This is a genomic window from Bradyrhizobium sp. S3.7.6, assembly GCF_054061875.1.
In genome coordinates this window covers 504816-561329 of sequence record NZ_JBSSEQ010000001.1, presented here as the reverse complement: position 1 = coordinate 561329, position 56514 = coordinate 504816, and the positions used below count along the sequence as shown (strand labels likewise).

At 64.1% G+C, this 56514-nt stretch carries 49 protein-coding genes (2 of these 49 running past the window's edge); 29 read left to right on the top strand and 20 right to left on the bottom strand.

What is annotated here, in order from left to right:
• The 3 genes in view from ACVJ5M_RS02685 to ACVJ5M_RS02675 are tightly spaced (at most 4 nt apart) and all read right to left on the bottom strand, a layout consistent with a single transcriptional unit that may run on beyond the window.
• A protein-coding gene (locus ACVJ5M_RS02685; protein ID WP_063980032.1) for an MDR family MFS transporter crosses the window boundary here: on the bottom strand, window positions 1-1155 show its 5' portion. The gene continues 402 nt to the left of window position 1, outside the view; the window shows 1155 of its 1557 coding nt (coding positions 1-1155); its start codon is at window positions 1153-1155; its stop codon lies off the left edge, out of view.
• A 4-nt stretch (window positions 1156-1159) separates the two neighbouring features.
• On the bottom strand, window positions 1160-2335 hold the full coding sequence (locus tag ACVJ5M_RS02680; RefSeq protein ID WP_063980031.1) for an HlyD family secretion protein: 1176 nt from the start codon (window positions 2333-2335) through the stop codon (window positions 1160-1162).
• Window positions 2328-2810 carry a MarR family winged helix-turn-helix transcriptional regulator gene (locus ACVJ5M_RS02675; protein ID WP_014491125.1) on the bottom strand — a complete coding sequence of 161 codons (483 nt, stop codon included), beginning with the start codon at window positions 2808-2810 and terminating at the stop codon, window positions 2328-2330. The genes ACVJ5M_RS02680 and ACVJ5M_RS02675 overlap by 8 nt, the downstream gene beginning before the upstream one ends.
• A 155-nt stretch (window positions 2811-2965) precedes the next feature.
• Between ACVJ5M_RS02675 and ACVJ5M_RS02670 the strand changes: the two genes are divergently transcribed.
• From ACVJ5M_RS02670 to ACVJ5M_RS02640, 7 genes are all read left to right on the top strand, one after another.
• Complete coding sequence (locus ACVJ5M_RS02670; protein WP_038943833.1) at window positions 2966-3460, top strand: Fur family transcriptional regulator; 495 nt, start codon at window positions 2966-2968, stop codon at window positions 3458-3460.
• 34 nt (window positions 3461-3494) lie between these two features.
• The gene (locus ACVJ5M_RS02665) at window positions 3495-4448 is read left to right on the top strand and encodes a DMT family transporter (RefSeq protein WP_063980030.1); all 954 of its coding nucleotides are present in this window, start codon (window positions 3495-3497) and stop codon (window positions 4446-4448) included.
• A gap of 12 nt (window positions 4449-4460) precedes the next feature.
• Window positions 4461-5744, top strand: coding sequence for a flavodoxin-dependent (E)-4-hydroxy-3-methylbut-2-enyl-diphosphate synthase (gene ispG / locus ACVJ5M_RS02660; protein WP_063980029.1), 1284 nt, complete (start codon window positions 4461-4463; stop codon window positions 5742-5744).
• Window positions 5745-5919: 175 nt separating this feature from the next.
• Window positions 5920-6816: a TauD/TfdA dioxygenase family protein gene (locus ACVJ5M_RS02655; protein WP_063980028.1), complete on the top strand. Its 897-nt coding sequence runs from the start codon at window positions 5920-5922 to the stop codon at window positions 6814-6816.
• A 137-nt stretch (window positions 6817-6953) separates the two neighbouring features.
• On the top strand, window positions 6954-9584 hold the full coding sequence (locus tag ACVJ5M_RS02650; RefSeq protein ID WP_063980027.1) for an SUMF1/EgtB/PvdO family nonheme iron enzyme: 2631 nt from the start codon (window positions 6954-6956) through the stop codon (window positions 9582-9584).
• 81 nt (window positions 9585-9665) lie between these two features.
• Window positions 9666-10097 (top strand): hypothetical protein, encoded by a 432-nt coding sequence (locus ACVJ5M_RS02645; protein WP_063980026.1) that lies wholly within the window; start codon window positions 9666-9668, stop codon window positions 10095-10097.
• A gap of 354 nt (window positions 10098-10451) precedes the next feature.
• Window positions 10452-11216 carry an N-acetylmuramoyl-L-alanine amidase gene (locus tag ACVJ5M_RS02640; RefSeq protein ID WP_414643557.1) on the top strand — a complete coding sequence of 255 codons (765 nt, stop codon included), beginning with the start codon at window positions 10452-10454 and terminating at the stop codon, window positions 11214-11216.
• Here the strand turns inward: ACVJ5M_RS02640 and ACVJ5M_RS02635 are convergent.
• The 3 genes from ACVJ5M_RS02635 to ACVJ5M_RS02625 form a co-directional block, all read right to left on the bottom strand.
• Complete coding sequence (locus ACVJ5M_RS02635; RefSeq protein WP_456679252.1) at window positions 11116-12924, bottom strand: Na+/H+ antiporter; 1809 nt, start codon at window positions 12922-12924, stop codon at window positions 11116-11118. The genes ACVJ5M_RS02640 and ACVJ5M_RS02635 overlap by 101 nt on opposite strands.
• 46 nt (window positions 12925-12970) lie before the next feature.
• Entirely contained in the window at window positions 12971-13840 is an 870-nt protein-coding gene (bla, locus tag ACVJ5M_RS02630) for a class A beta-lactamase (RefSeq protein WP_063980024.1), read from the bottom strand.
• A gap of 145 nt (window positions 13841-13985) precedes the next feature.
• Window positions 13986-14360 carry a nuclear transport factor 2 family protein gene (locus ACVJ5M_RS02625; protein ID WP_231143715.1) on the bottom strand — a complete coding sequence of 125 codons (375 nt, stop codon included), beginning with the start codon at window positions 14358-14360 and terminating at the stop codon, window positions 13986-13988.
• Window positions 14361-14454: 94 nt separating this feature from the next.
• Here ACVJ5M_RS02625 and ACVJ5M_RS02620 point away from each other — a divergent pair, with 94 nt between their 5' ends.
• Both ACVJ5M_RS02620 and ACVJ5M_RS02615 read left to right on the top strand, forming a co-directional pair.
• Window positions 14455-14883: a GFA family protein gene (locus ACVJ5M_RS02620; protein ID WP_063980022.1), complete on the top strand. Its 429-nt coding sequence runs from the start codon at window positions 14455-14457 to the stop codon at window positions 14881-14883.
• A 172-nt stretch (window positions 14884-15055) separates the two neighbouring features.
• Window positions 15056-16873 carry a caspase family protein gene (locus tag ACVJ5M_RS02615; RefSeq protein WP_063980021.1) on the top strand — a complete coding sequence of 606 codons (1818 nt, stop codon included), beginning with the start codon at window positions 15056-15058 and terminating at the stop codon, window positions 16871-16873.
• A gap of 45 nt (window positions 16874-16918) precedes the next feature.
• Here ACVJ5M_RS02615 and ACVJ5M_RS02610 read toward each other — a convergent pair whose 3' ends face one another.
• Together ACVJ5M_RS02610 and ACVJ5M_RS02605 are read right to left on the bottom strand one after the other, a co-directional pair.
• Entirely contained in the window at window positions 16919-17605 is a 687-nt protein-coding gene (locus ACVJ5M_RS02610; RefSeq protein ID WP_063980020.1) for a DUF1345 domain-containing protein, read from the bottom strand.
• Between the two features lie 214 nt (window positions 17606-17819).
• Window positions 17820-18743, bottom strand: a complete 924-nt coding sequence (locus ACVJ5M_RS02605; protein WP_063980019.1) for a polyprenyl synthetase family protein — start codon at window positions 18741-18743, stop codon at window positions 17820-17822.
• A gap of 161 nt (window positions 18744-18904) precedes the next feature.
• Here ACVJ5M_RS02605 and mtgA point away from each other — a divergent pair, with 161 nt between their 5' ends.
• From mtgA to ACVJ5M_RS02590, 3 genes are all read left to right on the top strand, one after another.
• Window positions 18905-19579: a monofunctional biosynthetic peptidoglycan transglycosylase gene (mtgA, locus tag ACVJ5M_RS02600; protein ID WP_354099467.1), complete on the top strand. Its 675-nt coding sequence runs from the start codon at window positions 18905-18907 to the stop codon at window positions 19577-19579.
• A 169-nt stretch (window positions 19580-19748) separates the two neighbouring features.
• Window positions 19749-19931, top strand: a complete 183-nt coding sequence (gene rpmF / locus ACVJ5M_RS02595; protein WP_028149139.1) for a 50S ribosomal protein L32 — start codon at window positions 19749-19751, stop codon at window positions 19929-19931.
• Between the two features lie 143 nt (window positions 19932-20074).
• The gene (locus tag ACVJ5M_RS02590; protein ID WP_063985946.1) at window positions 20075-20710 is read left to right on the top strand and encodes a hypothetical protein; all 636 of its coding nucleotides are present in this window, start codon (window positions 20075-20077) and stop codon (window positions 20708-20710) included.
• Between the two features lie 4 nt (window positions 20711-20714).
• Here the strand turns inward: ACVJ5M_RS02590 and ACVJ5M_RS02585 are convergent, their stop codons facing one another.
• Window positions 20715-20975: a hypothetical protein gene (locus ACVJ5M_RS02585; protein WP_063980017.1), complete on the bottom strand. Its 261-nt coding sequence runs from the start codon at window positions 20973-20975 to the stop codon at window positions 20715-20717.
• 221 nt (window positions 20976-21196) lie between these two features.
• Between ACVJ5M_RS02585 and ACVJ5M_RS02580 the strand changes: the two genes are divergently transcribed.
• Window positions 21197-22891 carry a bifunctional diguanylate cyclase/phosphodiesterase gene (locus ACVJ5M_RS02580; RefSeq protein ID WP_063985945.1) on the top strand — a complete coding sequence of 565 codons (1695 nt, stop codon included), beginning with the start codon at window positions 21197-21199 and terminating at the stop codon, window positions 22889-22891.
• A gap of 185 nt (window positions 22892-23076) precedes the next feature.
• Here the strand turns inward: ACVJ5M_RS02580 and ACVJ5M_RS02575 are convergent, their stop codons facing one another.
• On the bottom strand, window positions 23077-23445 hold the full coding sequence (locus ACVJ5M_RS02575) for an antibiotic biosynthesis monooxygenase family protein (RefSeq protein ID WP_063980016.1): 369 nt from the start codon (window positions 23443-23445) through the stop codon (window positions 23077-23079).
• Window positions 23446-23542: 97 nt separating this feature from the next.
• Between ACVJ5M_RS02575 and ACVJ5M_RS02570 the strand changes: the two genes are divergently transcribed.
• Together ACVJ5M_RS02570 and ACVJ5M_RS02565 are read left to right on the top strand one after the other, a co-directional pair.
• Window positions 23543-24013, top strand: coding sequence for a MarR family winged helix-turn-helix transcriptional regulator (locus tag ACVJ5M_RS02570; RefSeq protein ID WP_063980015.1), 471 nt, complete (start codon window positions 23543-23545; stop codon window positions 24011-24013).
• Window positions 24014-24139: 126 nt separating this feature from the next.
• Window positions 24140-24439, top strand: a complete 300-nt coding sequence (locus ACVJ5M_RS02565; protein ID WP_063980014.1) for a hypothetical protein — start codon at window positions 24140-24142, stop codon at window positions 24437-24439.
• A 32-nt stretch (window positions 24440-24471) separates the two neighbouring features.
• Here the strand turns inward: ACVJ5M_RS02565 and ACVJ5M_RS02560 are convergent, their stop codons facing one another.
• The 4 genes from ACVJ5M_RS02560 to ACVJ5M_RS02545 all read right to left on the bottom strand — a co-directional run bounded on the left by ACVJ5M_RS02560 (window position 24472) and on the right by ACVJ5M_RS02545 (window position 30934).
• The gene (locus tag ACVJ5M_RS02560) at window positions 24472-27339 is read right to left on the bottom strand and encodes a PAS-domain containing protein (RefSeq protein ID WP_063980013.1); all 2868 of its coding nucleotides are present in this window, start codon (window positions 27337-27339) and stop codon (window positions 24472-24474) included.
• Between the two features lie 361 nt (window positions 27340-27700).
• The gene (locus tag ACVJ5M_RS02555; RefSeq protein ID WP_063980012.1) at window positions 27701-28576 is read right to left on the bottom strand and encodes a hypothetical protein; all 876 of its coding nucleotides are present in this window, start codon (window positions 28574-28576) and stop codon (window positions 27701-27703) included.
• Window positions 28577-28670: 94 nt separating this feature from the next.
• Complete coding sequence (locus ACVJ5M_RS02550; RefSeq protein ID WP_063980011.1) at window positions 28671-29651, bottom strand: amino acid--[acyl-carrier-protein] ligase; 981 nt, start codon at window positions 29649-29651, stop codon at window positions 28671-28673.
• A gap of 65 nt (window positions 29652-29716) precedes the next feature.
• On the bottom strand, window positions 29717-30934 hold the full coding sequence (locus ACVJ5M_RS02545; RefSeq protein ID WP_231143714.1) for an acyl-CoA dehydrogenase family protein: 1218 nt from the start codon (window positions 30932-30934) through the stop codon (window positions 29717-29719).
• A 358-nt stretch (window positions 30935-31292) separates the two neighbouring features.
• On the opposite strand from ACVJ5M_RS02545, the gene ACVJ5M_RS02540 reads away from it, so the two are divergent.
• The 3 genes from ACVJ5M_RS02540 to mtnA all read left to right on the top strand — a co-directional run bounded on the left by ACVJ5M_RS02540 (window position 31293) and on the right by mtnA (window position 33848).
• Entirely contained in the window at window positions 31293-31565 is a 273-nt protein-coding gene (locus ACVJ5M_RS02540; protein ID WP_063980009.1) for a phosphopantetheine-binding protein, read from the top strand.
• Between the two features lie 279 nt (window positions 31566-31844).
• Window positions 31845-32720 (top strand): S-methyl-5'-thioadenosine phosphorylase, encoded by an 876-nt coding sequence (locus tag ACVJ5M_RS02535; protein ID WP_063980008.1) that lies wholly within the window; start codon window positions 31845-31847, stop codon window positions 32718-32720.
• 18 nt (window positions 32721-32738) lie between these two features.
• The gene (mtnA, locus tag ACVJ5M_RS02530; RefSeq protein ID WP_063980007.1) at window positions 32739-33848 is read left to right on the top strand and encodes an S-methyl-5-thioribose-1-phosphate isomerase; all 1110 of its coding nucleotides are present in this window, start codon (window positions 32739-32741) and stop codon (window positions 33846-33848) included.
• A 122-nt stretch (window positions 33849-33970) separates the two neighbouring features.
• Here the strand turns inward: mtnA and ACVJ5M_RS02525 are convergent, their stop codons facing one another.
• A complete protein-coding gene (locus tag ACVJ5M_RS02525) occupies window positions 33971-34606 on the bottom strand; it encodes an HAD-IA family hydrolase (RefSeq protein ID WP_063980006.1) in 636 nt (211 codons plus the stop codon).
• A gap of 108 nt (window positions 34607-34714) precedes the next feature.
• Between ACVJ5M_RS02525 and ACVJ5M_RS02520 the strand changes: the two genes are divergently transcribed.
• Both ACVJ5M_RS02520 and ACVJ5M_RS02515 read left to right on the top strand, forming a co-directional pair.
• Entirely contained in the window at window positions 34715-35473 is a 759-nt protein-coding gene (locus ACVJ5M_RS02520; protein ID WP_063980005.1) for a S1 family peptidase, read from the top strand.
• 125 nt (window positions 35474-35598) lie between these two features.
• Window positions 35599-37101 carry a flavin-containing monooxygenase gene (locus ACVJ5M_RS02515; protein ID WP_063985944.1) on the top strand — a complete coding sequence of 501 codons (1503 nt, stop codon included), beginning with the start codon at window positions 35599-35601 and terminating at the stop codon, window positions 37099-37101.
• A gap of 230 nt (window positions 37102-37331) precedes the next feature.
• On the opposite strand, the gene ACVJ5M_RS02510 is transcribed toward ACVJ5M_RS02515, so the two are convergent.
• Together ACVJ5M_RS02510 and ACVJ5M_RS02505 are read right to left on the bottom strand one after the other, a co-directional pair.
• Complete coding sequence (locus tag ACVJ5M_RS02510; protein ID WP_049812732.1) at window positions 37332-38258, bottom strand: response regulator; 927 nt, start codon at window positions 38256-38258, stop codon at window positions 37332-37334.
• Entirely contained in the window at window positions 38242-41613 is a 3372-nt protein-coding gene (locus ACVJ5M_RS02505) for a hybrid sensor histidine kinase/response regulator (RefSeq protein ID WP_063980004.1), read from the bottom strand. Before ACVJ5M_RS02505 ends, ACVJ5M_RS02510 begins: the two co-directional genes overlap by 17 nt.
• Before the next feature lie 169 nt (window positions 41614-41782).
• Between ACVJ5M_RS02505 and urtA the strand changes: the two genes are divergently transcribed.
• From urtA to ACVJ5M_RS02460, 9 genes are all read left to right on the top strand, one after another.
• The gene (gene urtA / locus ACVJ5M_RS02500; protein ID WP_063980003.1) at window positions 41783-43042 is read left to right on the top strand and encodes an urea ABC transporter substrate-binding protein; all 1260 of its coding nucleotides are present in this window, start codon (window positions 41783-41785) and stop codon (window positions 43040-43042) included.
• Between the two features lie 130 nt (window positions 43043-43172).
• Window positions 43173-44099, top strand: coding sequence for an urea ABC transporter permease subunit UrtB (gene urtB, locus ACVJ5M_RS02495; RefSeq protein WP_063980002.1), 927 nt, complete (start codon window positions 43173-43175; stop codon window positions 44097-44099).
• A gap of 18 nt (window positions 44100-44117) precedes the next feature.
• Window positions 44118-45260 (top strand): urea ABC transporter permease subunit UrtC, encoded by a 1143-nt coding sequence (urtC, locus tag ACVJ5M_RS02490; RefSeq protein ID WP_354099466.1) that lies wholly within the window; start codon window positions 44118-44120, stop codon window positions 45258-45260.
• A gap of 64 nt (window positions 45261-45324) precedes the next feature.
• Window positions 45325-46080: an urea ABC transporter ATP-binding protein UrtD gene (gene urtD, locus ACVJ5M_RS02485; protein WP_011083791.1), complete on the top strand. Its 756-nt coding sequence runs from the start codon at window positions 45325-45327 to the stop codon at window positions 46078-46080.
• A 13-nt stretch (window positions 46081-46093) separates the two neighbouring features.
• Entirely contained in the window at window positions 46094-46783 is a 690-nt protein-coding gene (gene urtE, locus ACVJ5M_RS02480) for an urea ABC transporter ATP-binding subunit UrtE (protein ID WP_063980001.1), read from the top strand.
• A 28-nt stretch (window positions 46784-46811) separates the two neighbouring features.
• The gene (gene fmdA, locus ACVJ5M_RS02475) at window positions 46812-48041 is read left to right on the top strand and encodes a formamidase (protein WP_063980000.1); all 1230 of its coding nucleotides are present in this window, start codon (window positions 46812-46814) and stop codon (window positions 48039-48041) included.
• A gap of 94 nt (window positions 48042-48135) precedes the next feature.
• Window positions 48136-48513, top strand: coding sequence for an FmdB family zinc ribbon protein (locus ACVJ5M_RS02470; protein ID WP_063979999.1), 378 nt, complete (start codon window positions 48136-48138; stop codon window positions 48511-48513).
• 55 nt (window positions 48514-48568) lie between these two features.
• Complete coding sequence (locus tag ACVJ5M_RS02465; protein ID WP_063979998.1) at window positions 48569-49609, top strand: aliphatic amidase; 1041 nt, start codon at window positions 48569-48571, stop codon at window positions 49607-49609.
• Window positions 49610-50220: 611 nt separating this feature from the next.
• Window positions 50221-52995, top strand: a complete 2775-nt coding sequence (locus ACVJ5M_RS02460) for an autotransporter outer membrane beta-barrel domain-containing protein (protein ID WP_456679251.1) — start codon at window positions 50221-50223, stop codon at window positions 52993-52995.
• Window positions 52996-53036: 41 nt separating this feature from the next.
• On the opposite strand, the gene ACVJ5M_RS02455 is transcribed toward ACVJ5M_RS02460, so the two are convergent.
• The 3 genes from ACVJ5M_RS02455 to ACVJ5M_RS02445 form a co-directional block, all read right to left on the bottom strand.
• A complete protein-coding gene (locus ACVJ5M_RS02455) occupies window positions 53037-53867 on the bottom strand; it encodes an MlaD family protein (RefSeq protein WP_063979996.1) in 831 nt (276 codons plus the stop codon).
• 144 nt (window positions 53868-54011) lie between these two features.
• The gene (locus tag ACVJ5M_RS02450) at window positions 54012-56231 is read right to left on the bottom strand and encodes an acetate--CoA ligase family protein (protein ID WP_063979995.1); all 2220 of its coding nucleotides are present in this window, start codon (window positions 56229-56231) and stop codon (window positions 54012-54014) included.
• Window positions 56232-56449: 218 nt separating this feature from the next.
• Window positions 56450-56514, bottom strand: the end of a protein-coding gene (locus tag ACVJ5M_RS02445; protein ID WP_231143710.1) for a glycosyltransferase family 2 protein. Its footprint extends 928 nt past the window's final position; only the last 65 of its 993 coding nucleotides appear in the window; its start codon lies off the right edge, out of view — the gene reads right to left on this strand; it ends in the stop codon at window positions 56450-56452.

Here is a 56514-nt window from a genome sequence, read left to right as displayed (position 1 = left end):
CGTCGAGAGCGGCACGAAGACGAGGCCGAAGCCGAAGCCCTGGATGACGCTGACGGTGACGATCTCCGGCACCTGGGTCAGGTCGGTCCACCCGGTCATCTGGAACAGCGAGCCCGCGGTCAGCGTCAGGCCGGTGATGATCAGTGTGCGTGCCTCGAAATAACGCATCATGCGGCCAACCAGCATCATGGCGAAGAAGGTACCGAAGCCGCGGCTCGCCAGCAGCAGGCCGGCGGTGATGATGGGATAGCCGATCACGTTCTGCATGTAGGGCGAGGCCAGCGCCATGGTCGAGAACAGCACGAGCCCCATCACGACCATGAACATGCAGCCGGTGACGAAGTTGCGATCCTTGAACAGCGCGAAGCGGATGAACGGCGTCGACGTCGTGAAGGAGTGCGCGAGGAAGAAGTAGAAGGCGACGGCCGACACAATGAATTCTGCGATGATCTCGCCGGATTCGAGCCAGCCCAATTGCTCGCCGCGGTCAAGCGCGAGCTGAAGCGAGCCGATCGCGATCGCCAGCGCGGCAAAGCCGAACCAGTCGAACTTGAGGCTGATGTCCTTTTTGGTCTCGTCCATGAAGACGATCAGCCCGAGCACGGTGATGGCGCCGAACGGCAGATTGACGAAGAACACCCAGTGCCAGGAATAGGTCTCGGTCAGCCAGGCGCCGAGCGAGGGGCCCATGATCGGGCCCATCATCACGCCCATGCCCCAGATCGACATCGCCTTGGCGCGTTCCTGGAGCGTGTAATAGTCGAGCATGACCGATTGCGACAGCGGCACCAGGGCCGCGCCGAACACGCCTTGCAGCAGACGGAACAGCACCATCTGGTTGATGTCCTGCGCCAAGCCGCACAGCACGGATGCGAAGGTGAAGCCGGCGGCGCAGATGATGAAGATGCGCTTGCGGCCGAAGCGGTTGGCGATCCAGCCGACCGGCGCCGTCATGATCGCGGCGGCGACGATGTAGGAGGTCAAGACCCAGTTGATCTGGTCCTGCGAGGCCGACAGTGAGCCCTGCATGTAGGGCAAGGCGACGTTGGCGATGGTGGTGTCCAGCGCCTGCATGATGGTCGCGGTCATGGCGCAGATCGTCACCATGTTCCTGCGCAGGCCGGGGACCATCAGGCTGGCATTGGGGCCGGACATCGGATCAGTCCTTGTCCTGGTCTTTGTCCTGGTTCGCCGTCGCCGACAATCCGAACAGGCCGGCGAGCGAGCGCTTGTGGCCAGTGTCGATGGTGGCGTAGACGCTCATGCCGGCCTTCAGCTTCCGCACGTATTTGTCGGTCTCGTCGAAATAGATCCTGACAGGCACGCGCTGTACCACCTTGACGAAATTGCCGGTGGCGTTCTGCGGCGGCAGGATCGCGAATTGCGCGCCGGTGCCGGGCGAGAGCGAACCGATCTTGCCCTTGAAGACGTGGTTCGGGAACGCGTCGACCTCGAGGGTCACAGGCTGTCCCTCGGTGACGTGGGTGAGGTCGCTCTCCTTCGGATTGGCGTCGACCCAGGGGTGGGCGACGTCGATGATGGAGAACACCGGCGTGCCGGCGGTGACGTAGCGGCCGAGCTGAATCTGCTCGACCTGCGTCGCAACGCCGCCCATCGATGCCCGCACCACGGCGTGGTCGAGATTGCGCTCGGCATTGTCGAGCTTGGACTTGGCCTGCGCGTAGGGGGGGAATTTCTCCAGCGGAAGGTCGGTGTCGCCGAGCAGCTGCGTCTTGGCCGTCGAGATCTGCTGCTTGACGTATTGCGCGATCGAACCTGATGTGACCAGCGCGTTCGCGGAGTTGTCGAGGTCGAGTTGCGAGCCGTAGCTGTTCTTCACCAGCGCCTGCTTGCGCTCGACGTCGCGCTGCTTGAGGTCGACGCCCTGTTGCGCGAGGTTGAGCATGTCGCCGTAGATCTTGATATTGGCGCGGAGGTTGTCATAGGTCGACTGCGCCTGCATCAGCTGCGCCCTGGCCTCGTCCACCGCGAGGCGGAACGGCACGGGATCGATCTCGAACAGCTCGTCGCCTTGCTTGACGATCTGGCCTTCCCTCACGACGACCTTCTGGATCTTGCCGGAGATGTCGGGCGTCACCAGGACCTTCTGCGCGCCGACATAGGCATCGTCAGTGCCGACGTAGCGGCCGCCGTTCAGATAGAAGGTGAGGCCGCCGACGGCGACGACGAGCGGCAGCACGACCAGGAGCAGGAAGCGGCGATAGCGGCGCAGGCCCGCCACCAGGCGGCGGCGCGGATCGGTGCCGGCTTTCTTGGTGGGCTTGCCGCTGTCGCTCTTCTGCTCGGGCTGGAACTTGAGGACCTGATCAGCCATAGCGCTGCTCCTTACGCGCTTGTTCCGCGCCGGATGTCTGGATCGCGTTACGCACGTTTTCCTTGATGGATTCGAGTTGGGTGAGGAGACGGTGGGCGTCCGCCGGGCTGATGCCGTCGAGTGCGTTCGCCGTGAGTTCCGATTTCAGGCCGCTCATCTTGCCGAGCAGCGCACGGCCGGCCTTCTTGAGATAGAGGCGCTTGACGCGGCGGTCCGAGGCGTCGCTGCGGCGCTCGATCCAGTCGCTGTCGCAGAGCTTGTCGATCAGGCGCGTCAGCGTGATCGGCTGCATCTCCAGCAACTCGGCGAGTTCCGACTGCTTCATGCCCTCGCTGCGCTCGACCTTGGCCAGGACCGCCCATTGCGCGCGGGTGATGCCGAAGCGCGATGCCTCCTTGTCGGCATAGACCCGCAAGAGGCGGTAGAGTTCACCGAGCGTAAACAGGAAGTTCTGGTCGACGGACCCGCGGGTCATAACGTTATCTCCAATGAGCTTGACTATAATAAGCAAGCTTATGATTATTTCGTGGCGGATTAGCGGGACGCTGTCCCGCAGCAAGAGCATGGCTGACAGGCGCATTCCCGGTCGCGCTTTGGGTTCCACGGCCGAAATGCTAGAAGGCAGGCCACATGACCCTCGCAAAGCCGGCATTTCCGACGCCTGACCACGATCACGGCCGCTGCACCGCGGACGCGCTGGCGCACGCCGAGACGGTTTGCGAGGCTCGCGCGCAGAAATTCACGCCGATCCGCCGCCAGGTGCTGGGGGCGCTGCTCTCCAGCCACCGGCCGCTCGGCGCCTATGAGATCATCGACGAATTGGCAAAGTCGATGCCGCGGCCGGCGCCGATCACGGTCTACCGTGCGCTCGATTTCCTGATGGCCAACGGCCTCGTGCACCGCATCGAAAGCCGCAACGCCTACCTCGCCTGCGCCGCCCACGACCACGACGCGACCTCGGCGGTGGCGTTCCTGATCTGCGAGCGCTGCGGCCTGGTCGGCGAGATCCCGTCGGCGTCCTTCGCCAAGGATCTCAATGCCGCCGCGCGAAGCTCAGGCTTCGCACCAAAACTGTCCGTGGTGGAGATTACGGGCGTCTGCGCCCATTGTCAGAAAGCTGCATAAAGCAACAAAGGCGCAAGCCGGTATTCGGGAAGAAATGTCCGCACCACAAGCCATACCGTCCGCCGGTCGCCCCCTCAGTGCCGGCGCCATCGCCGTGATGCTCATGCTGTGCCTGACCTGGGGCTTCAATCAGATCGCGGTGAAGCTGGTGCTGCCGGAGGTGCCGCCGATGCTCCAGGCGATGATCCGCTCGATGGGTGCGTTGCCCGTGCTGTTCATCGTCGGCAGCTTGCGCGGCGTCAAATTCTTCGAGCGCGACGGCACGTGGAAGGCCGGCCTGGTCGCCGGGCTGATGTTCGGCGTCGAGTTCGTGCTGATTTTCCAGGGCCTGCGCCTGACCTCGGCCTCGCGCGCGGTGGTGTTCCTCTACACGGCGCCGTTCTTCGTCGCGCTCGGGTCCTACCAGGTGCTCGGCGAGCGGCTCGGGGGCACCCAATGGCTGGGGCTGGCTGTGAGCTTTGCCGGAGTTGCGCTCGCGATCGGCGTGCCGCAGCCCAATGTGGATTCGCACATCCTGCTCGGCGACCTCCTGATCGTGGCCGGCGCAGGGCTTTGGGCGGCGACCACACTGGTCGCCAAGGGCACCCGGCTGCGCTTCGCGGCGCCGGAAAAGGCACTCGGCTATCAGGTCGCGACCTCGATCCCGATCCTGGGCACCGCCGCCTGGCTGTTTGGGGAGACCATCACCCGGACCCCGTCGCCGCTGTCGCTCAGCCTGATGGCCTTCCAGGCGATCTGGGTGGTTGGAACCACGTTCACGCTTTGGTTCGCGCTGGTGAAGACCTATTCGGCCAGCAAATTGTCGGCTTTTACCTTCATCACCCCTTTGTTTGGCGTGGTGGGTAGCTATTTCATCATGCACGACACCTTGAGCCTGACATTCGGGGCCGCTGCGATCCTTGTAATTGCTGGGCTTTTTCTGGTTAACCGTCCCAGCTCAACGGCTGCGGCGCCGCGCGATGCATTGCTCAACGTCACCAAAACCTGATATTTGGACCCCATGAACAAGCTCGAAAACCCCATTGATTCCGACATCGCGGGCCCGGCGCCCCGGCACCGGACCACCCAGGTCAAGGTCGGCGACGTCGCCGTTGGCGGCGGTGCGCCGATCGTCGTGCAGTCGATGACCAATACCGACACCGCCGACATCGACGGCACCATCGCCCAGGTCGCAGCGCTTGCGCGCGCCGGCTCCGAAATGGTCCGCATCACCGTGGACCGCGAGGAGGCCGCTGCTGCCGTTCCGCATATCCGCGACGGCCTCGCCAAGCGCGGCATCACCACGCCGCTGATCGGCGACTTCCATTATATCGGTCACAAGCTGCTCGCGGCCTATCCGGCCTGCGCCGAGGCGCTCGCGAAATATCGCATCAATCCCGGCAATGTCGGCTTCAAGGACAAGCGCGACACCCAGTTCGCCGACATCATCGAGATCGCGAACAAGAACGGCAAGCCGGTCCGCATCGGCGCCAATTGGGGTTCGCTCGACCAAGAGTTGCTGACCAAGCTGATGGACGAGAACGCCGCGTCCGCCAATCCGCGCGACGTGCGCGCGGTGACGCGCGAGGCCATGGTGCAGTCGGCGCTGCTCTCGGCCGCGCGCGCCGAAGAGCTCGGCATGCCCAAGGATCGCATCATCCTGTCCGCAAAGGTGTCGGCGGTGCAGGATCTGATCGCGGTCTATCAGGATCTCGCGGCGCGTTCCGATTACGCCATCCATCTCGGTCTCACCGAGGCCGGCATGGGCACCAAGGGCATCGTGGCCTCGTCGGCCGCGCTCGGCATCCTGCTTCAGCAGGGCATCGGCGACACCATCCGCATCTCGCTGACGCCGGAGCCCGGCGGCGACCGCACCCGCGAAGTGCAGGTCGGCCAGGAATTGCTGCAGACCATGGGCTTCCGCACCTTCGTGCCGCTGGTTGCGGCGTGCCCCGGCTGCGGCCGCACCACATCGACCACGTTCCAGGAGCTGGCGAGCTCGATCCAGGCGTTCATCCGCGACGAGATGCCGGGCTGGAAGACGAAATATCCGGGCGTCGAAGAGCTCAACGTCGCGGTGATGGGCTGCATCGTCAACGGCCCCGGCGAATCCAAGCACGCCAATATCGGCATCTCGCTGCCGGGCACCGGCGAAGCCCCGGCCGCGCCCGTCTTCGTCGACGGCAAGAAATTCCGCACGCTGCGCGGCCCGACCATCTCCGCCGACTTCAAGGCGCTGGTGATCGACTATATCGACCAGCGCTACGGCCAGGGCGCCAAGGTGCCGGTGACCGCAGCGGAGTAAGCGCCCACTCAACATTGAAATTGTAAGGCGGGTTAGCGCAAGCGTAACCCGCCTTATTTTTTGCGCGACCGTGAAATCCGGGGCGCTGCCCACCGCGGAACGACCGTTCCCGGATTGCGCTTCGCTGCGTCCGGGCTACGATGTCCCCAATCAACAATGATTGGGAGTAACACCCATGAGCTCGCTATCCGGCAAGCAGGGTCCGCGCTATCGCCACACGGCCGAAGACGGCGCGGCTTACGAGACCATCGCGGTCGAAAAGCTCACCCCCATCATCGGCGCGGAAATATCCGGCGTCGACCTCGGCAGCCTCGTCGATGGCGATGCCCGCTCCAACCGGCAGATGGACGAGATCCACCGCGCGCTCGCCGAAAACCTCGTCATCTTCTTCCGCGATCAAAACATCACGCCAAAACAGCATCTCGCGTTCGGCCGCAAGTTCGGCGATCTGCATTTCCATCCCGCAGCACCTCACGAGGACGAAGATCCGGCGCTGATGAAGATCTACGCCGACAAGAACTCGCCGCGGGCGAACGGCGAGGGCTGGCATTCGGACGTGTCCTGCGATCTCGAGCCGCCGATGGGCTCGATCCTCTACATCAAGCAGTGCCCGCCGCGCGGCGGCGACACGCTGTTCGCCAACATGTACGCGGCCTATGAGGCGCTGTCGGATCGGATGAAGGCGTATCTCGACGGGCTGACCGCGCTGCATGACGGCGAGCCGATCTATCGCGGGCTTTACGCCAATTACGGCGTCGCCGATCGTCCGTCCTATCCGAGCGCCGAGCATCCGGTGGTGCGCACGCACCCGGTGACGGGGAGGAAGGCGCTCTACGTCAACCGCGGCTTCACCCGCCACATCAACGGCATCCCGCGCGACGAGAGCGATGCGATGCTCGCCTATCTCTACCAGCACGCCGAGAACCCGCTGTTTCAGTGCCGCTTCCGCTGGACCGAGAACGCCATCGCGTTCTGGGACAACCGCTGCACCCAGCACCGCGCGATGTGGGACTACTGGCCGCACACGCGCTCGGGCACGCGGGTCACGGTGAAGGGGGAGCGGCCGATTTAAACGGCCACCGTCGCCAATCGCTCAGTGACCTGAATCACGGACTTGGGATCGCCCCCGTCGAATGATGTGGGCTCGCGGTGCTGCTTGCAGGGGCTACAACCAGCGATATACTCGCAAAGGGCGATTTGGGGGGAATTATGCGCTGGGTGGCGGCTACCATTCTTGCGCTCGTTTTTTACGGGTTCGCGGGTCAGGCGCTGGCCGAGAAGCGCGTCGCCCTGGTGATTGGCAATTCGTCGTACCGGAATGTCCCGAGCCTTCCGAATCCCCGGAATGACGCCGCCGAGATTGCCTCCCTGTTCAGATCTGCAGGATTCTCCGCGGTCGATGCTCGCCGTGATCTTGGTATTTCAGACATGCGGCGCGCGATCAGCGATTTCGCCGAGATGGCAAGCGATGCCGACGTGGCCGTCGTCTATTTCGCCGGCCATGGCATCGAGGTCGATGGTGCAAACTACGTCATCCCCGTCGACGCGAAGTTGTCCCGCGATTTCGACATTGAGGATGAAGCCATTTCCCTCGATCGCATTCTGAAATCAATCGAGCCCACCAGGCGGCTTCGCCTCGTCATCCTGGATGCGTGCCGGGACAACCCGTTCTTGAAGACCATGAAGCGAACCATAGCGTCCCGATCGATCGGTCGCGGGTTGGCCAAGGTCGAGCCGGCGATATCCGATACGCTGATTGCCTTCGCGGCCAAGGCCGGATCGGTTGCGCTGGACGGCGATGCCAAAAACAGTCCTTTCACGGCCGCGCTGCTGCACAACATCGCCGCTCCCGGCTTGGACTTGAGGATTGCGTTCGGCCGAGTTCGCGACGAAGTGCTGAAGGTCACCAATCGTCACCAGGAGCCGTTCGTCTACGGATCATTGGGCGGCTCTGTCATCTCGATCGTCGATGCACCGAAACTGCCGCCACCGCCAACGACGGATGACATCGTCTGGAACGCCGTGAAGGATTCGGCTTATCCGGGCGTGTTCGAGGATTTCATCGCGAAGTTTCCGACGACGCCACATCTGAAGGCGGCCGAATCACGGCGTGATGAGCTCAAGCAGGCGCAAGCTGCGGCTGCCGCGCGCATACCCCCGCCGCCGACCGCCGACGAAATCGTCTGGACGGCGATCAGGGATTCGAACTATCCCGCAATCTTCGATGATTTCCTCAGCAAGTTTCCGGCCAGCAAGCATCGCGCCGAGGCGCAATCGCGCGCCGACGAGCTGCAAAAGCAGATCGCCGCCGCTGCCGCCCGCGTTCCACCGCCTCCGACCGCCGACGAGGTCGTCTGGGATGCCATCAAAGGCTCGACGTATCCGGCAATCTTCGATGATTTCGCCAGCAAGTTTCCGGCAAGCCCGCATCTGGCGGACGCCCAGAGGCGCAGGGATGAGCTGAAAAAGCAGATTGCCGCCGCGCAAGCTCCGCCACCTCCCGCCGCCGAGGACATCGTCTGGGCCGCGATCAAGGGATCGCGCGATCCCGCGATCTTCGATGAGTTCGTGAGTAAATACGCGGCGAGCCCGCACATCGCGGCCGCACGACAGCGAGGGGATGACCTGCGGAAGGAGATCGCTGCTGCTCAAGCGCCGCCACCTCCGCCTGCAGATGAGATCGTCTGGAACGCGATCAAGGAGTCGCACGACCCCGCGATCTTCGAGGAGTATTCCGTCAAATATTCGAACAGTTCGCACCTCTCCGCCGCACTGTCGCGTCGTGACGAGCTGAAGAAGGAACGCGCGGCGACAACGGCACCTCCTCCGCCCCCGCCCGCAACCGACGAGATCGTCTGGAACGCGATAAAGGATGGGCGCTCGCCGGCGATGTTCGAAGAGTTTCTGAGCAAATTTCCCGAAAGCGCGCGCTCCGCAGAGGCGCGCGAACGGTTCAAGGCGTTACAGGCGGTGCAGATGGCCTCCACCAACGCCACGCTTCCGGCTCCAGACACGACCCCGCAGCGCGAAGGACTGACTGCGATCGGCATCAAGGTGTTGTCCGATTCGGAAGAGGCGGCTCTGAAGCAGAAGGCCAGCTTCAAGGAATGTGAAAAGTGTCCGGAGATGGTTGTGGTCCCGCCGGGCGCGTTCATGATGGGGACGTCGGAGAGTGCATCGAAACGCACCGCGGAATCGTCTCGCCACAAGGTGACGTTCGCCCATTCATTCGCGGTTGGCCGTTACGCTGTCACGTTTGCGGAATGGGACGCCTGCGTCGCCGATGGGGGATGCAATGGGTACAAGCCCTGGGACAACGGTTGGGGCCGCGGGAGACGACCGGCGATCAACATTTCCTGGTCGGATGCCAAGAGCTATGCAGCCTGGTTGTCGGCCCGCACCGGCAAGACGTACCGCCTCCTGAGCGAAGCCGAGCGGGAATATGTGACGCGCGCGGGAACGACGTCATCGTTCTGGTGGGGAGTCTCCGTGTCTCGGGGCCAGGCCAACTACGATGACAGGGCCAGCCAGGACAAGAATGCAAAGGGTGCCTCCGGGCAAAAGACGGCTCCTGTCGATTCCTTCCAGCCGAATCCGTGGGGCCTCTATCAGGTGCACGGCAATATCTGGGAATGGGTCGAGGATTGCGTCAACGACACTTATGAGGGCGCGCCTGTGGACGGGAGTCCTTGGCTGAAAGGCCGATGCGAGCAGCGTGTCCTCAGGGGAGGCTCCTGGGTCAGCAAGGCGGATGCAGTCGAAGCGGGGAGCCGTTACGGCGTGCAGTCCGAAGGACGCGTGAGCAACGTTGGATTTCGAGTCGCGAGAACCTTGAGATAGCCGGGCACGAGTGCATCGGCCTCGCCAGCCGGAACAATCCCATACAATAACTCTAAGATTTTTTCATTGGAGACTTATGAAATGACAACCTACCCGGTACGCCTACCGTCGGCCCTCTTGATCAAAATCACCGCGGGGCTCGTCCTGTTCTTCGGAATCCTCTGTGGCGCACATGCGGGCGGGGGGAACACGTCGCTCGTCGTGAAATCGGGCGAGGCAAAGGAAATCTGCAAATGCGGCGGACACTGGCGCGTCGACAGCAGTGGCAAGGTCTGGCCCGTCAGCATTGAAGTCGTGACTCCGCCGAAGAGCGGTGCCGTGACGACGCGAGCGAGCACCGGGCAACGCAAATTGAGAAGCGGAGAGGCCAAGACCGTGCGGCTGACCAGCGTGGTGTACCAATCCAAGAAGGGTTATGTCGGTGAAGACTCCTTCACGTATCGGCGCGTGACGGCGGACCCTACCGACCCGGATAATGGCAAGGTATACACAGTCGCCGTCACCGTCAGGTAATTGCGATGGGGGCGGATAGGAGCCCTAAGATCTGCCCCCTTCGGCCTGCGATAAAGGCGGCGATTACGCTGCGCCAACCCACTTCACGAAGCCGTGCTTGCGTTGACGTCTTCCCGCGTCCGCGCCAATCTTCCCGAAAATCAAATCGGGAGGATCCGCCATGCTCCGCGCCGAGGACAACAAGTTCCTGACCGAGTCCGGCTTGGGGACGGGAATGGGCGAGTTGTTGCGATCGTCGTGCAGCGCTTCGGCGACGTCGCCGACTTCGTCGGGAGGCCGCGGATCGCGGCAGCGGAGTAGGACTTGTCGTTAGGACGAGGCATCGTCACAATTCTCCTCGTGTCGCTGGTCGCAATGTTGCTTCCGTCGATCGACGCGGGCCGTGCTGCCCCGGCCCGAAAGGTTGCGAAAGCCAGACCTAAGCCGTCGCCCGCACCGGAGAAATGCGAGCCGCGAAAATTTCGGATCGTCGTCGACGTCGGGCACACCCCGGACTCCTACGGCGCGTTGAGCGCGCGCAATGATCCGGAGTTCGGCTTCAACTTCCGGCTCGCAAGGCTGGTCACGGCAAAACTCAAATCCGAAGGCTTTACCGCAACCCGGCTGCTCGTCACGGACGGCAAGGCGCGGCCGAGCCTGTTCAAGCGCGTCAGTGCCGCGAATGACGGCCGGGCCGATCTCGTGCTGTCGATCCATCACGACTCAGTGCCGGACAAGCTGCTCGAGACCTGGGAATTCGACGGCGCAAAGAGCTATTTTAGCGACCGTTTTTCGGGTCACTCGCTGTTCGTGTCCGAGCGCAATCCACACTTCACCAGCAGCCTGAAGCTGGCCCGGATGATCGGCAGGCAGTTGAAGGAGCAGGGGCTGCACTATGCCAGCCAATACACCCTGCCGGTGATGGGCCGCTACCGACGCCAGCTGCTCGACAAGGATGTCGGCGTCTACCGCTATGACGGGCTCGTCGTGCTGTCGCGAGCGAGAAGCGCGGCCGTGCTGCTCGAGGCCGGCTCGATCATCAACCGCGACGAGGAGATGGAGATGAACTCGTCGGAGCGGCAGGAGATGATTGCGGGCGCCGTTGCGGCGGGGGTCGGGGAATTTTGCGAGAGGCGATAGTTGGTGCTGCCGTCATTGCGAGCGAAGCGAAGCAATCCAGAGTCTTTCCACGGCAGCAGTCCGGATTGCTTCGCTTCGCTCGCAATGACGAAAAGGCTACAACGGCACCCCCCCGATACTCCCTGTTCGCAAGGCTTGCCTCTTCCAGGTCCAGGTCGCGCTCGATCCGGCGCCGCGTCTCGTCGGTGATCTGGCCGTCGCGCAGGAGGTCGTGGATGAACTTTCGCTCGGCGACGATCAGGTCGCGGGTCAGGGCGGTGCCGGCGGCGGAGACGTCGTGATGGTTGGGGTCGAGTGAATCCGGAAGCTGGTTGACACGAATCTCGTGACGCGCGCGCAGGAGCCGCATCACCTCGTCCGACACATCCTTTTCCTCGGTCATTGCGTCGAGCGACTTCAGCGCCGCCTCGAGCGCCTGGCGGCGTGCCGAGATCTCGGCCTCGTGCTCGGCGACATGCTCGTTGCGGCCGGCCTCGGCGACACCGAGCCAGCGCACCACCGGCGGCAGCGTCAGGCCGACGCCGATCAGCGTCACGAAGATGACTCCGAAGGCGACGAACAGGATCAGGTCGCGATACGGGAAGGCCTCGCCGCCCGGCAACGTGAACGGCAGCGCCAGCGCGGCCGCCAGCGACACCGCGCCGCGCACGCCGGTGAAGGCGAGCACGAACGGCCATTGCCATGGCGGCGATGGGTCGCGCTTGCGCAGGCTCTTGCTCAATATCCGCGGCAGATAGATCGCAGGATACAGCCAGACGAAGCGTGCGATGACGATGACCGTCAAAACCACCGCGGTCGCGATCATGATATCGTCGAGCGGAAACGCCTTCGACTTCTCGTAGAGTGCCCGCATCTGGAATCCGGTGAGCAGGAACAGCAGGCCCTCGATCAGATAGATGATGAGATCCCAGAAGAAGATGCCTTGCAGGCGGGTCGACGCCGAGATCAGCAGCGGCCCGTTCCAGCTCACATAGAGGCCGCAGGCCACGGTCGCGATCACGCCGGAGCCGCCGAGATGCTCGGGCAGCCAGTAGGACACGTAGGGCGTGATCAGCGACAGCGTCAGCTCGACCTGCGGATCCCTGGACCATTTGCGGAAGCGAAGGGAGAGCCAGCCAATGCCGATGCCAAAGGCGATCTCGCTGGCGACGATGAGGACAAACTCGCCGGCCGCCAGCGGCAGTGAGAAATGGCCGACCATGATGGCCGCAAGCGCGAAGCGGTAGAGGATCAGGGCGGTCGCGTCGTTCGCGAGTCCCTCGCCCTCGAGGATGACCAGGAGCCGGCGCGGTATGTTCAGACGGCGCGCGATCGCGAGCGGCGCCACCACGTCGGGCGGCGCGACGATGGCGCCCAGCAGGAATCCGATGGTCCAGGGCAGGCCGATCACATAATGCGTGGCAGTAGCTACCAGCGCCGCGGTGAAGATCACCGCGCCGACCGCGAGCAGCACGATCGGCCGCAGATTGTTCCTGAACTCGCGCCAGCTCATGGCGACGCTCGCCGAGTAGATCAGCGGCGGCAGCACCATCAGCAGCACCAGTTCCGGTGGCAGTTCCACCGGCGGCATGCCCGGCACGAAGGCGAGGCCGACGCCTGAGAGCATCAGGAGAATGGCGGGCGCGATGTTGAAGCGGCGGGCGACCAGCGCGGTGCCGGCCAGCACCGTGAGCAGGATGAGAAAGGTCTGAAATTTCGCTGCGATCATGGCCTGTCTTGGCCCGGAAGCGGCCAAAAGGTCAATGCGTCGCGGCTCACGCCAGCCGTTCGGCCACCATGCGTCCGACGCGCGCGAACACGGCTTCGATCTGCGCGGCGTTGGGCCTGCCGCCCTGGGTGTAGGCCGCGATCAGGATTGGTACATCTGGCTTACTGTCGAGCTTGGGCCAGACGACCGCGATATCGCCCGACGCATCCTTGCCGTTGTTGCCGGTCTTGTCGCCGATCTTCCAGCCTGCCGGCAGGCCGCCGCGCAGCCGGTTGGCGCCGGTCTTGCAGCCCACAATCCATTCGGTGAGCTGGGTCCGCGAGGCCGGCGACAATGCTTCGCCGACCACCAGCCGCTTCAGATTGCCGGCCATCGCCGCCGGCGTCGTGGTGTCCCGGGGATCGCCGGGCGGTGAGCGGTTGAGCTCGGGCTCGTTGTGGTCGAGCCGCGAGGTGGTGTCGCCGAGCGATCGCCAGAAGGCCGTGAGCGCGGCGGGGCCGCCGATCCGCGCCAAGAGCAGGTTGGCGCAGGTGTTGTCGCTGAGCTCGACAATCGCCTTGCACATGTCGGTGACCGACATCGCGCCGGCGGCGAGATTTTGTTTGGCGACAGGTGCGTAGTCGAGCAGGTCGGCCTTGCCGTAGGGGATCATGGCCGCAAGCTGCTCCTCGCCGCGATCGGCCCGCGCCAGCACGCAGGCCGCGAGCGAAGCCTTGAACGTCGAGCACATGACGAAGCGCTCGTCGGCGCGCCATGCGAGCTTCGCACCAGTCGCGAGGTTCTCGGCATAGACCCCGATCCGCCCGCCGGTTTCGCGCTCGTAGGATTCGAGCTCGGGTGGCGCGTCTGTGGCGAGCGCGGGAGAGGCGGCGATCCAGGCGAGCGAGGCGAGCAGGGAGCGGCGGTCGAGAGGCATAAGGGACTTTCAGACATCGTCATTGCGAGCGCAGCGAAGCAATCCAGAATCTTTCCGCGGAGACAGACTGGATTGCTTCGCTGCGCTCGCAATGACGGAGAATGCGGGGCGAGTGTGCCGGATTTCGGGCAGTGCGAGGGTGCCCTCACTCCCTCAGGTCATACCGGTACGATTTCGACACGATCTGCCAGCCGTCGGCGAGCTTCATCGCCACCAGGTAGTCCGTGAAAAAGCGCGGCGGCAGCTGGCACCTGACCTTGATGAAGGCGGTCTTGTCATCCGAGCGGTCCATGGTGACGATGAAATCCTCGCGCGGCTTGCCTTCGGCCTTGCCGGAAGGGCGCTTGCGGACGCGGTCGAGCCAGTCGGGGACGGTCAGCACCTGAAGCTCGCCCTTCTCGACCCAGCGCAAATCGGCGGAGGGATGGAAGATGGCGCCGAGTTTTTCGGCATCGCCTTCGTAAAGTCCGTCGAAATAGGATTGCACGACGGCTTCGACGCTCGAACGGTTCTGGCTCATGGGTCACCCCTTTGAATGATGGCTCGGGGCGAACTTAGTCGTACGCATCAAAATGCGCTATGGGTGTCTGCGTCAATTGCGCGAGGACGCTGGAATGACCGGATCAGAAAATTCGAACGCTCGTATCCTCACCGGCGAATGCTATTGCCGTGCGGTGCGCTACGAGGTCGCGGACGCGTTCTCTTACGCGCTGAACTGCCACTGTTCGAACTGCCGCCGCACCACCGGCTCCGCCTTCAAGCCGTTCGCCGGGATCGTGCAGGACAAGCTCCGCATCGTCCGTGGCGAGGACCAGCGCCTGATCTATGGCGACGACACAACCCACGACGCGCACTGCGCCCGCTGCGGCTCGTTGCTTTATTCCCGGGTGCGCGAGGGAAAATGGGTCCATGTCGCCATGGGAACCCTGGTTGACGCCCCCTCGATTCGGCCGAGCGCCCACATCTTCGTGGGCTCGAAAGCGCCCTGGCATGAGATCACGGACGAGCTGCCGCAATACCGGGGACACATCGGGGGTGACTGAGCGCATACTTGGCCTGCGCCAGCGAACCGCTATCGCTCCGGCGAGACTAAAGAGTTCCTTGGCAGTTTGCCGGCATCGTCTTCGTGATCTCCATCACAAATGCGATGGCGGATTCTGCTAAGGCAATCCCCAAAGGGCGACCGAATTGCTCCCGATCTCTGGAAGTTCTGTCATGCGTAGCCTGCTCGGACTTTGTCCGCTTTTTCTGGCTCTCTTGTTCGGCGCTGCGCCCGCTCTCGCCGGAAAGCGCGTGGCGCTGGTCCTTGCCAACTCGTCGTATCAGTACGCGCCGTCGCTCGCGAACCCCGTCAATGACGGTGCAGTGATGGCCAAGACGCTGAAGGACGCCAGCTTCGAAATTGTGGAGTCCCGGCATGATCTGTCCGCGTTGGAGACGCGGCGGGTGCTGCGCGATTTTGCCGATGCGACGCGCGATGCCGACATCGCCGTGATCTACTATGCCGGCCACGGCATCGAGGTCGAAGGCTCGAACTATCTGATCCCTGTTGACGCCAAGCTCGAACGCGACACCGATGTCTACGACCAGGGGCTGTCGCTCGACCGCGTCCTGGTCACGGTCGAGCCCGCCAAGCAGCTTCGCCTGGTGATCCTCGACGCCTGCCGCGATAATCCGTTCGGCAAGACCATGAAGCGCACGGTTGTCTCGCGCGGCATCGGCCGCGGCTTGGCCCAGGTCGAGCCGAACAGCCCCAACACGCTGATCGCGTATTCGGCCAAGGCCGGCTTCACGGCGCAGGACGGCGACGGCGCCAACAGCCCCTTTACTATGGCACTGTCGAAGCATCTGACGACGCCGGGCCTCGACGTCCGCCGCGCCTTCGGCTTCGTGCGCGACGACGTGCTCAAATCGACCGGCAACAAGCAGGAGCCGTTCGTGTACGGCTCGCTCGGCGGCGAGGACGTGCCGCTGGTGCCGGTTAAGGTGGTCGCGGCCGCTCCGGTGGCGCCGGTGGCGAACCCGCAGGCGGCCGATATCCGCCGCGACTACGAGCTCGCGCTCCAGGTTGGCAACAGGCCGGCCTGGGAGGCATTCCTGGCCCAGCATCCTGACGGCTTCTATGCGAATCTCGCCAAGCTTCAGGTCGACAAAATCGGTGCCGAGCAGGCCCATGCGGCGGCCACCGAGAAGGCGAAGCAGGCCGAGGCCGAACGCGATCGTCTTGCCGCCCTCGGCGCGCAGAAGGATGCGCAGGCCAAGGCCGCGGCTGATGCGAAGGCCGCCGAGCAGGCGCAGCTCGCCGCGCAGAAGGCCAAGGAGCAGGTGCAGCAGCAGGCAGCCGCGGCCGAGCAGCAGCGCGTCAACCTCGCCGCCGCGGCGCCAGGTGCTGCACCCGCCAGCACGGCGAGCCCCGCCGGCACCAGCGTCGCTTCACTGACGTCGACGACCACGCCGGTCGACCTCAGCCGCTTGGTGCAGACCGAGCTCGGCCGCGTCGGCTGTTTCTCCGGGCAGGCCGATGGCAACTGGAATACAACTTCGCGGCGCTCGCTGTCGCAGTTCAACCGTTACGCCGGCACCAGGCTCGACGTGAAAGTGGCGAGCACCGATGCGCTCGATACCGTCAAGTCAAAGCCGTCGCGCGTCTGCCCGCTGGTCTGCGAGCACGGCTTCAAGGCCGACGGCGACACGTGCACGAAGATCGTTTGCCGTGAGGGCTATGCGATCAACGACGACAATGCGTGCGAGAAGCAGCACATCGCCAAGCCTGCGACGGCCAAGCGCGCAACCGCCAAGCGCGACGACGGCGATGAGCGTCCCGCACGGCAGCGCCGTCAGGCCGGTGGCGCGGCGGGCGGCGATGGTGCCGCAGCGGGCATTGCGGCTGCCGCGAGCGCCGGCCGCGCCTCGGGTGGCGGGCAGATTTTCTGCAATGGCGGCAGCTGCCGTCCGGTCAACCGCGGCTGTCATCTCGAATATCGCGGCGGCGGCGGCCCCGGCAACGACGCCAATGCCGAGGTGTGCAACTAGGACCGCGCCATCGACGCCGTCGTCTCGGCACTTGCCGGGATGACGTCAGTTCGAGATCGCGCTTGCCGCGATGTTCACTGTCAGCGCCAGCAGCGCCGTGTTGTAGATGAACGACACGATGCCATGCGCGGTCGCGGTGCGGCGGATGGTCTTGTCGGTGATGCCGACGTCGGAGACCTGCGCGGTCATGCCGATCACGAACGAGAAATAGACGAAGTCCCAATAATCGGCGTGATCTTCCTTATCGCCGCTCGGAAATTGCAATCCGCCCGGCGGGTGCCGGTAATAATCATGGGCGTAATGCAGCGCGAAGGTCGTGTGCACGGCGGCCCATGACAGCGCGATGGTGGCGATCGCGATGGTCAACTCCCACGCCCCGCGATGCGGCGTGCCGAGCTCAGACATGATCGCTGCGATGCTGGCGAAGGCGCCGATCGCCGTCACCAGCAGGATCACGAAGCGGCCGTCGTCCTGCATTGCGGCACTGCGGCGGATGTGCTGCTGGTCGTTGCACAGCATCATCGCGTAGACCAGCACGAGATAAACCGCGATCAACGCATCCCAGCCGAACAGCAGCCGCGTCACCAGCCGGTGCGATCCCGGCAGCAGCAAGCAGACCAGGATGCCGGCAGCGAGTGCGATAAAGGTGCGCGGCCGCGCGTAAATCAGCCGCATCGGCCGCGACATCTTGCGGAAGCGGACGAGGACGGGATCGTCTTTGTCGGTGGCCATGATGGCTCCAGCCCTCTCGCTCAACTCTCGTTGTCGCCGCAGCGGCGGCCTGCTCCCTCGCCCCGCTTGTGGGGAAAGGGTCGGGGTGAGGGGGCGCCTCCGCAAGGACGGTGAGAGCTGGATTCGCGGAGGCTCCCCCTCACCCGATATTCAAGCTGCGCCTGAATATCGACCTCTCCCCGCAAGCGGGGCGAGGTGAAGATCGTGCACTACATCAGTTCTTCCGCTCGGCGACGAAGCGCGCGGCGGCTTGCAGCACGGCGGCGCGGTCGCCGAAGATCGACACGGCGCCGTCGGCCCGCGCGAGCAGGTCGCGCACGCGCTGCTTGGCGCCTTCGATGCCGAGCTGGGTGACGAAGGTGGTCTTGCCGAGTGCGGCATCGGCGCCGGCCGGCTTGCCGAGGGCCGCCGCATCACCCTCGACGTCGAGCAGATCGTCGGCGATCTGGAAGGCTTCGCCGAGCGCGCGGCCGTAATCGTCGAGCGCCTGATATTCCTTTTGCGAGGCCTGGCCGAGAATCGCGCCGGCGATGCAGCCGTAGCGCAGCAGCGCACCGGTCTTCATCTGCTGAATGCGGGCGACATCGATCGGCTCGTTGCCGCCAAAACGGCCTTCGCCGGCGAGATCGAGAATCTGGCCGCCGACCATGCCGCCGATGCCGGCGCAGCGCGCCAGCGCGCGCGTCAGCAGGAGGCGCACATTGGCGTCGCGGTGGATCTCATCGCGGGTGACGATGTCGAAGGCGAGCGTCAACAGGCCGTCGCCGGCGAGGATCGCGGTCGCGTCATCGGTCTTCTTGTGCAGAGTGGGGCGGCCGCGGCGCAGGTCCGAATTGTCCATCGCCGGCAGGTCGTCATGGATCAGCGAGTAGCAGTGGATGCATTCGAGCGCGGCGCCCACGAGCAGCGCCGCTTCGCGGGGAACGCCGAATACGGCGGCGCTCTCGACCACCAGGAACGGCCGCAGGCGCTTGCCACCGTTCAGGCTCGAATAGCGCATTGCGTCCATCAGTCGCTTGGGACGGGCGATCTCATCGTGCAGGATGTCGTCCGCCAGCAGGCGTCCAAGCAGGGCTTCGGTGTCATCAGCGGTCTTGTCCAGGCGTTTGGCGAAATCGGACGGGGACGTGCCGGTCATCAAGAAGGGCTCCAGAACTAAAATTCGGCGGGACAATCCTTTATGCGCCCGCCTCAGTCAATCGTTTGGAAGGCCTAAAAAGTGCTGGAAAAGGCCAGAATTATCACAGACTTAATGGCGGGATCCGTGGCCGCGTTTCATTTTGCGCCGGAAAGGTCGATTTGCGCATCGTCAAGACCCTGCTGGTAGCGCTCGTGGTCGTGGCTCTCGCGCCCTACGTGATCGCGCCGTTCTACCGCACCGGCCATCCCGTTTCGACGCTGATGGCCTGGCGGTCGCTCCGGGGTGCGCCGATGCATCGGGAGTGGACTGATCTGGCCGCGATGTCGCCCTCACTGCTGCGATCGGTGGTGGCGGCCGAGGACGCCCATTTCTGCAAGCATCATGGCATCGACTGGGGCGCGCTGCGCGAGGCGATCGACGATGCGAAGGAGGACGGTACGCCCTTCCGGGGCGCCTCCACCATCACCCAGCAGGTGGCAAAAAACCTGTTCCTCTGGCAGGGGCGGGATTTCGTCCGCAAGGCGCTGGAATTCCCGCTGGCGCTGTGGATCGATCTCGTCCTGCCCAAGGCGCGAATCCTCGAGATTTACCTCAACATCGCCGAGCTCGGTCCCCAGGGCCAGTTCGGGGTCGAGACGGCCAGCGCCTATGCCTTCGGCAAATCGGCGGCCAACCTCTCGCCTCGGGAGGCGGCACTTCTGGCCTCGATCCTGCCCAATCCGGTCAAACGGAGCGCCCGGACCCCCGGGCCTGGCGTCCGGCGGCTGGCGGGGACCTATGTGGCGAGGGCGCAGGCGAACTCGCTTTTGACCTGCTGGCGGGAAAATCGCTGATTTTGGGCCCTTTTCGGACGTATTTTCCGGTCCAAAAGCCTAGATTTACGGCCAGCCTTCCTCTATAAGCCCGGCCTTGATCGGCATTCAGCTCGCCTCGGTTTGCGGGTGCTGAGCCGTCCCCTCGCGGACGATGCCCTGACAACACCAATCCCTAGAGGATATTGAAATGGCCGTTCCGAGAAGAAAAACCTCGCCGTCGCGTCGTGGCATGCGCCGCTCGGCAGACGCCATCAAGAAGCCGACCTATGCGGAAGACAAGGACTCCGGCGAGCTCCGTCGTCCGCACCATCTCGACCTCAAGACCGGCATGTACAAGGGCCGTCAGGTCCTGAAGAAGAAAGAGTCCTGAATTTAGGACCTTTCTCCGGGCAGGATCATTTCGCCTGCCTGATTTCGGCCACCCAATGAGATATGACAATGACGGCGGCGGAGCTAATGCTTCGCGGCCGCATTGTCCTGTCCGGATATCTTGATCGAGAAGGCATTTCGCCGATGGTCGGTTTCCCGCTGCTCCTGATCCCGCTCGCGGTCTACAACATCATCGCCTTCCTGATGCCGTCCGTGTCCTTTACGGACGTGCTGTTCAGGGTGCCGATGATCACGGGCGAGACCTGGCCGGTCACGCTTGCCGACGTGATGCTCGCGCTCGGTATCGTGTTGCTGCTGTTAGAGGTGGTCAAAGGCGCGCGGCCCGGCTCGAAATTCCTGATGGATCATCTGCTGTCGCTGATCGTGTTCGGTGCCGCCGCGGCCGAATTCGTGATGTGGCCCAAGTTCGGCAACTCCACCTATTTCCTGCTGGTGCTGCTCGCGATGGCCGATTTCCTCGGCGGTATCGCCCAGCGCACGCGCCGCCGCGTCACCTATGTCGCGGAGACGACAGTGCCGGCGCCGCGCAAGGCTAAGCGCCAGGCCGAAGCGGCAGCGGACGACGCGGCGCCCGAACCCAAGTTCGAGCCGGTGTCTGCGCCGGCGGTGCCACCCGCGCCTTCAGCGCAGTCGGTCGCCGAATCCGTGCTGAAGGATCATCCCGCGCCGAAACCCGTGAACCCGCCCTCGCCGGAAATTCCCTCGCCGGATTTGCAACCGGGCAACGGCACGCCGCCGTCTCCCGACGCGCCGCGCTGATCCTTCAAACCACCTGCCGCGTGCGCGCGGTGACGCTCGGAAGCGGGCGCTTGCCGCCATAGGCCGTCTGCGCATCTTCGGAAGAGGCGCGGCGGAGCCGGCTGGCCTGGGGCAGGTGCTCCGCATTGGCGATGAGTTGGGTGACGAAGCTCGGATCGGGACGGGGCAGCGGCGCCTTGTGGACCCACTGCAACGTCGGCAGCAGCGGCACCAGGGCCGTGCCCGTGCCGTTGTCCGTGCAGTCCGATCGATCAGTACTTAACATCGCAATCACCGTTGATCCGGCGAGGCCTGTCGCGTTTCGAGACGCTGGCGCCGGTGCGTGTCATGTACTCGCAAGGCCTATGCCGGCCGGGCCGGTTTGGTTCCGCGGGCCTGCGAAACATGGTTTCCAAATTGTTTATGAACTTTGCCTAGAGTCGGAGTCGAATCTGGCCGTATTCTGTGCCGACTCAGGACTCCCTGCTGTCCCGAAACGAGGCGATTTTGACCCCTGCATTGCCGCAAGCCTCCGACATCCTGGCCGCTCTTGGTCAGGCCGTTTTCGCCTGGGACATCGCCAGCGATTCCATCGTGTGGGGTGAGCAGGTCGCCAGCGTCTTTCCCGGCATCCCGCCCGAGCGGCTCGCGACCGGCGCCGAATTCGCCAAGCTGATCGAGCCCGCGCAGACGCTGCGGACCGCCGCGCTGGCGCAGACCTCGCCGGTGCACGGCGCCGACGGCGCGCCCTACCGGGTCGAATATGGCGTGCGCATGAGCGCCGCCGATCCCGTGGTCTGGATCGAGGAGACCGGCCGCTGGTTCGCCGGCCCCGATGGCCGCCCGGTGCGCGCGATCGGCTCCATCCGCATCAACAATGAGCGCCACGCCCGCGACGAGGAATTGGCCAAGCTGGCTCGGCTCGATCCGCTGACCGGCGAGCTCAATCGTTCCCACCTGATCGCGGCGCTGGCCGAGGCGATCGAGGAGACGACCCGCTTCCGCTCGACCGCAGCCTTCATGCTGGTCGGCATCGATCATCTCGCCCGCGTCAACGACGCTTTCGGCTTCGACGTCGCGGACGCCGTGATCCTCGACGTGGCCAAGCGCATCCGCGCCCGCCTGCGCGGCGGTGACGTGCTCGGCCGTTTCTCCGGCAACAAGTTCGGTCTGATTCTGAAGAACTGCACCGTCGATGACATGAACGTCGCCGCCGAGCGCTTCCTTGCCGGCATCCGCGACGAGGTGGTGCCGACCAAATCCGGCCCGGTCTCGGTCACGGCGTCGATCGGCGCGGTTAGCGTGCCGCGCTATGCCCGCAGCACTGACGAGGCCGTCAATCGCGCCCATGAGACGCTGGACGCGGCAAAACAACGCCGCGTCGGTTCGTTCGCGGCGTGGCGCCCGGATGCCGCGCGCGACGCACAGCGCCGCGTCAACATCCGTGTCACCGACGAGATCGTCACCGCGCTGAACGAGCGCCGCATCAAGCTCGCCTATGAGCCGGTGGTCGCGGCCGCCTCGCGCGACTGCGCGTTCCACGAATGCCTGGTGCGGATGGACCAGGGCGACGGCCAGGTGCTGCTGGCACCCGACATCGTGCCGGTTGCCGAACGGCTCGGCCTGATCCGCCTGGTCGATCACCGCGTGCTCGAGCTCGTGGTCGCCGAGCTCGCCGCCGCGCCCGACATCTGCCTCAGCCTCAACATCTCGCCTGATACGACGATGGATCCGGACTGGTGGGCGGGAATTGAGTCGCTGATGCTGGCCCACCCCGGCGTCGCCGAGCGGCTGATCGTCGAGATCACCGAGACGGTCGCGATCCAGGACATCGATGACGTGCGTGGCTTTGTCACGCGGCTGAAGAATTTCGGCAGCCGCATCGCCATCGACGATTTCGGCGCTGGCTACACTTCGTTCCGAAACCTGCGCAAGCTCGGCGTCGACATCGTCAAGATCGACGGCGCCTTCGTGCAGAACATCACCCGTTCCGCCGACGACCGCGCCTTTGTGCAGACCCTGATCGACCTCGCCCGCCGCCTCGACATCAAGACGGTCGCCGAGTGGGTGCAGGACGAAGAGGCCGCCGCCATGCTGCGCGACTGGGGCTGCGACTACATCCAGGGCCGCCTGATCGGGCTCGCCTCAGCCGACCGCCCATGGGGCACGCCGCCGGACAGCGCACTGCCTGCGGCAGGATAGAGCTGCGTCCCTTGCTTCGTCGGATAACGACGAGCTGCGCGGGGCTTTCCGCATGCTCGCTGTCATCGCCCGACTTGATCGGGCGATCCAGTATTCCAGAGACAGTTGTGTTTAAGCCGAGAGGCCGCGGCGTACTGGATGCCCCGGTCAAGCCGGGGCATGACAGCTGAGTGGGAGGCGCGCAGCTACCCCACGCAAATACCGGGCACCGCGACCTTCTGGAACAGATGCGGGCTCGCGACTGCGGATGCGGGGTAGGCGGCGATCTTTGCGCGGAATTCCGGGTGGGTGAAAGCGGCGCGGAAATGCGCGTTGGATTCCCACACCGCGTAATTCAGATAGGCCGGGCTGTCGCCGACGGCGCGGTGAAGCTGGGTGGAGATGAAACCGGGCTGGCGCTTCATGAAGGCGGCGTCGTCCTGCCACGTCTTGAGGAAGCTCTGCTCATCCTCGGCGTCGAGCGTGAACACGTTCACGAGCACCACGGGGCCGGTTTCGAGCGCGATCTGACGGTCGATCGGGAAGGCAGGGTCGAGGGGGCGCATGAGGGGCATGACATTGCTCCGGTCAATTTGGTGTCATAATGTCAATTCGACAGTCCCGGATATAGCTAATCGACATCATGATGTCAATACGGATCAATGGTGCCAAATGAACAAGACCAAACGGACCCCGGCGGGCGAAGCGCTGACCGGCCTCATCCTCGACATGTTCCGCGCCAACAGCCTGCTTCTGACCGCTGGCGACCGGCTGGTGACGTCGCTCGGCCTCACCAGTGCGCGCTGGCAGATCCTGGGGGCGATCGCCGACGCCGAGCGCCCGGAGCCGGTCGCCTGGCTCGCCCGCAATCTCGGCGCCAATCGCCAGAACGTGCAGCGCATCGTCAACGACCTCGCGCGTGATGGTCTCGTTGTCTTCGAGACCAACCCGCATCATCGCCGGGCGCAGCTTGTGGTGCTCACCGACAAGGGCAGGCAGGTCTACGACGCCGCCGGCCGCTTGCAGGTCCCGTGGGTCAACGGCCTTGCGGATGGATTGTCGGTCAGGGATATCGACGTGGCCCATCGCGTCGTGACCGCACTGCGAGCCGGTCTGAAAGACGCCGGTGAAGCGAACGAGTAAGCAAGCGAGGCGCCGGGGGACACGAGGCGTACATCGTGTGAGCCCATTTCGGACTCAAATCCGCCGCCGACTCAATCGATGTATCCAAATGCGGTTGGAGGCATGTCCTGAGTTGGGGAATTTGCCATGAGTGATGAAGATTTAATGCGTCATAAGAGACAGAAGCTGATTTCCACTGCCGAAGATACCGTGCGTGACGAGTCTTTCGAACTCTTGTCGCAGCAGCTCTGCGAAGGCGCTAGCTTTTCGGACGATGAATCCCCGTCGAACGACGTTTTTTTGCTTCTTGAGGAGAATGCGCGGCTTCGTGCACTTGCCATCAGCCTTTCCAGCCTGGTCGGAGACCTCTCCGAACGGGAGTGGAGCAATGCGCTCGCATCGGCCGATCGTGCCACGCTCAATCGCCTGAGGTCGTGTCGGGCGTAACGATAGAGAGAGCGTCGCGGTGAAGCGGAGCGTCACGCCACGCGTCTGACCGCGCTCAGTCGCTCGATCGTGCGTCCGACCTCGGCTGCCGGGCACGGCCTGCCGAAATAGTAGCCCTGGACTGCTGTGCAGCCGCATTCGCGGACGAAGTCGAGCTGCTCGATGGTCTCGACACCTTCCGCCGTGGTCTCGACGCCGAGCACGGAGCCGAGGCTGGCGATGGTGCGAACGATGGCGACGCTCTCCGGGCTCTCGCCGAGCGTGCCGACGAAGGAACGGTCGATCTTGATGCGGTCGAACGGAAACTTGCGCAAATAGCTCAGCGAGGAATAGCCGACGCCGAAATCGTCGAGGCTGACACGCACGCCAAGCGCGCGGAGCTGGTGCAGGATCTCGATCGTCGCCTCGCTGTCGTCGAGCAGCGCGGTCTCGGTGACCTCGAGCTCGAGCCGCTGCGGCGGCAGGTCGGCTTCCGCAAGCGCGCTCGCGACCATCGCCACGAGTCCGCGCGAGCGGAACTGCACCGGCGACAAATTGACCGCGACGGTGACATCGGGCCAGGACGCCGCGGTCGCACAGGCCGTGCGCAGCACCCATTCGCCGATCGGGACGATCAGCCCGTTCTCCTCCGCGAGAGGAATGAATTCGGCCGGCGAGACCAAGCCGCGGGAGGGGTGTTTCCAGCGCAGCAGCGCCTCGAAACCGGTGAGCTCGGTGGTGTCGAGCCGCACCTGCGGCTGGAACACGAGGTGAAATTCGCGTGCCTCAAGCGCGCCACGCAGATCGTGCTCCAGCGCGTGCCGGCCGCGCGCCTGTTCCTCCATCTCGGGCTCGAACAGCTGGTAGGCGCCGCGCCCCTTGGCCTTGGCCTGGTACAGCGCAAGGTCGGCGCATTTCATCAGCTCGTCGGCATCGAGCCCGTGATCGGGCGCGATCGCGATGCCGACGGAAACGCCGACATGGATCGACTGGCTTTCCAGCGGCGGCGGGTGGCCGATGATCTCGACCAGGCGGCGGGCGAGCCGTTCCGCCGATTGCGGCTGCGGTCCGCGCTGGAGAACGGCGAACTCGTCGCCGCCGAGGCGGGCGACGGTGTCATGCTCGCCGACATTCTCCTTCAGCCGTGACGCGACCCAGCGCAGAAGCCGATCGCCGGCGGCGTGGCCGAGGCGGTCGTTGACCGTCTTGAAATTATCGAGGTCGAAGCACAGCACGGCCATCGCTCCGCCGGCGATCGCGACCTGGTTCAGTCCCTCGCCCATTTTCTCGCGGAACAGCGTGCGGTTGGGCAGGTCGGTGAGTGAATCGTGCTGCGCCATGTGCGCCACGCGGGCCTGGGCCTTGTGGCGCTCGGTGACGTCCTCATAGGTGACAACCCAGCCGCCGTGCTCCATCCGCTTGTGATTGAGCTTGATGATGCGGCCGTCGTTCAGGTGACGGTGCAGCGTGTGTTCGCCCTCGCGCAGCCTTTCGACATAGTCGGCATAGATCCTCGCGGCGGTCGTGTTCGGATGGATGCCGAGGTCGCAGCTATGCTCCATGATCTCGCGCATCGAGACGCCGGGCTTCACGACATCGGGCGACAGCCCATACATCTCGATGTAGCGGCGATTGCAGACGATGACGCGCAGGCTCGCATCGAGCATGCACAGGCCCTGGCTCATGTTGTTCAGCGCCGCGTCGAAGCGGCGGTATTGCTCGCTCAGCTCTTCGATCGCGCGCTCGCGGTCGGTGATGTCCTCGTAGGTGGCGACGAAGCCGCCCTCGGGCAGCGCGCAGTAGCGCACCGAGATCACGGTGTCGTTCGACATGCGCCGGCGCATCGGCGAGGAATCGTGGTTCGCGATCCTCGCGCTGGCGGCTTCCAGCAGCTGTTGCGGACTGTATTCGGAAGTGAACGCCCCGTTCACCATCGACCGCTCGATCAGCTCGCCGAGATGCGTGCCAGGCCTGGTTTCCTCCGGCGACAGCCGATAGATCTTGCGGTAGGTGGTGTTGCAGACGCGCAGGCGCATGTCGCTGTCGTAGAAGGCGAGCCCGTGCGCCATGTTCTCCAGCGCCGCATCGAGGATGAAGTTCTGTTGCCGCAGCGCTTCTTCGTACTGCAGCCGCTCGGTGACGTCCTCATGCACCGTCACCCAGCCGCCGTCGGGCAGGAAGCGGGACACCGCCTGCACCATCCGGCCGTCATAGCGCATCACCAGCAGGGTCTTCGCTTTCCTGGCGCGCACGTCCTCCAGGCGCGTGTGGCGGAATTCGTCAATCGGCATGCCCGGCAGGTTGCCGCGCGACATCCAGTGTTCGATCACTGAGCAATGCGAGACGCCCGGCTTCACGATGTCGGGGTCGAGATTGTAGAGGTTCAGAAACCGCTCATTGCAGACGACGACACGGCTGTCGCCATCGTACATGATGAGGCCGTGCGACATGTTGGCGAGCGCGTGCTGGCTGCGCTCCGTCTGCACGCGTAATTCCGCCTCGAGCCGGGCGAGGCGGCTGACGTCATCGCAGATCGTCATCCAGCCGCCGCCGGGAAGCGGCTTCAGCTCGAGCGCCATGACGAGTCCGCTCGCCAGTTGCTGCTCCGTGCGGAACGGCTTCCCGCCTGCGATCTGCGCGATCCGCTTCGTATACAGCGCGTCGAGCTCGTCCTGAGGAAAGTTGCCGCGCGCCGCGCTGTGTGCGAGCACCTCGCGGTAGCTCGTGCCGACATGCACGATGTCGGCCGACATGTCGAACAGCGACAGATAGCTCTGGTTGACCAGCACGATCCGGTTGTCGGCGTCGTAGACGCAGACGCCCTGCTCCATGTGATCGAGCGCAAGCTGGCTCAGCCCGACGAGGGCCTGCGGGCCCTCTGCGTGGCGTGCACCAAGCTCGTTATCGCGGATCGGCGTCATGGGATCGACGGGTCTCGGCCGGCAATAGACTTAACGCAACGTAGTTCAGCCACTGAGCGTAGCGAAGAGGCCGGAAAATTCCCTTAAGCGCAGTAGTTTACGGAGGGTGACTGGGGATGCGTAGAGTGTGTGCCGGCGCGCGAATGCGGAAGTGCCTGCAAGCCAGAGTTGGCCGAGAGCCTGCAACAAATCAGGTGTCGTCCCTGCGAACGCAGGGACCCATGACCCCAGGGCGCAGTTTGGCGAAGACTGATCCGGAATGATCTTCCCGCGGTACCGGCGTCTGGGCTCACAGGTAGATCACGCGGTATGGGTCCCTGCGTTCGCAGGGACGACGGCGGATGTTGGGCCCGACCTTACCCTACGGCCCGTACAGCACGAGTTCCGTGTCCGTGAGGTCGCCGAGCTGCGGCCGGTGCGGGCCCTTGAAATATTTACGACCGCGCCGCTCGGTGTAGATGCCGGCGAGGCCGGGTATCGGGCCATTGGAGTCGATCGCCACCGAGATCTTGCCAAGTCGCAGCAGCAGCCGGCCGATGCGGCCTGCGCAGGCGGCGTATTCGGCGGCGCTGCGGCAATAGATCAGCTTCATCGCCGGCGGTGCGATGAAGCCGCGGCGGATGCGCACCGGCTGCAGGACGAAGGGGAACGTTCCCTTCGGCGTGCGGCAGACCAGGCTGAGGCAATTGTAGCGGGCATGCCGCGTGAGGAGCTGCGTCTCGTCGTCGGTCAGCCCCTCGATCGCCTTGGCGTGCTGCGAGATGACCTCGATCTTGCTCCAGCGCGGAGGGCGCGCGAGTGCAGGCACGGAGAAGAAGATGCCGTGGCAATAGGCACGAAAGCCCTGCGTCTCGATGATCGGCCAGGTCCACGGCGCCGGGCTGATGTTGAGATAGGTGACATCCTTGTGCCGCTGCGCGATCTTGGTCAGCAGCGGGGCGTAGTTGCGGTAGGCCGGATCGACATACCAGCTCGACAAATTGCACTGGATGGCGGCCTCTTCGCCGTGCTTTCGCGCCGTGTAGATCAGCAGCAGCACGCCGACGGGCGCGCCGTCATTGTCGAGCATGTAGCCGAAGCGCGGATAGCCCTCCGGCACGGGCCGGAAGGCCTGTCGGCGCAGCCCCTGAATCCAGTAATTGCGCGAGCGGCCGACGAAGCCGCGCGTCAGCAGGTCCGCGACCGCATCGACGTCGGCCTCGGTGATCTCGCGGCATCGGACCTTGGTGTGGATCACGCTCGTTTTACCCGTGGAAATGGGAGGCCTCGTTCGCTCTATCGTTTCAGCATGATCTTTCGGAAAACCGCCCCGCAGTTTTCCGGATCACGCTCTAGCGCCAGCCTTCACCATGGGCATCGGCCGTGGCTAACGGCTGCATGCCCATGATCTCCCGCACCTTGGCGGGCCAGGCGGCGAGATCGGTGCCGTGGGTGTGGAACATGGCGACGGCCAGGCGGTCCATGCCGAAGGCGACGCAGCCGGTGTGGGCCGGTTCGCCATTGGCGTCCTGGATGCCCCAGGTCGTGCCAAAATGTTCGCGGTGATAGTTGAAGCTCATGCAGGCGGTCGGCTGATCCTCCGAGCGGAGCGGGATCAGGAGCTCGAACTTGAGCTGCTGCTGCTTCTGGCTCACTGCCTTGATCTGACCGACGCGGCCGAAGAAGGGGTCGCTGGCATAGTCGACGCGGAAGGTCAGGCCGAGGTCGCGGGCAATCGCCTGCGCGCGCACCATCCAGCGCTCGCGGAAATCGGCGACGTCGTCGGGGCTGCCGATGCAGACATATTCGCGCATCCGGAACGATTGCAGCCGGTCGAGATGTTTCGACGGCTCGCGGCGGAAGCAGTCGGCGGCGACGTCGAAGCGCAGGCCGCCCTTCGGCAAAGGTCCGCGGCTCGCCGCGATCGGATAGACCGGGTAGCACGCGGCGGGCGACAGCACGAGGTCGGCCGGCGAGAGCGATGAAGTCCAGTCGCCGCCGGCGTCGAAGCGGCTCACCGCCGCGTTGATCTCGCGTTCGGTGCCGTGCAGGCCGCAGACGCAGCCGAGCAGGTTCGGAAAACTCTTGAGATAGCCGGATTTCTCGAGCTGGGCCCGGCTCATCACCGGCGGAAAGCGCATGACCTCGGTGCCGGCCTCGCGATCGCTCGTGATCAGCGCGGCGAGACGCTCGACGACGCCCTCATAGAGCGCGGTGCGGGCGTAGACGCCGTCCGAGCCCATGGGGTGGAACAGCTTGTCGGCGAGATGATCGAGCGGATCTGCGATTTGCGGCGCGGTCTCGGGCGAGTTGGGGAGAACAGCAATGTTCATGTTCGACTTCCTGCTATCTGAAATTGTTCTTTTTGGCCGAAAGGCACGTCAGTCGCGAAGGCTTTCTAGTCCCGAAGGCTTGCCGGAATGCCGCTCATCAGCGTCGACGTGGCGGCGTTGGCGAGAATGCGGTCGTTGTTGATCATGATCGGTGAGGACAGCACGTCGCGCAGGTGGCGGCCCATGGTGAACTCGCCGTCGTTGCGGTAGCCGGAGAGGCCCGCGGTGCGCATCGCATGCATCACGGTCTCGACCGCGAGCTCGGAGGCCTGCACCTTCAACAGCGTGATCGAAGACTGGAAATCGAGCGAGCTCAGCGCGCGCTCGTCATGTTCGGCGCGGGCAAAGGTGTCGACATTGGCTGCGATCAGCGCGCGCAGCTTGGCCAGCGACATCTTCGCGGCCGTGAAATGCGCCGCGGCCGGCGGCATCTGGCCGCCCGAGGTGCGGGCCGCCTTGCGAACGAAAGCCTGCGCACGGGTCACGGCCGCAGCCGCGATGCCGGCCCAGGCCGAGGACCAGCACAGATGCGCGAACGGCGTCATGGTCTGGGCATGGATCTTGTCATAGGATTCCGGGAAGATGCGGTCGGCCGGGCAATCGACCTTCAGCTCGAAGCCGGTCGAGCAGGTGCCGCGCATGCCGAGCGTCTCCCAGCCCTGCGTCTGCTTCAGCGAATAATCGTCCTTGGCGAGCGCCAGCAGAACCTGGTCGGAGGCGGCGGCCTCGGTGGCGCGGCGGGCGATGGTGACGAGGCCGTCGGCCTCCGCACCGTAGGAGATCACGGTGGCGTCGCGCATCAGCGAGACTGCGTCGCCGGCGTGGTCGACTGCCGCGGCGCTAGCGCGGATGTTGCCGCCGTTCTGGCCTTCGGTGGTGGAGGAGGCGAGCAGCCACTGGTCGCGGGCGACCCGGCGCATCATCGTTTCCATCCAGGGGATGCCGTGGCCGTGCCTGATGACACAGGCGACCTTGGTCGTGTGCATCGCATAGATCATCGCGGTCGAGGCGCAGGCGCGCCCGAGCGTGTAGCAGATGTCGGTGACGTCGTAGATCGAAGCGCCAAGGCCGCCGAACTCGACCGGGATCATGACGCCGAGCAGTTTCTGCTCACGCGCGACCTCGAAAGCCTTGTGGGGGAAGCGGGCGTCGCGATCGACCCCGTCCGCGTCGGCCGCCGCCGCAGTGGCGGTCCGGGTGGCGCGTTCGATGAGGGAGGGGCCGTGTTCGAGAAAGCTCGTTTGCGTTTCGTCGACAGTGAGGACTGCTTCACGCACGTTCATACTCGTCCGCCTCCGGTTTGCCGTTCAGGATCGCCGGCATCATTCGCGATGCCGTGCAAGCGATCCTCCGACCATTTTGCTTGTGAGACGAGGCTACGGATTTAATTCAAATTCGTCGATGAAATAGAGGGTAAACAAACCGCAATTCCCAACGAACAGTTAAGTTCGGGTTGTTTGCATCGCCGACAATTCCGTGATCGCGTTAGGGATCTGGAAGAACCCGGAATTCCAGACAATCTGAGTCATCGTTTACTAAGAAAGGCGAAGTAATGGTGGCGCCCATTGTGGGATCGGCCCGTCGCGCCCATCGTAGCCGGCAACCGGTCCGACCGTTGAATAGACAGATGGGAATTTACCGATGCAGGCCTTCGATACCGACGTGCGCGATCGCGTCATCAAGCTGGTGAAGGGCATCCTCGAGCAGAACTCGCTCACCGCGGACATCACGCCACAGGCGAGGCTCGTCGATGCGGGCCTGACCTCGATGGACATGGTCAATCTGATGCTCGGCGTCGAAGCCGAGTTCGACTTCACCATCCCGCAGTCCGAGATCACGCCCGAGAACTTCCAGTCGGTCGAGACGCTGGAGCGGATGGTCGCGAACCAGCTGCAGCTGGCCGCGGCGGCTTAATTAGACGTACCTATCTCTCCCCGGGTCGTCCCTGCGAACGCAGGGACCCATACCGCGGAATCTATCGATCGTTGAGGGTCGCAGTACAGAACGACGAACCCTCGCCAAACTGCGCCCTGTGGCTATGGGTCCCTGCTTTCGCGGGGACGACATCGAGTGTGAGGCGAGCACTCCACGCCCCTCACAGCACCGGCATCGCCCCACCACCCCCGTTTCAAAATCGCCGCAAAACTGGCATAGCTTAACCATGTCGCACATAGCTGACAGGGTGGAGCAGGCATGACGCAGGCGGTATTGGGCATCATTGGTGGCTCCGGCATCTACGATCTGCCGGGTCTCGAGGGTGCGCGCGAAGAAGTGATCAAGAGCCCCTGGGGCGAGCCGTCGGCCCCTCTGCGGCGCGGCTCGATTGCCGGCCTGCCGATCGTGTTCCTGCCGCGGCACGACAAGGGTCACCGGCTGTCGCCCTCCGACATCAACTATCGCGCCAACATCGATGTTCTGAAGCGGGCCGGCGTCACCGACCTGATCTCGCTCTCGGCCTGCGGCTCGTTCAGGGAGGAGCTGCCACCCGGCACCTTCGTTCTCGTCGACCAGTTCGTCGATCGCACCCACAAGCGCGAGAGCTCGTTCTTCGGTCGGGGCTGTGTCGCGCATGTGTCGATGGCGCATCCGGTCTCGCCGCGGCTTCGTATCCATCTTGGGGCGGCAGCCGAAGCCGAGGGCATCGCGTTTGCGCGCGGCGGCACCTATGTCTGCATGGAGGGGCCGCAATTCTCCACCTATGCGGAAAGCATGACCTACAAGACATCGGGCTATTCCGTGATCGGCATGACCAACATGCCCGAGGCAAAGCTCGCGCGTGAGGCCGAGATCTGCTACGCCACGGTCGCGATGGTGACGGATTTCGACTGCTGGCATCCCGATCACGACGCCGTCACCGTCCAGGACATCATCCGCGTGCTGACCTCGAACGCCGACAAGGCGAAGGCGCTGGTGGCGCGGCTCGCGACGGATTTTCCGCGCGAGCACGAGCCGTGCCCGATCGGTTCGGACCGCGCGCTCGACACCGCGTTGATCACGGCGCCCGAGGCGCGCGATCCCGAGCTCTTGAAGAAGCTCGATGCGGTGGCCGGGCGCATCCTGCGGGCGTGATACGAAAGGCAGAATGCCATGAAGGTTGACGGCAAGCATTTTCGCAGCATCTGGCGCGAGCGCGATGGCTGGTCGGTCGGCGCGATCGACCAGCGCCGGCTGCCGCATGAGTTCGTCATCGCTAAGCTGACTTCTTGCGAAGACGCTGCGGTCGCCATTCGCGACATGCTGGTGCGCGGCGCGCCGCTGATCGGTGCAACCGCGGCCTACGGCATGGCGCTCGCCATGCGCGAGGACTCATCAGACGCCGGCCTCAAGCGCGCCTATGACACGCTGGTCGTGGCGCGGCCGACCGCGATCAATCTGAAATGGGCGCTCGACGAGATGCGCACGGCGCTCGCGCCGGTCGATCCGGTTGAACGGGCGGAGGCGGCCTATGCGCGCGCCGACGAGATCGTCGAGCAGGACGTCGAGATCAACCGCGGCATCGCCGGCAACGGCTTGAAGCTGATCGAGGCGATCGTCGCAAAGAAGAAGCCGGGCGAGACCGTCAACGTGCTGACCCATTGCAATGCCGGCTGGCTCGCCACCGTCGACTGGGGCACCGCAACGGCGCCGATCTATCTGGCGCATGAGCGTGGCATCAAGATCCATGTCTGGGTCGACGAGACCCGTCCGCGCAACCAGGGCGCCTCGCTCACGGCCTGGGAGCTCGGCCATCACGGCGTGCCGCACACGGTGATCCCCGACAACACCGGCGGACACCTGATGCAGCACGGCATGGTCGACCTCGCCATCGTCGGCACCGACCGCGTCGCCGCCAATGGCGATGTCTGCAACAAGATCGGCACATATTTGAAGGCGCTTGCCGCGCACGACAACGGCGTGCCGTTCTATGTCGCATTGCCGTCGCCGACGATCGATTTCGCCGTTGATGACGGCATCCGCGACATTCCGATCGAGCAGCGCAGCGGCACGGAGGTGACCGACATGACCGGCCGCACCGCCGACGGCCGGCTGGAGACGGTGCGCATCGTGCCGGAGGGCTCGCCGGTCGCGAATTACGCGTTCGACGTGACGCCGGCGCGGTTGGTCACTGGTCTCATCACGGAGCGCGGTGTGCTGAAGCCGGATAGAGCATCGCTGGCGGCCGCCTTTCCGGAGCGGATCGCCGCCGCGGCGGAGTAGTCAGTCTGCCAGGCGAGATGGCTCTACGCCGTCATTGCGAGCGCAGCGAAGCAATCCAGAATCCCTGCGCGGAAAGACTCTGGATTGCTTCGTCGCTTCGCTCCTCGCAATGACAGGCTAGACTAGCGCAGCTTCAGCCCCGTCGCCGCCTCGAGCTCGGCGATGGCCTGGGCCCCGCTGGCTACCTTGATCGTCGTCATGCCCATCTCGCGCGCGGGTTTTAGATTGACGCCGAGATCGTCGAGATAGACGCAATTCTTCGGATCGACCCTCAGCGTCTCGACCATCATCCTGTAGATGCGCGGGTCGGGCTTGCGCAGGCCGATCTTGGCGGATTCGATGACGTGGTCGAACAGAACCATCACCTCGGCGATGTAGAGTGAGCGCCCGGTCATGCTGCCGATCGCGTTGGCAGGCAGATTGTTGGTGATACAGCCGGTCTTGAATTGCGCCTTGATGCGCTTGAGAGCTTCGACCATCTCGGGACGCAGATCGCCCTGAAGCAGCGGCAGCACGTCGCGGCCGCGCACCTCCGCGCCGAGCGCGCGCGATTCTTCCGCGAAGAGCTTGTCGAAGGTGTCGATGTCGACCTCGGCTCGCTCGAACTTGGCCCAGGCGTTTTCCAGATGATTGGCGGCGTTGGTGCGCCGGATGATGTCGACGGGCAGACCGCGCTCGGTCTCGTACCGCGCGAACGCCTCGAACGGCGAGCTCGTCAGCACGCCGCCAAAATCAAAGATCACAGCCTCGATCGTCAAGATCCCGCCCTCGTCAATTCCTTCCCAAGAGCGCTAGCATGCGCTATCGGCAAGGGCCAGTCCGAAGCAATCCCGCCGTCACCGATGCTGACGCCAAAGCGTGTTCCCATGAAGAAGCTTGCAACCCTCATCGCAGCCGCGCTGCTGCTCGCTACGCCCGCACACGCCATCGTCGGCGGCGGCACGCCGCAGGCCGATGGTGTCGCGCGCGCGGTCGTCACCATCGTCGGCTCGCGTGGCAATTTCTGCACCGGCAGCCTGATCGCTCCGAAGGTCGTGCTGACGGTTGCCCACTGTGTGCAGCCCGGCGCGGACTACAAGATCGTCGATCGCGGCGCTGACGGTGCGCCGCAATTGCTGAATGTGCGTACCGTCGCGATCCATCCGAACTTCAACATGCAGGCAATGCAGGCGCATCGCGCCACCGCGGACGTGGCATTGTTGCAACTGGAAATTCCACTCAAGGGAAAATCGACGGTGTCGGTCGGTGCGCCGACCATTCCAATCCAGGTTGGCAGCCGCTTCGTCATCGCCGGTATCGGCGTCACCGTCCGTGGCGACGGCAAGAGCGGCGGCGCGACGCGCGTTGCCGGGCTCGTGGCCACGGGCCAGCCCGGCACGTTCCAGATCCGGCTGGTCGATCCCGTAACCAACGGTGTTCGCGACGGAATTGGCGCCTGCACCGGCGATTCCGGCGGTCCGGTGTTCGAGGACAAGCCGAACGGTCCGGTGCTTGTCGGCGTCATCAGCTGGTCCACGGGACCGAACGGCGCCGCCGGCTGCGGCGGATTGACCGGCGTCACGCCGCTCACCCTCTATCGCGACTGGATTTTGCAGACCGCGCGGAGCTGGGGTGCGGCGTTATAGTTTGACCGCGAATTGATCTGTGTCATTTTGAAGTGGAAGCGCGATGGGCGACCATGCCCGTCGCGGAGGAAACGCGCCGTCCGGTCAAGGGCGGCCACAAAAACAAGCAAGGCACAGAAGCAACAATGAATGTCGCTGTCCGCAGTCACGCCACAACCAAGCAGGCCTCTGAACATTTCGACGTGCTGATCGTCGGTGCCGGCATCTCCGGCATCGGCAGCGCCTATCACATCGAAAAGCAGCTTCCCGGCACGAGCTACGTCATCCTGGAAACGCAGGCGACGTTCGGCGGCACCTGGAGCACGCATCGCTATCCCGGCATTCGCTCGGACAGCGATCTCCATACCTTCGGTTATAGCTTCAAGCCCTGGGTCGGCCCGCCGATCGCGACCGCCGAGGAAATCCTCACCTACATGAACGAGGTGATCGAAGACAACGATATCGCCCCGCACATCCGCTACAAGCACCAGATCAATTCCGCGAGCTGGTCGAGCGAGCAAAATCTCTGGACCATCGAGGCGACGACGACCGACACCGGCGAGGCGAAAACGTTCACCGCCAACTTCCTCTGGATGTGCCAGGGCTATTATCGCCATTCCGAAGGCTACACGCCGGAATGGAAGGGCATGGACCGCTTCAAGGGCCGCATCGTCCATCCGCAGAGCTGGCCCGACGATATCGACCTCGCGAACAAGAAGGTCGTCGTGATCGGCTCGGGCGCGACCGCGGCGACGCTGGTGCCGAACATCGCCGACGCCTGCGCGCATGTCACCATGCTGCAGCGCTCGCCGACCTATTTCCGGCTCGGCCGCAACGCCATCGAGATCGCCGAGGAGCTGCGCCGGCTTCAGGTCGACGAGGAATGGATCCACGAGATCGTCCGCCGCAAAATATTGTTCGAGCAGGATGCTTTCACAAAGCTCTGCATTGCCAAGCCGGAGCAGGTGAAGAAGGATCTGATCGACCAGATCCGCGCGGTTCTCGGGCCGGACTACGACGTCGAAACGCATTTCACGCCGACCTACCGGCCGTGGCGGCAGCGTATCGCCTTTGTGCCCGATGCCGATCTGTTCAAGGGCATCGCCAGCGGCAAGGCCTCCGTCGTCACCGACGAGATCGAATGTTTCGTCGAGAACGGCATCCAGCTCAAGTCCGGCAAGCTGCTGGAAGCCGACGTCGTCGTCACCGCAACCGGCTTCAATCTTGCGGCGCTCGGTGACATCGCCTTCGAGATCGACGGCAAGCCGCTCGCCTTCGGCGACACCGTGACCTATCGCGGCATGATGTTCACGGGCGTGCCGAACATGGTCTGGGTGTTCGGCTATTTCCGTGCGAGCTGGACGCTGCGCGTCGACGTCGTCGCCGATTTCGTCTGCCGGCTGCTCGGCCACATGAAGGCCAAGGGCACGAAGAAGGTCGAAGTCAGGCTGCGCGCTGAAGACCACAACATGCCGATCCTGCCCTGGATCGATCCGGAAAACTTCAACCCCGGCTACATCATGCGCAACATGGACCTGCTCCCCAAGCGCGGCGACAAGCCGGAATGGCAGCACAGCCAGGATTACTGGACCGAGAAGGACGAGATCCCGAAGACGGATCTGGATGACGGGGCGTTTGTTTACGGGTGAGTGATTGTTCGTGTGAGGGGCGGTAGCGATTGCCACGCACACGGCTGTCGTCCCGGGGCGCGAAGCGAGCCCGGGACCCATACTCCCAGGCAGTGGTTCTAGGGCGAACCGCTCACTCCGAGTCTTCGCCAAACTTCTCCCTGTGGTTATGGATCCCGGATCTGCGCTTCGCTTGTCCGGGACGACACTGTTTGTTGGGCGAACTGCGTCTCAACTCATTTGCAGTGCTGCTACGAATTCCTTCGCGTTGCATTCGTTGCAATCGCCGCCGCCGCGGTCCGGTTCTCCACGCCGAGCTTGGCGTAGATCTGCTCCAGGTGCTTGTCGACGGTGCGCGGGCTCAAGCCCAGGATCTGCGCGATGTCGCGGTTGGTCTTGCCCTTGCTGAGCCAGGCCAGCACCTCGCCCTCGCGGGTGGTGAGGCCGAGCTCGCTGGTGAATTCGGGCGGCAGCGCCGTGCCGGACTCCTTGGACAGCCGCAGCAGGAACTCGTTCGGCGCGGTTTCGCCCATGTAGTAGAGCCGCAGTTGCGGATTGTCGGGCAGGGGAGCCGCCTGCGACTTCGAGCTGCCCTTGTCCTTCGCCTGCTCCAGCCATTGCAGGAGTGATGGCGGCAGGACGAAGTCGTCGGCCTGCGCGCCATGATGATCGGCCAGCAGTTTTTGCGCCTGCGGGGTGGCCCAGAGGATGTGGCCCTGGCGGTTGACTGCGAACAGGAAGCGGCCGGAGACGTCGAGCGCGGCACGCGCGCTCTGAGTCAGGCGGGCATTGCCGAGATGGACGCGGATGCGCGCCAGCATCTCCTCGATCACAATCGGTTTTGTCACGTAGTCGACGCCGCCGGCCTCCAGCCCGCGCACGATGTGCTCGGTCTCTGCAAGGCCTGTCATGAAGATCACGGGCACGTTGGCAACGCCCGCGTCGCGCTTGAGGCGGCGGCAGGTCTCGAAACCGTCCATGCCGGGCATCACGGCGTCCAGCAGCACGATGTCGGGCGTGATCTGGTCGACGATGCGCATCGCGGCCGCGCCGTCGAGCGCCACCATCACCGTCATCCCGGCGCCGTCGAGCGCATCGGTGAGCAGCCGCAGCGTCTCCGGGGAGTCATCGACAACGAGCGCGACATCGCGCTTCCTCGACTCAATGCTCATGCGCATGCAACGTCTTCAATGTGGCCATGTACCGGTCGAGATCGAAGCGGTCGACGAGCGACCGCATTTCCGCAACGAAGTCGGCATGCTCGGGGTGCTCGCTGCCGATCTCGTCCAGCTTCAACTGGATGCCCTTGACGTAGCCGATCTGGCCCAGCCCCATCAGCGCCTCGATGTGCCGCACCGGTGGCCTTGATCCGCTCTCGAGCCGCCAGAACGGCACCGCGATCTGGTCCGAGCCGTACTGCCATTCGATCTTTAGGAGTTGGCGGATCGTCTCCAGCAGCCGCGGGATGTCGATTGGCTTCATCAAATAGCCGTCGTGGAAGGGCTGCGCCAGCGGCGTGCCGTGAGCCTCCAGAGCGCTCGCCGACACCATCAGGATGCGCGCCTGGTGATGGCCGCTCGTGCGCAAGGCCTCCGCGACGGCCCAGCCGTCCATGGCAGGCATCGAGATGTCGAGCAGGAACAGGTCGGGCCGGCAATGCTGCGCCAGCGCGAGGCATCCTGGCCCATCGGGTGCACTGAGCAGGATGAAGCCGAGCGGCGCCAGCACCTCGCGCAGGAGGTCGCGATGCACGGGGTCGTCGTCGGTGATGAGGATGGTCTTGCGTGCGCCCCGATAGCCGGAGACCGGCGCCTCCACCGGCGCGATGCGCAGCGGATTGGCGACTTCCGACAGCAGCATCTTGACCTTGAAGGTGCTGCCGGCGCCAACCGTGCTCAGGACCTTGATGTCGCCGCCCATGACGCCGGCGAGCAGCCGGCTGATGGTCAGGCCCAGCCCGGTGCCCGTCTGCGGCTGCGAGACGCCGAGCGCGCCACGCTCGAAGGGTGCAAAGATGCGTTCGAGGTCGTCGCCCTGGATGCCGGGGCCGGTGTCGATCACTTCGAACTCGGCAACGGGGCTGCGATAGTGCACGACGAACTGCACGCTGCCGGTCTGGGTGAACTTGATCGCGTTGGAGAGCAGATTGATCAGCACCTGACGCAGCCGCTTCTCGTCGGCGTAGACCACGACCGGCAAATGCGCGGGCCGCCTGAACACGAAGTCGATGCCCTTGGCGGCCGCCTGGAGACGGAACATGCCGACGAGCTGGTCGAGGAATTCGCTCAGCCGCACTTCGTCGCGCGACAGATACAGCCGCCCGGCCTCGATCTTGGAAATATCCAGAATGCCGTCGATCAGGCCGGAGAGGTGATCGGCGCTGCGACGGACGACGCGGACCTGGTCGCGCGGCTTGGTGTTGAGCGTCGCGTCCTGCTCCAGGAGCTGGGCATAGCCGCTGATCGCGTTCAGCGGTGAGCGCAGCTCGTGGCTCAGGCCCACCACGTAGCGGCTCTTGGCGAGGTTGGCGGATTCGGCGACCTCCTTGGCGCGCTGAAGCTCGGCGTCGGTGCGCTTGTGCGCGTCGATCTCCTGGATCAGCAGCGTCGTCTGCCGCCGCGTCTCGGCCTCGGCGGCGCGGCGGCTCTGCTGCGCCAGCACGAACAGCCAGGCCACCACGCCGATGATGATGCTGAGCGAGAAGAACACCTTCCAGAGCACGTTCGAGACGAGCAAATTCTCGCCGGGCACGCTCGCCGAGGTCTGGAGATAAATCAGTCCCAGCACCAGCGCGACGAGGCCGGCGGAGACCATGAACACGCCGATATAGTGGCCGAACTGCGAGTTGATCCGCCGGTAGATCGGTTCAGGAAGAATCCTGCCGAGCGCTTCGGCGAACTGCACCTGCGCGCGCGCATGCGGTTTGCAGAGGTCGTGGCAGCGTGCATCGAGCGAGCAGCACAGCGAGCAGATCGGGCCGGCGTAAGCGGGGCAGGACGTCATGTCCTCCGGCTCGAAACTGTGCTCGCAGATACAGCACTGGATCGACTCGATATTGGCCCAGCTCCGCTTCGGCTTGCGCGCGATGTAGTACTTTCCGTCGGTGAGCCAGGCGATAACAGGCGCGGTGACGAAGGCGACCGTGAGCGCGACGAAGGCGGCGAGCGCCTTCATGGTCGGACCGAACAGGCCGTAAAACGCCGCGATCGAGACGATGGTCGCGATCGTCATGGCGCCGACACCGACCGGATTGATGTCGTAGAGATGGGCGCGCTTGAACTCCATCTGCGGCGGGCGCAGGCCAAGCGGCTTGTTGACGACGAGATCGGCGACGAGCGCGCCGACCCAGGCGATCGCGACGTTGGAATAGAGCGCCAGCGTCTGCTCCAGCGCCTTGTAGACGCCGATCTCCATCAACAGCAGCGCCACCATCACGTTGAACACCAGCCAGACGACCCGGCCGGGATGGCTGTGCGTCAGACGCGAGAAGAAGTTCGACCAGGCGATCGAGCCGGCATAGGCGTTGGTGACGTTGATCTTGAGCTGCGACAGGATCACGAACATGCCGGTGAGCGCCAGCGCCAGATCCGGCTGCGACAGCACGTAGCGAAACGCTTCGAGATACATGTGCGCGGGCTCGGCCGCCAGCTCGCCCGAGAGGCCGTGGCTTAGCGCAAAGAAGGCGAGAAACGAGCCGAGCAACAATTTCAGTGCGCCGAAGATGATCCAGCCCGGTCCCGCGATCAGCAGGGCGATCCACCACGACGTTCGCGACGTGCGGCGGTCGCGCGGCAGAAACCGGAGGAAGTCGACCTGCTCGCCGATCTGCGCCACCAGCGAGAACACCACCGAGGATGCGACACCGAACAGCAGCAGATCGAAATGTCCGCTCGGGTCGCCATGCTCGCCGGCGAACTTGCGCCACTCCGTGAACGAGTAGGGGTTGGCCCAGGCGATCGCGGCAAAGGGCAGGATGTGCAGGATGATCCAGATCGGCTGCGTCCAGAGCTGGAAGCGGCTGATCAGCGTGATGCCGTAGGTCACGAGCGGAATGATCGCCACCGCGCTGATGAGGTAGCCGATCGGGCGCGGAATGCCGAAGCACATCTCGAGCGCCGTTGCCAGGATCACCGCCTCGATGGCGAAGAAGATGAAGGTGAAGGAGGCGTAGATCAACGAGGTGACGGTCGAGCCGATATAGCCGAAGCCGGCGCCGCGGGTGAGCAGGTCAATGTCGATGCCGCACTTGGCTGCGTAATAGGCAATCGGCACGCCGCAGAAGAAGATGATGATGGAGACGACGAGGATCGCGGCGCTGGCGTTGGTTACGCCGTAGTTCAGCGTGATGGTGCCGCCGATCGCTTCCAGCGCCAGGAAGGAGATGGCGCCGAGTGCAGTGTTGGCGACACGGGCGGCAGACCAGCGGCGCGCGCTCTTGGCGGTGAAGCGCAGCGCGTAGTCTTCCAGCGTCTGGTTGGCGACCCACTGGTTGTACTGGCGCCTGACGCGGTCTATTCGCTGCCGCCCTGCCACTCGTTACCCCACTCCCGATACGTCCCAGAGCCCTCGCAAATTCCGTACCAGAAGCCTACGTCGGTATTTTGCGGTGCAGTATACGCGATCTTGCGTATGCTTGCGCTGCACAAATTCGAGCCATCCTCACGGCACCAATCGCGTGTCCTCGAACAAAAGTGGGGTGCTCATGTCAGACGAAGCAAACAAGGGCCTGTTGTCGCCGCTCCGGCGCAAACTATTGATGGGAATGGCCGCCGTGCCGGCCATTACGATGCTGCCGCGGGCCTCTTTCGCGCAGGCTCCGGCGACCTCGGCGATCAACACGACGGGCCTGGCGGTCACCGACACCGAGGTGACGGTCGGCATCCTGCACTCGGCGACCGGCACCATGGCCATCTCCGAGACCGGCTCGATCGAGGCCGAAAAGCTCGCCATCGAGCAGATCAACGCCATGGGCGGCGTGCTCGGGCGCAAGATCAAGTTCATCCAGGAAGACGGCGCCAGCGATTGGCCGACCTTTGCGGAGAAGGCCAAGAAGCTGCTCGTCAACGACAAGGTCGCGGCGATCATGGGCTGCTGGACCTCGGCATCCCGCAAGGCGGTGCTGCCGGTCATGGAGCAGTACAACGGCATGCTCTATTACCCGACCTTCTATGAGGGCCTCGAGCAGTCCAAGAACGTGATCTACACCGGCCAGGAGGCCACCCAGCAGATTCTCGCCGGCCTGAACTGGATCGCCAAGGAAAAGGGCGCCAAGTCGTTCTTCTTCATCGGCTCCGACTACATCTGGCCGCGCACCTCGAACAAGATCGCACGCAAGCACGTCGAGAATGTGCTGAAGGGCAAGGTCGTCGGCGAGGAGTATTATCCGCTCGGCAACACCCAGTTCAACTCGGTCATCAACAAGATCAAGCTGACCAAGCCCGACGTGATCTTCACCGACGTCGTCGGCGGCTCGAACGTGGCGTTCTACAAGCAGCTCAAGGCCGCCGGCATCGACCTTTCGAAACAGGCGCTGCTGACGATCTCGGTGACCGAAGACGAAATCGACGGCATCGGCGGCGAGAACATCGCGGGCGCCTATGCCTGCATGAAGTACTTCCAGTCGCTCGATAATCCCAACAACAAGACCTTCGTGCCCGCGTTCAAGAAGATGTGGGGCGAAAAGACCGTGATCGGAGACGTCACCCAGGCTGCCTATCTCGGCCCGTGGCTGTGGAAGTTGACGGTGGAGAAGGCGGGCTCGTTCGACGTCGACAAGATCGCGGCGGCCTCGCCCGGCGTCGAGTTCAAGGGTGCGCCGGAAGGCTATGTCCGCATCCACGAAAACCATCACCTCTGGTCGAAGACCCGGGTGGGACGCGCCAAGCTCGATGGCCAGTTCGAGCTGATCTACGAGACCGCCGATCTCGTCGAGCCGGATCCGTTCCCCAAGGGTTACCAGTAAGTCGCGACGTCGCTCGCGCCTTTCCTCAACACCAAGCCGCTCCCTGGCGTGGACCGCAAATCCACGCCCAAGACCCCCGCGTCGCGAACCTGCTCGCGACGCGGGACCTTATCCCCGACGGAGGACATCGATGTTCGGCGACTATTCGCTTGGTGATCTTGGCTCCATCTTCGTCATGCAGGGTTTTGCGGGACTGATCCTGTTCTCGGTCTACGTCCTGATGGCGCTCGGGCTTGCGATCATCTTCGGCCAGATGGGCGTCATCAACATGGCCCATGGCGAGTTCATGATCCTCGGGGCCTACGTCACCTGGATGACCTCGAATTTCTTCCAAGCCTATCTGCCAAGCCTGTTCAGCGGCTATTTCTTCCTGGCGATGATCCTGGCCTTCGTCGCATCCGGCGCCCTGGGAATGCTGGTGGAGTGGGTGCTGATACGGCATCTCTACAAGCGTCCGCTCGACACGCTGCTGGCGACCTGGGGCCTCAGCCTGATGCTGCAGCAGGCCTATCGCTCCGTGTTCGGCGCGCGCGAGGTCGGCGTCGAGCTCCCGCAATGGATGCTCGGATCGCTGCACGTCACGGACAGCATCGAGGTGCCGATCAACGGCGTCTTCGTGATGTGCCTCACTGTGCTGATCACCATCGGCGTCGCCTATGTCATGTACAAGTCGCGCTGGGGCCGCCAGGTTCGCGCCGTCGTGCAGAACCGCATCATGGCCGGAGCCGTCGGCATCAATACCGAAAAGGTCGATCGCTACACCTTCGGTCTCGGCTGCGGCATCGCCGGTGTCGCCGGCAGCGCCTTTACGATGATCGGCTCCACCGGGCCAACTTCCGGACAGCTCTACATCGTCGACACGTTCCTGGTGGTCGTGTTCGGCGGCGCCGCCAGTTTGGTCGGCACCATCGCCTCGGCCTTCTCGATCTCGCAGACGCAATCCACCCTCGAGTTCTTCATGTCGGGCTCGATGGCGAAAGTGCTGACGCTGCTTGCGGTTGTCGGAATCCTGATGCTGCGGCCGCAAGGGCTGTTCGCCCTCAAGGTCCGCAAGTGAGAAACTGGGGCTGATGCAATGACCGACAATCGTTTCTTCAATCGATCGGAGTTCATCGGAATTCTGGTGCTCGCGGTCTTCCTGGTGGTGGTCCTGCCGCTCACACTTGATGTCTTCAGGCTCAATCTGGTCGCGAAATACCTGACCTATGCCTTCGTCGCGCTGGGGCTGGTGATCTGCTGGGGCTATGGCGGCATTCTGAGCCTCGGTCAGGGCGTGTTCTTCGGGCTCGGCGGCTACTGCATGGCGATGTTCCTCAAGCTCGAGGCGTCAAGCGTGGAGAACACCAAGATCCAGTCGACGCCCGGCATTCCCGATTTCATGGACTGGAATCAGATCACCGCGCTGCCGCTGTTCTGGAAGCCATTCAGCAGCCTCACCTTCACGATCGCCGCCATCATTCTCGTGCCTGGCATCTTCGCCCTCATCATCGGCACCGCGATGTTCAAGCGCCGGGTCGGCGGCACCTACTTCGCCATCATCACCCAGGCGGTCGCGGCCATCCTCACCATCCTGATCGTGGGACAGCAGGGCTACACCGGCGGAATCAACGGCATGACCGACCTGCGGACGTTGGAGGGCTGGGACATCCGGCCCGACCACGCCAAGATCGTGCTGTACTTCTTTGAAGTCGGGCTTCTGTTCGCCTGCATCATGATCGCGCAGTTCGTCCGGCACTCCAAGCTCGGGCGTATCCTGGTCGCGATGCGCGAGAAGGAGGATCGGGTCCGCTTCTCCGGCTACAGCGTCGCGAATTTCAAGATCTTCGCCTTCTGTATTGCCGCCGTGTTCGCCGCGATCGGGGGCGCCATGTTCGCGCTCAATGTCGGCTTCATGTCGCCGTCCTTCGTCGGCATCGTGCCGTCGATCGAAATGGTGATCTACACGGCGGTCGGCGGCCGGCTTTCGATCCTCGGCGCGGTCTACGGCACGCTGCTGGTCAACTTCGCCAAGACCAGCCTGTCGGAAACCTTCCCCGAATTGTGGCTGTTTGGCCTCGGCGGATTGTTCATCGCCGTGGTGCTGGCCTTCCCGAACGGTCTCGCCGGGATCTGGGGCGACTACGTGCAGCCGCGCATCGATCGCCTGATCTCGTCGCGCAAACCGAAACCTGACGGCTGGACCGACAGCTCGGTCGCCGACGGCGCCCCGGCGGAGTGAGGAGGTCATCATGCTCGTAGGTCACCACGATGCCGATGCCACGCTGGCAGTGAGGAGATAGATCATGCTCGTCGGTCATCAGCCCAAGGAATTCCTGCTCGCCGTCGAAGCACTGACCGTGTCGTTCGACGGGTTCAAGGCGGTCAACGATCTCTCGTTCTACGTCGACGAGAACGAGATCCGTGTCATCATCGGTCCCAACGGCGCCGGCAAGACCACCGTGCTCGACCTGATCTGCGGCAAGACCAAAGCAACGTCGGGTTCGATCCAGTTCCGTGGCAAGGAGCTGACGCGGATGAAGGAAAACGAGATCGTCAAGACGGGCGTCGGCCGCAAATTCCAGAACCCGTCGATCTACGACGATCTCACGGTGTTCGAGAATCTGGAGATCTCCTATCCGCGCGGCCGCTCGGTGTTCGGCGCGCTGACCTTCACCCGCGACGCCGCCGTGCGCGACCGGGTGCACGAAGTCGCCGAAATGATCTTCCTGAAGGATCGGCTCAACGTGAACGCCGATCTGCTCAGCCACGGCCAGAAGCAGTGGCTCGAAATCGGCATGCTGCTGATCCAGGATCCGGATCTGCTGATGCTCGACGAGCCCGTCGCGGGCATGAGCGTGTCCGAACGCGCCAAGACCGCCGAGCTGCTCAACCGCATCATCAAGAACCGCTCGGTGCTGGTGATCGAGCACGACATGAAGTTCGTCGAGGACATCGCGCACAAGGTCACCGTGCTTCACCAGGGGCAAATCCTCTCCGAGGGCACCATGGAGAAGGTGAAGAACGACCCCAAGGTCGTCGAAGTCTATCTGGGCCATTAAAGGAGACGCGACGATGCTGGCTATTTCCGATCTTCACGTCGCCTACGGCCAGAGCGAGGTGCTGCACGGGCTCAACGTCAAGGTCGCCGCGAACGAGATCGTTGCGATCATGGGCCGCAACGGCATGGGCAAGACCACGCTGATGAAATCGCTGATGGGCATTCTCCCCGCCAAAAGCGGCTCGGTGACCATGGACGGTGCCGAGCTCGGCGGTCTGCCGAGCTACGAGCGCGTCGCAAAGGGCCTCGCCTATGTGCCGCAGGGCCGCATGATCTTCTCGACCATGACGGTGAAGGAGAACATCGAGACCGGCCTCGTCGTCTCCGGCGGGACCGAAGTGCCGGCCGACATCTACGAATTGTTTCCGGTGCTGCTGGAAATGAAGGGCCGCCGCGGCGGCAATCTCTCCGGCGGACAGCAGCAACAGCTCGCCATCGCCCGCGCGCTCGCGACCAAGCCGAAGGTGTTGCTGCTGGACGAACCGACCGAAGGCATCCAGCCGTCGATCATCAAGGACATGGCGCGCACCTTGAAGCGCATCCGCGACGAAAAGGGGCTCTCGATCGTGGTGTCGGAGCAGGTCCTGAGCTTCGCGCTCGATATCGCCGACCGCGTGCTGGTGATCGAGAACGGCGAGATCGTGCGCGACGATCCGCGCGACGCCGTCGATGCCGCGCAGGTCTCGAAATATCTGTCTGTCTAACCAACCGTGTAGAAAGGGGAGCATCTCGATGCCAGAGACACTGATCAAGGTCGATCTCACCAAATCGGCTTACGATAATGACATGGTGCACAACCGCTGGCACCCCGACATCCCGATCGTGGCCTGGGTCAATCCCGGCGACGATTTCATTATCGAGACCTATGACTGGACCGGCGGCTTCATCAAGAACAACGATTCCGCCGACGACGTGCGCGACATCGATCTTTCGATCGTGCATTTCCTCTCCGGCCCGATCGGCGTCAAGGGCGCCGAGCCCGGTGATCTCCTCGTCGTCGACCTGCTCGACGTCGGCCCGATGAAGGAGAGCCTTTGGGGCTTCAACGGCTTCTTCTCCAAGCAGAACGGCGGCGGCTTCCTGACCGACCATTTCCCGCTGGCGCAGAAGTCGATCTGGGACATCAAGGGTCTCTACACCTCGTCGCGTCACGTGCCCGGCGTCAACTTCGCAGGCCTGATCCATCCCGGCCTGATCGGCTGTCTGCCTGATCCGAAGATGCTGGAGACCTGGAACAAGCGTGAGGCCGAGCTGATCTCGACCAACCCCACCCGCGTGCCCGGCCTCGCCAACCCGCCGTTCGCGGCGACCGCCCATGGCGGCCGCGCCAAGGGCGATGTGAAAGCCAAGATCGGTGCGGAAGGTGCGCGCACCGTGCCGCCGCGCGAGCACGGCGGCAATTGCGACATCAAGGATCTCTCCCGCGGCTCGAAGATCTACTTCCCGGTCTACGTGCCGGGCGCCGGTCTCTCGATGGGTGACCTGCATTTCAGCCAGGGCGACGGCGAGATCACCTTCTGCGGTGCCATCGAAATGGCCGGCTGGTTGCATCTGAAGGTCGAGGTGATCAAGGACGGCATGGCGAAGTACGGCATCAAGAACCCGATCTTCAAGCCGTCGCCGATCACGCCGAACTACAAGGACTATCTCATCTTCGAGGGCATCTCGGTCGACGAGGCCGGCAAGCAGCACTATCTCGACGTCCACATCGCCTATCGCCAGGCCTGCCTCAACGCGATCGAGTATCTGAAGAAGTTCGGCTACTCCGGCGCCCAGGCTTATTCGATCCTCGGCACCGCGCCGTGCCAGGGCCACATCTCCGGCGTGGTCGACGTTCCCAATGCCTGCGCCACGCTGTGGCTGCCGACCGAGATCTTCGACTTCGACGTGATGCCGTCGGCGGCAGGACCCATCAAGCACATCACGGGCGATATCCAGATGCCGATCTCGCCGGACAAATAGTCTCCCTGCGCGACGGGATGCGGGACGGCGCGTATCTGCCGCCCCGCATCCGCCGCGGGAATTCTCTCACAGGCAACAGCGTAGGGATGATGCGATGCCGGTCTATGAATATCTCTGTGACGACTGCGGTCCGTTCAAGGATTTGCGCCCGATGGCGGAATGCGACGATCCGCAAAACTGCCCACACTGCGAGACGATGGCGCCCCGCGTCATTCTGACCGCACCGAATTTCTTCTGCATGCCGGCGGACAAGCGCAAGGCGCACGCCGTCAACGAGCGCAGCTCGCACGCGCCGCAGACGCTCGCCCAATACAAGGCCTCGCACGGCCCGGGTTGCGGCTGCTGCTCCACGGGCAAGACCGTGAAGGACAAGAGCTCGACCGACAAGAAAAAGCCCGCGCGGCTGATGACCAAGACCAGGAGCGGCGCCAAGGGCTTTCCGACCGCGCGCCCCTGGATGATCAGCCACTAACTCGGTCGCTCGATCGACGGCAACCTCAAACGAATAAAAGACAGGAGCGCTCAAAATGCTTCACGGTGACATTTCCAGCAGCAACGACACCGTCGGTGTTGCAGTGGTGAACTACAAGATGCCCCGCCTGCACACCAAGGCCGAGGTGCTCGACAACGCCCGCAAGATCGCCGACATGCTGGTGGGCATGAAGGCGGGCCTACCCGGCATGGATCTCGTGATCTTCCCGGAATACTCGACCCAGGGCATCATGTACGACTCCAAGGAGATGTACGAGACGGCCTCGGCGGTGCCAGGTGAAGAGACCGCGATCTTCGCGGAGGCCTGCCGCAAGGCCAAGGTCTGGGGCGTGTTCTCGCTGACCGGCGAACGCCACGAGGAGCATCCGCACAAGGCGCCCTACAACACCCTGATCCTGATGAACGACAAGGGTGAGATCGTCCAGAAGTACCGCAAGATCATGCCATGGGTGCCGATCGAGGGCTGGTATCCCGGCAATTGCACCTATGTCTCCGACGGCCCGAAAGGGATGAAGGTCAGCCTGATCATCTGCGACGACGGCAACTTTCCGGAGATCTGGCGCGACTGTGCCATGAAGGGCGCCGAATTGATCGTGCGCTGCCAAGGCTACATGTATCCGGCCAAGGAGCAACAGGTCATGATCTCCAAGGCGATGGCGTGGGCCAACAACGTCTATGTCGCCGTCGCCAACGCCGCCGGCTTCGACGGCGTCTATTCCTACTTCGGTCACTCCGCGATCATCGGCTTCGACGGCCGGACGCTCGGCGAGTGCGGCGAGGAGGACTACGGCATCCAATATGCCCAGCTGTCGAAACATCTGATCCGCGATGCGCGCCGCAACGGCCAGTCGCAGAACCATCTCTACAAGCTGGTCCACCGCGGCTACACCGGCATGATCAATTCCGGCGAAAGCCCGCGCGGCGTCGCGGCCTGCCCCTATGATTTCTACAAGAACTGGATCGCCGACCCGGAAGGGACGCGGGACATGGTCGAGGCGATGACCCGTTCGACGCCGGGGACGGAGGAATGTCCGATCGACGGCATCCCGAATGGGTCGGCGGCGAGCAATTACTGAGCTATTGCGGACGGCGCGCTTGCCATTCATGCGAATGCGCCGGGGAAGGGGCACGGGGCGCGGCCCTGGATGATCAGCCAAGATGTGAACAGCTGTACATGGAACGGACATTCTGACGCATGGGCGCATGCGCGGGGTAGGAATTGAGCCCGGCAAAACCGTGGCTCGGTTGCAACATGAGTTGTTGAATCTGCCCAAGTTGCGGTCCCGTTGGCTGATTCTCGAGGAACCGTAGTTCTACCGGCCAGCCTCATGGCCTAAGTTCCTCGCGGCGCCGCTGGGGAGCGCCGCGGGTGAGGGGAAGAGCGTGGGGGCTTGGTTGCCATCGAGCGGGCGGGGTTGCTCGCGTCGTGCCACCGCTGTTCGCGCGGCATTCTGGATCGGCCTCGCCTTGAGCGCGGCGGCGGCGAGCCCCGCAGCAGCGCAGCAAATCTTCAACGGGTCGCAGACCACGCCGAACGGCGCCGTCAAACGGCGGAGGCGGCGTCTGGGACGCCACCACCACGAATTGGACGGACGTCTTCGGTTCGACCAGCACTGCTTACGATCCCTCGTCAGTCGGCACGGTGTTCGGCTACTCGGGAGTCTCGACGCCGGCAAGCGGTGGCACGGTGACGGTTACGCCAGGCGGCGTGCAGCTCACCAGCCTCGTGGGCTTCGACCTCACCGGCGACGGTTCTGTCTACACCATTCAGGGCGGCGATCTCAGGCTAGCCTCCGGGGGGACGACGTTCTTCACCAACGATGTCACCGGCACGACAGACCCATCGGCCGTCATCGCCTCGCGCATCACCGGCAGTGGTGGCATCTCCGTGCAGGGACCCGGCATCCTGGCGCTGCTGGGCGCCAACACCTATACCGGCGACACTTTCATCTGTTCGTGCGCAGCGCTGCAGCTCGGTGACGCCACCCACACCGCGAGCATCATTGGCGCCGTTAACAACGAGGGCCTCTTCAATATCGTCAATGCCGATACATCGGGAATTACATCGCTCCTGAACGCTATCTCCGGCACGACGATGTTCCTCAACGCGACCTCCGCCAGCTCTATGGTGATCACCAATAACGGCCAGCTGTACTTCGGTGATCCGCTCGGGGGCGGCACCGACACCGCCACGGCCGGCCGGGCGACCATCATCAATGACGGCGGCTTGACCGGCTTCTTTGGCCGGACCAATGCGGGCACGGCCAACATCACCAACCAGAATGGCGGCGGCACCGCATTCCTCGATCAATCCTCGGCGGGCTCCGCGACCATCGTGAACAAGGATTTCAGCGGGACCGTGTTTGGTACGCTGTCCGGGTCCGATACTGCGACCGCCGGCAATGCAACCATTATCAACGAGGCCGATGGCCTGACCAATTTCGGTGCGTTCACGACGGCCGGCAACGCCACGATCATCACCAAGGACGGTGGCAAGACCGAGTTCTTCGATAATTCCACCGGCGGCAATGCGCGCTTCATCACCACCGGCACAGGCGTCGTCGATTTCGGGATCAGCCTCGGCCCGAACGGCGACGGCCGCATCACGGCCGGTTCGATCGAAGGCAATGGCACCTACTATATCGGTGGCGGCAACACGCTCGTCGTCGGCAGCAATAACCGCTCCGCGCTGGTTGATGGCGTCATCGGCGACTACGATCCCTGCGGGTGTGGTTTCATCGGCTCCGGCTCGCTGGAAAAGGTCGGCAGCGGAACGCTGATCCTCTCCGGCACAAACACTTACACCGGTACGACGACGGTGAATGGCGGCATCCTGCGGGTTGATGGCGACATCTCGCAATCGAGCCTGACCACCGTGAATGCCGGCGGTGCGTTGTTCGGCGCCGGGATTGTCGGCAACACCGTTATCGCCACCGGTGGCATCTATGCGCCCGGCGACGGCGGCCCGGGCTCAAGCATGCAGGTCCAGGGCGATCTCACCTTGCAGCCCGGCTCGGTCTATGTTGTGCAGGCCGGTAGTGGATTCAGCACGAGCCATGCGCTCGTCAGCGGCAACGTCACGCTGGACGGGACCGTGGGTGTCGCGCTGTATCCCGGCAGCAAGATAATGCAACACTACTCGATCATGCAGTTTTTCGGCAGCGCCACCGGTAATTTCGCCGACGTTGCCGCGCCGGGTGGCCTAGTCGGCACGACGACGGTCGGGTCAAACGAAGTGTTCCTCGATTTCACGCTGAACTATGGCGCGAAATACGCGCTCAACATCAACCAGCAGAACGTCGCCACGACGCTTCAGAATTTCTTCAACACCAATGGCTTCCTTCAAGCCGAATTCGCGGGCCTCGGCCCCAACGGCCTGACCCAGGCCTCCGGCGAACCGGCAACGGGGTCGCAACAGACGACCTTCAATGCGATGAACCTGTTCCTCGGCCTCTTGACCGATGTGTTCGGCTCGGGACGCAGCGGCACATCAGGTGCGACGCCCTATGCCGACGAGCCGAGCGCGAATGCCTATGCCGCGACCGGCAAGGGCGGGCGTGACAAGAACGCGCGCGACGCCTTCGCCTCGATCTACCGCAAGGCACCGGCCGCAACCTTCGAGCAGCGCTGGGATGTGTGGGCGGCCGGCTATGGTGGCTCGCAGACCACCGACGGCAATGTCGCGCTCGGTTCGAACAACACCACCAGCAGTATCTATGGTACTGCCGTCGGCCTCGACTATCGCTTCTCGCCGTCGACGATCGCCGGCTTTGCGCTTGCCGGCGGTGGAACCGGCTTCAACGTCAACGGGCTCGGCTGGGGCCGCTCCGACCTGTTCCAGGCCGGCGCCTTCGTTCGTCACACGGCAGGACCTGCCTATATCACGGCGGCACTGGCCTATGGCTGGCAGGACGTCACGACCAACCGCATCGTCACGGCCGCCGGCGTCGATCAGCTGCGGGCGCAGTTCAACGCAAATGCGCTCTCGGGCCGTGTCGAGGGCGGTTACCGCTACGCTACGCAGTGGATCGGCCTCACGCCCTATGCTGCGGCCCAGGCCACCCTGTTCAGCCTGCCGAACTATTCGGAGTTCGCGGTGGTCGGCAACAGCACCTTCGCGCTCAACTATGCCGCCAAGGACGTGACCAGCACCCGCACCGAGCTCGGCCTGCGCGCCGACAAATCATTCGCCGCGGCCGGTGGCCTGATGACCCTGCGCGGCCGCGTCGCCTGGGCGCATGATTACAATCCGGACCGCACCGTCGGCGCGGTGTTCCAGACCCTGCCGGGATCGGCCTTCGTCGTGAACGGTGCGGCGCAGGCGCGCGATTCCGCGCTGACCACGGCGGCGGTGCAGATGAACTGGATGAACGGCTGGTCTGCGTCGGCGACCTTCGAGGGCGAGTTCTCGAACGTCACCCGCTCCTACGCCGGCAAGGGCGTCGTGCGCTACGCGTGGTAGAGCGTTGCCACCCTCCCCTGGAGGGGGAGGATAAGAAGGCGTCACTGCTTCTTCTGCGGAGGCTTGCGCGGCGGGCGCGGGGCGGCGGCAGGCGTGGGCGTGCCAGCCATCTTGTTGGCGGCGTCGCTGACGTCGAGCAGCGAGCGGCGGATGTCCTCGACGTAAGCAGCCGACTTCTTCTTCATGGCGTCGGCGAGCTCGTGCAGTCCCCTGATCTTCTCGAACAGCTCGTCCGCCTTGCCGTCGGCGAAGCCGGGGACCACGCCTTCGATCTTGGTGACCGCCTTGTCGAAGCCCGCGAAGGCGCTGTCGACCTTGGCCATGACCGAGTCGATTTCGCCGCCCTTGCTTCTGAGATCGGCGGTGTAGTTCTCGAACGTGCGCAGGCCGTCCTTGATCGCAGGGGCATTGCTGACGATCGTGCGATCGACGCTGTGCAGGGTGTCGACGATGGATTCGGCGTCGCTGAGATCGGCGATCAGCATGGGGACGCCGTCCGTATCCAGCGGCACCGGCGGCGCGGAGGGCGCGCCGCCGATCAACGAAATCGCGGCGACGCCGGTGAGACCCTGGAACTCGATGCCCGCAACCGTGTCCTTGCGAATCGGCGCGGTGTTGTCGAGCATCACCAGCGCCACGATCTTGCGCGGATTATCCAGCTTGATCGACAGGATCTGGCCCGCGGGAACACCGTCGAAATTGACCGGCCCGCCGCGGCGCAGGCCGCTGGCGGAGCCGCCCTCGAACACCACGCGCAACTGGCTCCGGCTCTGGGCGGTGCGCCATTTCTGCACGCCGAGCACGCCGCCGAACGCCACGGCGATGACCGCCAGCGTCGCCGTTCCGATTACGAGGTTGCTCGCGCGTGCCATGCAGGGCGATTTTACGGCCAAAGCGGGATGGTTGGAAGGACGATGCTGCGGCCGCAATACTAGAGCGGGCGGGTTAACGACTTGTCCGCCGTAGCTCGAAGAGCGAAGGCGGAAGCGTAACCCGCCAATCCGCCTTACGCGACATCAATGCCCGGCCGCGCGTTTTGCAGCAGCATTATTCAATACGATCAGCGCGTCGACGGCGACGCCCGTTTTGGTGTTGATCAGGAACGGGTTGACGTCGATCGAGGCGATCCGGTCGCCGGCATCTGCGATCAAATTGGACAGGCCGACCAGCGCTTTCACCGCGGAGGCTTCGTGCAGGGCCGGCTTGCCGCGATAGCCGCGCATCTTGATACCGGCCTTGGTGCGGCCGATCAGGAGCCGGGCCTCGGCCTCGTCCAGCGGTGCGCCGGCGAGCGCGACGTCCTTCATCAGCTCGATGTCGATGCCGCCGGTGCCGAACAGCACGACCGGCCCCATCTCGGCATCGAGCGAGGCGCCGACCACGAGCTCGAGATCGGCCTTGACCTGCTGCGCGATCAGGATGCCGTCGAGCTTCGGCTTGCCCTTCAGCTTCGCCACCCGCGCGGTGATGTCGGCGAATGCCTTCTTCACCTCGGCGGCGCTGTTAAGATTCAGTACCACGCCGCCGATGTCGGATTTGTGCAGGATCTCGGCGCTGACGACTTTTGCCACGACCGGGAAACCGATCTGCTTCGCGATCTTCGCGGCGTCCGCCGCCGTCTGCGCAATCGCTTCCTTCGAGACTGGAATGCCATAGGCCTTCAGCAGCTTCTTCGAGGCGACCTCGTCGAGCGCGGCACCGCTCGCCGATTTCAGCGCCTTCTCCAGCACGGCGCGGGCGGCAGGCTTCGAGCTCGAGACGATGTCGGGCACTTCCTTGCGCAGCCTCGCATAGGCGAGCAGCGACTTGATCGCGGTCACCGCACGGTCCATGCCCTGCATGACCGCGAGATGCGGCAGCGATTTGCGCAAGCCCTTGGTGAACTCGGTGAAGCCGATCGACATCGCGCTGATGTAGATCACCGGCTTGCCGGCCCGGCTCGCCATCCCATCGACGATGCGCAGATTGCGCTCGCGCAGCTCGTGCGGCGCCTTGGGCAGTTCGGCATCGATGATGACGATGTCGATATCGGGGTCGTCGATCATCAGCTCGATCGACTTCATGTAGACGGAGGGATCGACCACCGCGGCAAAGCCGGCATCGAGCGGATTGCCCACGATCGAGCCCGGCCCGAGCATCTTCGCCAGTTCGGAGCCGACGTGCGGGCTCAGCGGCGCAAAGTTCAGGCCTTCGGCATAGAAGGCGTCAAGCAGCATGCCACGCTTGCCGCCTGATAGCGTGACCGCGGCGAGCCGGTCGCCCTTGGGCACGGCCGAGTGAACGAAGCATTCGGTGGTCTCGATCAGCTCGTCGAGCCCGCCGACCCGGATCACGCCTTCACGGGTCGCGATGGCGTCGAAGGTTTCGATTGAGCCCGCGAGCGCACCGGTATGCGCCATCGCCGCGGCGCGGCCGCCCTCGGACGAACCGAGCTTGAGTGCGATGACCGGCTTGCTTGCCGCGCGCGCGGCCTTGCAGGCGTCGCGAAACGCCTTGGTGTTGCGCACGCCTTCGAGATAGACCACGATCACCTTGATGCTCGGATCCTCGGCGAAATAGCGCATCAGGTCCGGCGTCTCGAGCCCGGCCTCGTTGCCGGTCGTCACCATGTAACCGACCCCGACGCCGCGATCCTCCAGCGCCTGCCGGATCGCCATCACGATGGCGCCGGATTGCCCGGCGATCGCCACCGCACCCTGTTCCATGGTGACGACACGGTCGTCGATATTGGTGAAGAGCTTTTCGCCCGCGCTCAGATTGCCGAGGCAGTTCGGGCCGGTGACGGCGAGCCCCGTTTCGCGTATCGCGGCTTGCAATTCGGCAGCGAGCTTCTGGCTCTCCTCATCCTGCAACTCGCTGAAGCCCGAGGTGACGATGGTGGCCGAGCGCGCGCCGCCGGCGGCGGCGTCGCGGATCACCTGCACGGCAAAGCGCGCGGGCACCAGCACCAGCACGTGATCGGGCTTTTCCGGGAGGCTCGCGAAATCCTTGTAGCAGGGCACGCCCCAGACGGTGTCGCGCTTGGCGTTGACCGGATAGAGCCCGCCCTCGTAGCCGTACTTGACGAGGTTGTTCCAGATGCGCTCGGCATAATTGCCGGGCTTGTCGGTCGCGCCCACCAGCACAATGTTGTGCGGGTGCAGCATGGCGTGGATGCCCTTGACGATGTCGCTGGCATCGGGCGCTGGAGACCATGGACGCGGAGAAACGGACGCAGCAGGTACCTTGGCTTCCATGGCGCTTCCTCACCTCTTGTTCTTGTTGCAGCGCGCTGTCTTGCGCCGGCGTCTGGCGGGATTGATCGTGATGGCTCCATGCCGCGTGGCGGAATGGCGGGTGCTTCGCGACAAGGCTAGCATCACCAGACTTTTGGCGAAAGTGCGAACGATCGGACGACGTGCCACGACTGCGTGACGCGCATTCTTTCAAATGGTGATCACGCCTCTGCTATCGTTCAGTAACGCAGCAGGCGCAGCTTGTAGGCGTAGTGATAGGCCAACTGCTTCGCGAGATAGGAAG

What these genes read in the sequence shown, in the direction of transcription:
- ACVJ5M_RS02680 (WP_063980031.1), bottom strand. Translation starts at nt 2,335, where the DNA reads ATGGCTGATCAGGTCCTCAAGTTCCAGCCCGAGCAGAAGAGCGACAGC.
- ACVJ5M_RS02675 (WP_014491125.1), bottom strand. Translation starts at nt 2,810, where the DNA reads ATGACCCGCGGGTCCGTCGACCAGAACTTCCTGTTTACGCTCGGTGAA.
- ACVJ5M_RS02670 (WP_038943833.1), top strand. Translation starts at nt 2,966, where the DNA reads ATGACCCTCGCAAAGCCGGCATTTCCGACGCCTGACCACGATCACGGC.
- ACVJ5M_RS02665 (WP_063980030.1), top strand. Translation starts at nt 3,495, where the DNA reads ATGTCCGCACCACAAGCCATACCGTCCGCCGGTCGCCCCCTCAGTGCC.
- ispG (WP_063980029.1), top strand. Translation starts at nt 4,461, where the DNA reads ATGAACAAGCTCGAAAACCCCATTGATTCCGACATCGCGGGCCCGGCG.
- ACVJ5M_RS02655 (WP_063980028.1), top strand. Translation starts at nt 5,920, where the DNA reads ATGAGCTCGCTATCCGGCAAGCAGGGTCCGCGCTATCGCCACACGGCC.
- ACVJ5M_RS02650 (WP_063980027.1), top strand. Translation starts at nt 6,954, where the DNA reads ATGCGCTGGGTGGCGGCTACCATTCTTGCGCTCGTTTTTTACGGGTTC.
- ACVJ5M_RS02645 (WP_063980026.1), top strand. Translation starts at nt 9,666, where the DNA reads ATGACAACCTACCCGGTACGCCTACCGTCGGCCCTCTTGATCAAAATC.
- ACVJ5M_RS02640 (WP_414643557.1), top strand. Translation starts at nt 10,452, where the DNA reads ATGTTGCTTCCGTCGATCGACGCGGGCCGTGCTGCCCCGGCCCGAAAG.
- ACVJ5M_RS02635 (WP_456679252.1), bottom strand. Translation starts at nt 12,924, where the DNA reads ATGATCGCAGCGAAATTTCAGACCTTTCTCATCCTGCTCACGGTGCTG.
- bla (WP_063980024.1), bottom strand. Translation starts at nt 13,840, where the DNA reads ATGCCTCTCGACCGCCGCTCCCTGCTCGCCTCGCTCGCCTGGATCGCC.
- ACVJ5M_RS02625 (WP_231143715.1), bottom strand. Translation starts at nt 14,360, where the DNA reads ATGAGCCAGAACCGTTCGAGCGTCGAAGCCGTCGTGCAATCCTATTTC.
- ACVJ5M_RS02620 (WP_063980022.1), top strand. Translation starts at nt 14,455, where the DNA reads ATGACCGGATCAGAAAATTCGAACGCTCGTATCCTCACCGGCGAATGC.
- ACVJ5M_RS02615 (WP_063980021.1), top strand. Translation starts at nt 15,056, where the DNA reads ATGCGTAGCCTGCTCGGACTTTGTCCGCTTTTTCTGGCTCTCTTGTTC.
- ACVJ5M_RS02610 (WP_063980020.1), bottom strand. Translation starts at nt 17,605, where the DNA reads ATGGCCACCGACAAAGACGATCCCGTCCTCGTCCGCTTCCGCAAGATG.
- ACVJ5M_RS02605 (WP_063980019.1), bottom strand. Translation starts at nt 18,743, where the DNA reads ATGACCGGCACGTCCCCGTCCGATTTCGCCAAACGCCTGGACAAGACC.
- rpmF (WP_028149139.1), top strand. Translation starts at nt 19,749, where the DNA reads ATGGCCGTTCCGAGAAGAAAAACCTCGCCGTCGCGTCGTGGCATGCGC.
- ACVJ5M_RS02590 (WP_063985946.1), top strand. Translation starts at nt 20,075, where the DNA reads ATGGTCGGTTTCCCGCTGCTCCTGATCCCGCTCGCGGTCTACAACATC.
- ACVJ5M_RS02585 (WP_063980017.1), bottom strand. Translation starts at nt 20,975, where the DNA reads ATGTTAAGTACTGATCGATCGGACTGCACGGACAACGGCACGGGCACG.
- ACVJ5M_RS02575 (WP_063980016.1), bottom strand. Translation starts at nt 23,445, where the DNA reads ATGCCCCTCATGCGCCCCCTCGACCCTGCCTTCCCGATCGACCGTCAG.
- ACVJ5M_RS02570 (WP_063980015.1), top strand. Translation starts at nt 23,543, where the DNA reads ATGAACAAGACCAAACGGACCCCGGCGGGCGAAGCGCTGACCGGCCTC.
- ACVJ5M_RS02565 (WP_063980014.1), top strand. Translation starts at nt 24,140, where the DNA reads ATGAGTGATGAAGATTTAATGCGTCATAAGAGACAGAAGCTGATTTCC.
- ACVJ5M_RS02560 (WP_063980013.1), bottom strand. Translation starts at nt 27,339, where the DNA reads ATGACGCCGATCCGCGATAACGAGCTTGGTGCACGCCACGCAGAGGGC.
- ACVJ5M_RS02550 (WP_063980011.1), bottom strand. Translation starts at nt 29,651, where the DNA reads ATGAACATTGCTGTTCTCCCCAACTCGCCCGAGACCGCGCCGCAAATC.
- ACVJ5M_RS02545 (WP_231143714.1), bottom strand. Translation starts at nt 30,934, where the DNA reads ATGAACGTGCGTGAAGCAGTCCTCACTGTCGACGAAACGCAAACGAGC.
- ACVJ5M_RS02540 (WP_063980009.1), top strand. Translation starts at nt 31,293, where the DNA reads ATGCAGGCCTTCGATACCGACGTGCGCGATCGCGTCATCAAGCTGGTG.
- ACVJ5M_RS02535 (WP_063980008.1), top strand. Translation starts at nt 31,845, where the DNA reads ATGACGCAGGCGGTATTGGGCATCATTGGTGGCTCCGGCATCTACGAT.
- mtnA (WP_063980007.1), top strand. Translation starts at nt 32,739, where the DNA reads ATGAAGGTTGACGGCAAGCATTTTCGCAGCATCTGGCGCGAGCGCGAT.
- ACVJ5M_RS02520 (WP_063980005.1), top strand. Translation starts at nt 34,715, where the DNA reads ATGAAGAAGCTTGCAACCCTCATCGCAGCCGCGCTGCTGCTCGCTACG.
- ACVJ5M_RS02515 (WP_063985944.1), top strand. Translation starts at nt 35,599, where the DNA reads ATGAATGTCGCTGTCCGCAGTCACGCCACAACCAAGCAGGCCTCTGAA.
- ACVJ5M_RS02510 (WP_049812732.1), bottom strand. Translation starts at nt 38,258, where the DNA reads ATGCGCATGAGCATTGAGTCGAGGAAGCGCGATGTCGCGCTCGTTGTC.
- urtA (WP_063980003.1), top strand. Translation starts at nt 41,783, where the DNA reads ATGTCAGACGAAGCAAACAAGGGCCTGTTGTCGCCGCTCCGGCGCAAA.
- urtB (WP_063980002.1), top strand. Translation starts at nt 43,173, where the DNA reads ATGTTCGGCGACTATTCGCTTGGTGATCTTGGCTCCATCTTCGTCATG.
- urtC (WP_354099466.1), top strand. Translation starts at nt 44,118, where the DNA reads ATGACCGACAATCGTTTCTTCAATCGATCGGAGTTCATCGGAATTCTG.
- urtD (WP_011083791.1), top strand. Translation starts at nt 45,325, where the DNA reads ATGCTCGTCGGTCATCAGCCCAAGGAATTCCTGCTCGCCGTCGAAGCA.
- urtE (WP_063980001.1), top strand. Translation starts at nt 46,094, where the DNA reads ATGCTGGCTATTTCCGATCTTCACGTCGCCTACGGCCAGAGCGAGGTG.
- fmdA (WP_063980000.1), top strand. Translation starts at nt 46,812, where the DNA reads ATGCCAGAGACACTGATCAAGGTCGATCTCACCAAATCGGCTTACGAT.
- ACVJ5M_RS02470 (WP_063979999.1), top strand. Translation starts at nt 48,136, where the DNA reads ATGCCGGTCTATGAATATCTCTGTGACGACTGCGGTCCGTTCAAGGAT.
- ACVJ5M_RS02465 (WP_063979998.1), top strand. Translation starts at nt 48,569, where the DNA reads ATGCTTCACGGTGACATTTCCAGCAGCAACGACACCGTCGGTGTTGCA.
- ACVJ5M_RS02455 (WP_063979996.1), bottom strand. Translation starts at nt 53,867, where the DNA reads ATGGCACGCGCGAGCAACCTCGTAATCGGAACGGCGACGCTGGCGGTC.
- ACVJ5M_RS02450 (WP_063979995.1), bottom strand. Translation starts at nt 56,231, where the DNA reads ATGGAAGCCAAGGTACCTGCTGCGTCCGTTTCTCCGCGTCCATGGTCT.